Source organism: Micromonospora noduli, from assembly GCF_003264475.1.
GTDB classification, from domain to species: Bacteria; Actinomycetota; Actinomycetes; order Mycobacteriales; family Micromonosporaceae; genus Micromonospora; species Micromonospora noduli.
This window is the reverse complement of the sequence record NZ_PYAC01000008.1, coordinates 397,105-449,940: the sequence shown is the minus strand read 5'-3', so window position 1 is coordinate 449,940 and position 52,836 is coordinate 397,105. Positions and strand designations below refer to the sequence as shown.

The 52,836-nt window shown below is 70.8% G+C and carries 48 protein-coding genes, 1 tRNA gene and 1 pseudogene (1 of these 50 only partly in view); 12 read left to right on the top strand and 38 right to left on the bottom strand.

Annotated features, from left to right (window positions below; genetic code table 11):
• Positions 1-293: 293 nt before the first annotated feature.
• The 4 genes from MED15_RS12560 to MED15_RS12545 all read right to left on the bottom strand — a co-directional run bounded on the left by MED15_RS12560 (position 294) and on the right by MED15_RS12545 (position 5,413).
• Positions 294-887 carry a GTP-binding protein gene (locus MED15_RS12560; RefSeq protein WP_007455465.1) on the bottom strand — a complete coding sequence of 198 codons (594 nt, stop codon included), beginning with the start codon at positions 885-887 and terminating at the stop codon, positions 294-296.
• Position 888: 1 nt separating this feature from the next.
• Positions 889-1,266, bottom strand: coding sequence for a DUF742 domain-containing protein (locus MED15_RS12555; protein ID WP_091397239.1), 378 nt, complete (start codon positions 1,264-1,266; stop codon positions 889-891).
• 98 nt (positions 1,267-1,364) lie between these two features.
• The gene (locus MED15_RS12550) at positions 1,365-1,769 is read right to left on the bottom strand and encodes a roadblock/LC7 domain-containing protein (RefSeq protein WP_030329023.1); all 405 of its coding nucleotides are present in this window, start codon (positions 1,767-1,769) and stop codon (positions 1,365-1,367) included.
• Positions 1,766-5,413, bottom strand: coding sequence for a sensor histidine kinase (locus MED15_RS12545; RefSeq protein WP_112735677.1), 3,648 nt, complete (start codon positions 5,411-5,413; stop codon positions 1,766-1,768). Before MED15_RS12545 ends, MED15_RS12550 begins: the two co-directional genes overlap by 4 nt.
• Positions 5,414-5,915: 502 nt before the next feature.
• On the opposite strand from MED15_RS12545, the gene MED15_RS34190 reads away from it, so the two are divergent.
• Positions 5,916-6,209 (top strand): hypothetical protein, encoded by a 294-nt coding sequence (locus tag MED15_RS34190; RefSeq protein ID WP_225855241.1) that lies wholly within the window; start codon positions 5,916-5,918, stop codon positions 6,207-6,209.
• 2 nt (positions 6,210-6,211) lie between these two features.
• Here MED15_RS34190 and MED15_RS12535 read toward each other — a convergent pair whose 3' ends face one another.
• Complete coding sequence (locus MED15_RS12535) at positions 6,212-7,285, bottom strand: adenosine deaminase (protein ID WP_112581615.1); 1,074 nt, start codon at positions 7,283-7,285, stop codon at positions 6,212-6,214.
• 52 nt (positions 7,286-7,337) lie between these two features.
• Positions 7,338-7,796: a PPOX class F420-dependent oxidoreductase gene (locus MED15_RS12530; protein ID WP_112602078.1), complete on the bottom strand. Its 459-nt coding sequence runs from the start codon at positions 7,794-7,796 to the stop codon at positions 7,338-7,340.
• A 57-nt stretch (positions 7,797-7,853) separates the two neighbouring features.
• Here MED15_RS12530 and MED15_RS12525 point away from each other — a divergent pair, with 57 nt between their 5' ends.
• A complete protein-coding gene (locus tag MED15_RS12525) occupies positions 7,854-8,351 on the top strand; it encodes a MarR family winged helix-turn-helix transcriptional regulator (protein WP_112581617.1) in 498 nt (165 codons plus the stop codon).
• Between the two features lies 1 nt (position 8,352).
• Positions 8,353-9,231 carry a putative RNA methyltransferase gene (locus MED15_RS12520; protein ID WP_112602077.1) on the top strand — a complete coding sequence of 293 codons (879 nt, stop codon included), beginning with the start codon at positions 8,353-8,355 and terminating at the stop codon, positions 9,229-9,231.
• A 2-nt stretch (positions 9,232-9,233) separates the two neighbouring features.
• Here MED15_RS12520 and MED15_RS12515 read toward each other — a convergent pair whose 3' ends face one another.
• The 3 genes from MED15_RS12515 to MED15_RS12505 form a co-directional block, all read right to left on the bottom strand.
• A complete protein-coding gene (locus MED15_RS12515; protein ID WP_112581619.1) occupies positions 9,234-9,914 on the bottom strand; it encodes a DUF4272 domain-containing protein in 681 nt (226 codons plus the stop codon).
• A gap of 110 nt (positions 9,915-10,024) precedes the next feature.
• Positions 10,025-11,305, bottom strand: coding sequence for a thymidine phosphorylase (locus MED15_RS12510; protein WP_112735675.1), 1,281 nt, complete (start codon positions 11,303-11,305; stop codon positions 10,025-10,027).
• Positions 11,306-11,451: 146 nt separating this feature from the next.
• Positions 11,452-12,156 (bottom strand): cytidine deaminase, encoded by a 705-nt coding sequence (locus tag MED15_RS12505; RefSeq protein ID WP_091394566.1) that lies wholly within the window; start codon positions 12,154-12,156, stop codon positions 11,452-11,454.
• Positions 12,157-12,552: 396 nt separating this feature from the next.
• Between MED15_RS12505 and MED15_RS12500 the strand changes: the two genes are divergently transcribed.
• A complete protein-coding gene (locus MED15_RS12500; protein WP_244220441.1) occupies positions 12,553-12,906 on the top strand; it encodes a nitroreductase/quinone reductase family protein in 354 nt (117 codons plus the stop codon).
• A 54-nt stretch (positions 12,907-12,960) separates the two neighbouring features.
• Here the strand turns inward: MED15_RS12500 and MED15_RS12495 are convergent, their stop codons facing one another.
• The 8 genes from MED15_RS12495 to MED15_RS12460 form a co-directional block, all read right to left on the bottom strand.
• A complete protein-coding gene (locus MED15_RS12495) occupies positions 12,961-14,241 on the bottom strand; it encodes an ABC transporter permease (protein ID WP_112581622.1) in 1,281 nt (426 codons plus the stop codon).
• A 3-nt stretch (positions 14,242-14,244) separates the two neighbouring features.
• Positions 14,245-15,618: an ABC transporter permease gene (locus MED15_RS12490; RefSeq protein ID WP_112602075.1), complete on the bottom strand. Its 1,374-nt coding sequence runs from the start codon at positions 15,616-15,618 to the stop codon at positions 14,245-14,247.
• A complete protein-coding gene (locus tag MED15_RS12485; protein ID WP_309251435.1) occupies positions 15,615-17,189 on the bottom strand; it encodes an ABC transporter ATP-binding protein in 1,575 nt (524 codons plus the stop codon). Before MED15_RS12485 ends, MED15_RS12490 begins: the two co-directional genes overlap by 4 nt.
• A gap of 250 nt (positions 17,190-17,439) precedes the next feature.
• Positions 17,440-18,507 carry a BMP family lipoprotein gene (locus tag MED15_RS12480; RefSeq protein WP_091394574.1) on the bottom strand — a complete coding sequence of 356 codons (1,068 nt, stop codon included), beginning with the start codon at positions 18,505-18,507 and terminating at the stop codon, positions 17,440-17,442.
• A 277-nt stretch (positions 18,508-18,784) separates the two neighbouring features.
• Positions 18,785-19,126 (bottom strand): hypothetical protein, encoded by a 342-nt coding sequence (locus MED15_RS12475; protein WP_091397247.1) that lies wholly within the window; start codon positions 19,124-19,126, stop codon positions 18,785-18,787.
• An 87-nt stretch (positions 19,127-19,213) separates the two neighbouring features.
• On the bottom strand, positions 19,214-20,143 hold the full coding sequence (locus tag MED15_RS12470; RefSeq protein WP_112735671.1) for a sugar ABC transporter permease: 930 nt from the start codon (positions 20,141-20,143) through the stop codon (positions 19,214-19,216).
• Complete coding sequence (locus MED15_RS12465) at positions 20,140-21,780, bottom strand: ABC transporter permease subunit (RefSeq protein WP_112602073.1); 1,641 nt, start codon at positions 21,778-21,780, stop codon at positions 20,140-20,142. Before MED15_RS12465 ends, MED15_RS12470 begins: the two co-directional genes overlap by 4 nt.
• Complete coding sequence (locus MED15_RS12460) at positions 21,780-23,030, bottom strand: sugar ABC transporter substrate-binding protein (RefSeq protein ID WP_112735669.1); 1,251 nt, start codon at positions 23,028-23,030, stop codon at positions 21,780-21,782. The genes MED15_RS12465 and MED15_RS12460 overlap by 1 nt, the downstream gene beginning before the upstream one ends.
• 199 nt (positions 23,031-23,229) lie before the next feature.
• Between MED15_RS12460 and MED15_RS12455 the strand changes: the two genes are divergently transcribed.
• The 3 genes from MED15_RS12455 (at position 23,230) to MED15_RS12445 (ending at position 26,522) form a co-directional block, all read left to right on the top strand.
• Positions 23,230-24,276 (top strand): LacI family DNA-binding transcriptional regulator, encoded by a 1,047-nt coding sequence (locus tag MED15_RS12455; protein WP_112581627.1) that lies wholly within the window; start codon positions 23,230-23,232, stop codon positions 24,274-24,276.
• 32 nt (positions 24,277-24,308) lie between these two features.
• On the top strand, positions 24,309-25,943 hold the full coding sequence (locus tag MED15_RS12450; protein ID WP_112735667.1) for a glycoside hydrolase family 13 protein: 1,635 nt from the start codon (positions 24,309-24,311) through the stop codon (positions 25,941-25,943).
• Between the two features lie 207 nt (positions 25,944-26,150).
• The gene (locus MED15_RS12445; protein ID WP_112735665.1) at positions 26,151-26,522 is read left to right on the top strand and encodes a VOC family protein; all 372 of its coding nucleotides are present in this window, start codon (positions 26,151-26,153) and stop codon (positions 26,520-26,522) included.
• A gap of 4 nt (positions 26,523-26,526) precedes the next feature.
• Here MED15_RS12445 and MED15_RS12440 read toward each other — a convergent pair whose 3' ends face one another.
• The 6 genes and pseudogenes from MED15_RS12440 to MED15_RS12415 form a co-directional block, all read right to left on the bottom strand.
• The gene (locus MED15_RS12440) at positions 26,527-26,964 is read right to left on the bottom strand and encodes a hypothetical protein (RefSeq protein ID WP_091394593.1); all 438 of its coding nucleotides are present in this window, start codon (positions 26,962-26,964) and stop codon (positions 26,527-26,529) included.
• An 81-nt stretch (positions 26,965-27,045) separates the two neighbouring features.
• Positions 27,046-27,432, bottom strand: coding sequence for a GntR family transcriptional regulator (locus MED15_RS12435; protein ID WP_112581630.1), 387 nt, complete (start codon positions 27,430-27,432; stop codon positions 27,046-27,048).
• On the bottom strand, positions 27,432-28,358 hold the full coding sequence (locus tag MED15_RS12430; RefSeq protein ID WP_112581631.1) for a YihY/virulence factor BrkB family protein: 927 nt from the start codon (positions 28,356-28,358) through the stop codon (positions 27,432-27,434). Before MED15_RS12430 ends, MED15_RS12435 begins: the two co-directional genes overlap by 1 nt.
• A 109-nt stretch (positions 28,359-28,467) precedes the next feature.
• Positions 28,468-28,995, bottom strand: coding sequence for a 2'-5' RNA ligase family protein (locus MED15_RS12425; protein WP_091394601.1), 528 nt, complete (start codon positions 28,993-28,995; stop codon positions 28,468-28,470).
• A 67-nt stretch (positions 28,996-29,062) separates the two neighbouring features.
• The gene (gene trpS, locus MED15_RS12420; protein ID WP_112673977.1) at positions 29,063-30,088 is read right to left on the bottom strand and encodes a tryptophan--tRNA ligase; all 1,026 of its coding nucleotides are present in this window, start codon (positions 30,086-30,088) and stop codon (positions 29,063-29,065) included.
• Between the two features lie 219 nt (positions 30,089-30,307).
• Positions 30,308-31,222 (bottom strand): annotated as a pseudogene (locus MED15_RS12415) (hemolysin family protein); the annotation flags it as partial.
• Between the two features lie 342 nt (positions 31,223-31,564).
• On the opposite strand from MED15_RS12415, the gene galE reads away from it, so the two are divergent.
• Both galE and galK read left to right on the top strand, forming a co-directional pair.
• On the top strand, positions 31,565-32,494 hold the full coding sequence (gene galE, locus MED15_RS12410) for a UDP-glucose 4-epimerase GalE (RefSeq protein WP_244220448.1): 930 nt from the start codon (positions 31,565-31,567) through the stop codon (positions 32,492-32,494).
• The gene (galK, locus tag MED15_RS12405) at positions 32,491-33,660 is read left to right on the top strand and encodes a galactokinase (protein WP_112735661.1); all 1,170 of its coding nucleotides are present in this window, start codon (positions 32,491-32,493) and stop codon (positions 33,658-33,660) included. Before galE ends, galK begins: the two co-directional genes overlap by 4 nt.
• 386 nt (positions 33,661-34,046) lie before the next feature.
• On the opposite strand, the gene MED15_RS12390 is transcribed toward galK, so the two are convergent.
• The 8 genes from MED15_RS12390 to MED15_RS12355 form a co-directional block, all read right to left on the bottom strand.
• On the bottom strand, positions 34,047-35,300 hold the full coding sequence (locus MED15_RS12390) for a sulfate adenylyltransferase subunit 1 (RefSeq protein WP_124863102.1): 1,254 nt from the start codon (positions 35,298-35,300) through the stop codon (positions 34,047-34,049).
• A gap of 74 nt (positions 35,301-35,374) precedes the next feature.
• On the bottom strand, positions 35,375-36,286 hold the full coding sequence (cysD, locus tag MED15_RS12385; RefSeq protein ID WP_091394617.1) for a sulfate adenylyltransferase subunit CysD: 912 nt from the start codon (positions 36,284-36,286) through the stop codon (positions 35,375-35,377).
• A 75-nt stretch (positions 36,287-36,361) separates the two neighbouring features.
• The gene (locus tag MED15_RS12380) at positions 36,362-37,192 is read right to left on the bottom strand and encodes a 3'(2'),5'-bisphosphate nucleotidase CysQ (protein ID WP_091394622.1); all 831 of its coding nucleotides are present in this window, start codon (positions 37,190-37,192) and stop codon (positions 36,362-36,364) included.
• Positions 37,193-37,324: 132 nt separating this feature from the next.
• The gene (gene pth / locus MED15_RS12375) at positions 37,325-37,915 is read right to left on the bottom strand and encodes an aminoacyl-tRNA hydrolase (RefSeq protein WP_112605888.1); all 591 of its coding nucleotides are present in this window, start codon (positions 37,913-37,915) and stop codon (positions 37,325-37,327) included.
• A 94-nt stretch (positions 37,916-38,009) separates the two neighbouring features.
• A complete protein-coding gene (locus MED15_RS12370; protein ID WP_112581637.1) occupies positions 38,010-38,705 on the bottom strand; it encodes a 50S ribosomal protein L25/general stress protein Ctc in 696 nt (231 codons plus the stop codon).
• A gap of 333 nt (positions 38,706-39,038) precedes the next feature.
• Complete coding sequence (locus tag MED15_RS12365; RefSeq protein WP_091394633.1) at positions 39,039-40,019, bottom strand: ribose-phosphate diphosphokinase; 981 nt, start codon at positions 40,017-40,019, stop codon at positions 39,039-39,041.
• A 58-nt stretch (positions 40,020-40,077) separates the two neighbouring features.
• A complete protein-coding gene (glmU, locus tag MED15_RS12360) occupies positions 40,078-41,580 on the bottom strand; it encodes a bifunctional UDP-N-acetylglucosamine diphosphorylase/glucosamine-1-phosphate N-acetyltransferase GlmU (protein WP_244220447.1) in 1,503 nt (500 codons plus the stop codon).
• A gap of 167 nt (positions 41,581-41,747) precedes the next feature.
• Positions 41,748-41,819 (bottom strand) — tRNA-Gln (locus MED15_RS12355).
• A 313-nt stretch (positions 41,820-42,132) separates the two neighbouring features.
• Between MED15_RS12355 and MED15_RS12350 the strand changes: the two genes are divergently transcribed.
• Both MED15_RS12350 and MED15_RS12345 read left to right on the top strand, forming a co-directional pair.
• On the top strand, positions 42,133-43,098 hold the full coding sequence (locus MED15_RS12350) for an acyl-CoA desaturase (RefSeq protein WP_112581639.1): 966 nt from the start codon (positions 42,133-42,135) through the stop codon (positions 43,096-43,098).
• Between the two features lie 224 nt (positions 43,099-43,322).
• Complete coding sequence (locus MED15_RS12345) at positions 43,323-44,024, top strand: TetR/AcrR family transcriptional regulator (RefSeq protein ID WP_112605891.1); 702 nt, start codon at positions 43,323-43,325, stop codon at positions 44,022-44,024.
• Positions 44,025-44,030: 6 nt separating this feature from the next.
• On the opposite strand, the gene MED15_RS12340 is transcribed toward MED15_RS12345, so the two are convergent.
• The 6 genes from MED15_RS12340 to MED15_RS12315 form a co-directional block, all read right to left on the bottom strand.
• Positions 44,031-44,507 carry a DUF4383 domain-containing protein gene (locus tag MED15_RS12340; protein WP_112605894.1) on the bottom strand — a complete coding sequence of 159 codons (477 nt, stop codon included), beginning with the start codon at positions 44,505-44,507 and terminating at the stop codon, positions 44,031-44,033.
• 201 nt (positions 44,508-44,708) lie between these two features.
• Positions 44,709-45,164, bottom strand: a complete 456-nt coding sequence (locus MED15_RS12335; RefSeq protein ID WP_112605896.1) for a DUF4383 domain-containing protein — start codon at positions 45,162-45,164, stop codon at positions 44,709-44,711.
• Positions 45,165-45,264: 100 nt separating this feature from the next.
• On the bottom strand, positions 45,265-47,070 hold the full coding sequence (locus MED15_RS12330; protein ID WP_112581643.1) for an ABC-F family ATP-binding cassette domain-containing protein: 1,806 nt from the start codon (positions 47,068-47,070) through the stop codon (positions 45,265-45,267).
• A gap of 120 nt (positions 47,071-47,190) precedes the next feature.
• Positions 47,191-48,138, bottom strand: a complete 948-nt coding sequence (locus tag MED15_RS12325) for a 4-(cytidine 5'-diphospho)-2-C-methyl-D-erythritol kinase (protein WP_112581644.1) — start codon at positions 48,136-48,138, stop codon at positions 47,191-47,193.
• Between the two features lie 86 nt (positions 48,139-48,224).
• Positions 48,225-49,094: a 16S rRNA (adenine(1518)-N(6)/adenine(1519)-N(6))-dimethyltransferase RsmA gene (gene rsmA / locus MED15_RS12320; protein ID WP_112581645.1), complete on the bottom strand. Its 870-nt coding sequence runs from the start codon at positions 49,092-49,094 to the stop codon at positions 48,225-48,227.
• Between the two features lie 46 nt (positions 49,095-49,140).
• Positions 49,141-50,040 carry a TatD family hydrolase gene (locus tag MED15_RS12315; protein WP_112581840.1) on the bottom strand — a complete coding sequence of 300 codons (900 nt, stop codon included), beginning with the start codon at positions 50,038-50,040 and terminating at the stop codon, positions 49,141-49,143.
• Between the two features lie 129 nt (positions 50,041-50,169).
• Here MED15_RS12315 and MED15_RS12310 point away from each other — a divergent pair, with 129 nt between their 5' ends.
• Entirely contained in the window at positions 50,170-51,417 is a 1,248-nt protein-coding gene (locus MED15_RS12310) for a hypothetical protein (protein WP_112735654.1), read from the top strand.
• Between the two features lie 45 nt (positions 51,418-51,462).
• Here MED15_RS12310 and metG read toward each other — a convergent pair whose 3' ends face one another.
• Positions 51,463-52,836, bottom strand: the 3' portion of a protein-coding gene (gene metG / locus MED15_RS12305; RefSeq protein ID WP_112699571.1) for a methionine--tRNA ligase. The gene runs 429 nt beyond the window's last position; only the last 1,374 of its 1,803 coding nucleotides appear in the window; its start codon lies off the right edge, out of view; the stop codon is at positions 51,463-51,465.

The window sequence follows — 52,836 nt, the reverse complement described above, 5'->3', positions numbered from 1 at the left end:
GCAGGAGGCTGGGCCTTCCGCCGCGACCACGGGGACCGCGACGACGACCGGGAGTACGAGTACCGCTCGGCGGGCTACCAGTCCTGATCCCTTCTCACACGCAGAAGCCGCCTCGCGAGGACCGTGGGTGGGCCTGTGCCCCGGGAAGGGGCTGACAGCTTCCAGGTCGTCAGGAGGCGGCTTGGCGGCGCGCTGGCTCGTCTGAGCGACGAACCAGCGCGGAGGCACTCACCGGGGCGGCTGGCAGCGCCCGGTGGCGGCCGGAGCCACCACCGGGGCGTGCAGCGTCCCGATCAGGCCGGGGCGACGGCGCGCGTACGGCGCATGGTCAGCACGTACTCGACCAGCGAGATCAGCACGTGCTTCGTCGACTCCCGGTTACGGGCGTCGCAGGCCACCACCGGCACGTCGCTCGAGATCGCCAAGGCGTCCCGGACGTCCTGCGGGTCGTGGTACTGCATCCCGTCGAAGCAGTTGATCGCCACCAGGTACGGCAGGCGTCGGTGCTCGAAGAAGTCGATCGCCGCGAAGCAGTCGGCCAGCCGGCGGGTGTCCACCAGCACGACCGCACCGATCGCACCCCGCACCAGTTCGTCCCACATGAACCAGAAACGGGTCTGACCCGGCGTACCGAACAGGTACAAAATCAGGTCACGGTCGATCGAGATCCGGCCGAAGTCCATGGCCACCGTGGTCGTCGTCTTGCCCGGCACCTGCCGGGTGTCGTCGACGCCCACGCCAGCGGAGGTCATGATGGCCTCGGTGGTCAGCGGCGTGATCTCCGAGACCGAGCCGACCAGCGTCGTCTTACCGACGCCGAATCCACCGGCGATAACGATCTTCGCCGACGTCACGCGGCCGCTCGGGTTCGGCGGGCGGTGCGACATGTCAGAGCCTGCGAAGTCCACTCAGCACCCTCTCCAGCAGTTCAGTGCCCACCGCGTCGTCGGAGTCGTCCAAAATGGTCGGCTCGTGGACCGCGACCAGGCCGTCCGTCGCCATGTCGGCGATGAGCACCCGGGCCACACCGAGCGGGAGCTGCATCCGCGCCGCGATCTCCGCGAGCGATTGCACGCGTCCGTCACACAGCGCGGCGATGTACTGGTGTTCGCGGCCCTGGCCACCGTTGCCATTGGCAAGGGCCCGGCCGCGCACCGTCGTCTCGACGAGCGCCTCCAGCGCGATGTCGAGCCGGGGACGGGTGCGACCACGGGTCACGGCGTATGGACGGACCAACGCTCCGGTTGGTTCGTCACGATCGGCCATCTCGCCGCTCACCTCCTTCGCACCCGTTACCGGCTCCCACCGGTGAAACCCGTCGTTGTCGTTTTTGCAGTCGTGCCGACCTCACGATCGGCGAGACGTCAGCCCAGCATGCCCGCAGCCGCACGCGGCTGCGGGGTCAGTGCGTCGCCCACCCGGTCGACCAGCAGCGCCATCTCGTAGCCAACCTGGCCCACGTCGGAGCTGCGAGCTGCCAGCACGGCGAAGGACGAGCCGTCCGAGATGGACATCAGGAACAGGAAGCCATTGTCCATCTCCACGACGGTCTGCAACACCGCGCCTCCCTCGAAGCAGCGTGCTGCCCCCTGGGTCAGGCTGACCAGACCCGATGAGATCGCGGCGAGCTGGTCTGCCCGGTCGCGCGGCAGATCCCGTGACGACGCGAGGAGTAGGCCGTCCGCCGATACGGCGACCGCATGCGCGACGCCGGGCACCCGGTCGGCGAAGTTGGCCAGCAGCCAACCAAGATCCTGCGTAGTTGTCATCCTTCTTGCTCCTTCTGCCCGCTCCCGGCCACCGGGCCTGAGCCAGACTGCGAGGATTGCCCTCCCGGAGTCGCCTCCGGGCTGGTCGGGTTGTCCGAGGTGCTACGCCCTCGCTGCACGCCCCGGTGGTAGGCGGAGAGCAGGCCACGAACCGCCTCCGGGGAGCGCCGCTGGACCGAGGTGGTGGGCTTCTCTACCGCACCGGGTACCAGCTGCGCCATCGGCTTGCGCTTCGGCAGACCGGTCGTGGTGGTCTCGCTCACCGGCGCCGCGCCGGCCGCCGCGGAGGCAGCACGCCAGCCGTCGTCGGCGGCGGTCTGCCAGCCGTTGCTCTGCGGTTGGGGCCGGCGGTTCGGCAGGCTCTCGGCGAGGCTGGGGCGGGTGCCCTCGTTCGCTGTGGAGCCGTTGTCCCGCGGCGCTCCTCCGACCGTCGGAGTGTCTGCCATCGGTGTGTTACCTGTCGTCCCGGGTGGTGTCTTGTGGACTGCCCGACCGGTGGCCTCGACCGTGGCGAACTGCTGGGTCGCGGAGTCGCCGTTCGTCGCTGGCTGGGCACCGGCCGCGGTCTCCTCGGAGCCCGGGCGACGGGTACGGAACCAGGCCGACTCAAGCTCCCGGAAGATCGGCAGCTCCATCGTCTCATCCGCGTACCGCTGACGGTTCTGCGCCTGCGGCTGCTGCGGCGCCGGCCGAGTCTGCGGCGTTGGCCGAGTCTGCGGAGCCGGAGCCGGAGCCGGCGCTGCTGCCGCGGTCGGCGCAGGAGCCGGAGGCTGGGCTGCGGCCGGCTGCTCGCCGGGTCGCGGCACCCGCGGCAGCTCCGTCGTCATGTCGAGCGCGGCGGCGAGCCGCTCGGGCACCGGCGGGGTGGCCGTGTCCCGGTCGCTACCCGGCACTGGCGGCCAGGCCGGCGGCGCCGGGGCGTTGGGTGCCTGCGCGGGCGGGGCGGATCGGGGCGCGAAGCCGCTGAACGACTGGCTGGAGACCGGCGGCGCCGAGTACGGCTGGTTCGAGTACGGCTGACCGGACGCCGGCGAGGCCGAGACCGGCGACGCGGACACCGGCGGACCGGCGTACGGCTGCCCGGAGGCCGGAGCGGCGGACACCGGCGCGCCGCCGTACGGCGCACCCGAGTAGGGCTGCCCGGAGTACGGCTGGCCGGAGGCCGGCGAGGCGGAGACCGGCGCACCGGAGTAGGGCTGCGCGGAGACCGGCGGCGCCGAGTACGGGTGCGCCTCGGGGCTGCTCGGCAGCTGACGCGGAATGGACGGCTGCTGGCCGGTGGTCGGGGTCTCGTCCCCGCCCCGGCGCTGCGGCAGCGGGTCGGTGCCCTGGCCGTTGGCCGACCGGGGGGTGAACCCGTCGCCGCCGTTGACGCCGTTCGTCCCGGCCGCGCCGGTCAGATCGGACCACGCCGGCATCGACCGGTACGCGCCACCGTTGGCGGGGGTGCCGGCACCGTTGCGCGTCGCGGGGTCGAACGGGCGACCGCCCAGGGTGACCTGGTTGCCGGACTCGCTCGGGCGAGGGCCGGGGCCGTTGCCCAGCGCGGGCAGCGCGCCGAAGACCGGCGCGGGCCCACCGGACTGCGGACCACCGAACTGGGGAGCACCGGCCGCCGGCAGCGCCGGAGGCTGCTGTACCCGACCGGAGAGGGCCCGAGGCACCAGCACCGAGGTGGGCAGGGTCACGTCAGCGACCGTGCCGCGATCGTTGCCGGGGCGCAGCTCGACACGGACACCGTGCCGGGACGCCAGTCGGGCCACCACGACCAGGCCCATCATCCGGGACACGGCCACGTCGACCTGCGGCGGCGTCGCGAGCCGCTCGTTGAGGTCGTGCAACTGCTCGGCGCTGATGCCGATACCGCGGTCCTCGACGTACAGCGAGGAGCGGTCACCGACACGCCGGGCCTCGACCATGACCTGCGAGTCGGGCGGGGAGAACGCGGTGGCGTTGTCGAACAGCTCCGCGACGAGGTGCACCAGGTCGTTGACCGCGTGCGCGGCGACCTCGATGTCGCGGTCGATGACACCGAACTCGATCCGGGTGTAGTGCTCGACCTCGGACTGCGCGGCGCGCAGCACGTCGATGAGGGCGGCCGGCTCACGCTGCACGCGGGTGGAGTCGGCACCGGCGAGCACCAGCAGGTTCTCGTCGTTACGGCGCATCCGGGTGGCCAGGTGGTCGAGCTGGAACAGCTCGGCCAGCCGGTCCGGGTCCTCTTCGCCGCGCTCCAGCCGGTCGAGGTGCCCGATGAGGCGGTCGACCAGGATCTGGGAACGGCGGGCCAGGTTGACGAACATGGTCGCGACGGAGGCGCGCAGTGCCGCCTGCTCGGCGGCCGTGCGGACGGCTTCCAGGTGGACGGCGTTGAACGCCTCGGTCACCTGGCCGAACTCGTCCTTGCTGCGCACCGGCAGTGGTTCGGCGATCTGGTTGGCCAGCTGCACCGGTGAGAGCTGCCCGACGACCTGCGGGTCGCGCAGACGGGCCACGGCCTGTGGCAGGCCGTACTGGGCCACGGAGAGCGCGCCCTGCCGCAGCTCACGCAGTGAGCGGGCCATGGAGCGGGCCACCAGGTAGGCGAAGAGGATCGCCAGCAGCAGCATGCTGAGCAGCAGGCCGGTCTCCAGGAAAACCTGGCGCTGCACGTCCGAGCGGAGGGTGTCGGCCTGGTTGACCACTTCACTGTCGAGCTTCCGCTCGACGGTGCGGATCAGCTTGGCGTTGGCCGTCATGGCGGCTTCCCACTGGTCCGGGCCGAACGGCGCACCGCGCATGTTGCCGGTGGTGTTGCCGTCGATCCAGCCGGTGTAGTTCTGTGCCTGCCGGCGGTCGCCGCCCGCGACGGTCTGGTCGTGGAACTTCGCGTCGTCCGGGGTGGCGACTGCCTTGAAGCTCTGCAGGGCCTGCTGCTGGCCGGTGTCACTGGCGACGTAGTCCCTGCGCAGTGCCGGAGTCAGGCGCTGTCCGCCCTTCACGCCCAGCGCGCGGTGCACCACGACCCGGCGTACGGCGAGGAACTCCTTCTCCCGGGCGACCGCCGCGGCGGCGCGCATCCGGTCGCTGAGTTGGTTGTCACCGGCGAGCTGCGTGGACGAGTCGCGGATGGCGAGCAGGTCACTGATCAGACCCTCGTACGCCTGCACGGTCTCGGTGAGCGCGAGCTTTCCGTTGAACACCTGGCTGCGGACGCCCGACAGGTCCTGCAGGTTCTGGTCGATGCTGTCGAGCAGGCTCTCCAGGCTGCCCGGCAGGTCCTCGATCTCGGTCCGCTGCTGCCGGTAGGGGATCGCATCCTGATCCACCCGGGAGTTCACCCGGTTGTATGCCTCCTGGTACTGCGCCGTCGGCTGCGTCCCGTCCGCGCCCAGCAGCAGCACGGCGGCGGTCCGCTCGTCCTGCAGACTGTCGACCAGGTCACCTGAATAGCTCGACAGATTCGCCAGGTCGCCAGCTCGGTTGGCATTGTTGAGCGTCTCCACGTGGTCGATAAGACCACTGGTGCCCACCACGACCGTGGCGATGGTCGGCACGATCATGATGAGACCGAGCTTGGACCAGATCGGCATGTCCCGGAGCCGGCTGGCCGGCCGGCGCAGCCGCGACAGGAAGGAGCCCGCCGTCTTTGGCCGTTTGCTCACGTCACCGCCCTCGCGATTACAGCTTGAACGCGTTGCCCCGGGCAACGCCCAGCGACCGACCCGGCGGGTCGGACCCCCGAGATTCCATCACGCCGGTCGACAAGAAGAAAGCCCAGGTTGTCCCAGACCGAAGGTGTGATGAGATGTTGATGCGATTTGATAGCAGTCTGTCTGGCCGGAGTAACTGAAGGTAATGGAACATCCGCACCGAGTTGTCCTACTGGCCGGCCCATCGGGGTCCGGAAAGTCGTACATAGCGCAGCAAACCGGCTTGCCGGTGCTGTGCTTGGACGACTTCTACAAAGACGGCGATGACCCTACGTTGCCGAGACGAAACGGCCAGGTGGATTGGGAATCGCCGCACTCCTGGGACGCCCCCAGTGCGGTGGAAATCATTGCCCAACTTGCCCGCGAGGGCCGAGCCGATGTGCCGGTTTATGCGATCGGCGCCGATCGACGGGTGGCCACCCGGCCATTTGATGTCGCCGGATCGCCACTTTTCGTGGCCGAAGGGATCTTCGCCGCCGAGATCGTCGAGGAGTGCCGTCGCCGCGGCCTGCTCGCCGGGGCGTACGCGCTGCGCCGCCCGCGCGGGGCCACCTTCGTGCGCCGACTGGCCCGCGATCTGTCCGAGCAGCGCAAGGCGCCTCGGGTGCTGTTTCGGCGCGGGGTGGCGCTGCTGCGGGCCGAGCCCGCGGTGCTGCGCCGGCAGATGGGCCTCGGCGCGGAGGCGGCCCGGGCCCGGGAGGTGCTGCGCCGAGTGGCCGGGCTGCTCGCCGGCCACCCACATGGCTGAGCTCAGGCCATCAACTTCGCGTACGCCGGCTTGATCACGTCATCAATGATCCGCAGTCGCTCGTCGAACGGGATGAAGGCGCTCTTCATCGCATTGATGGTGAACCACTGCAGCTCTTTCCAGCCGTAGCCGAACGTCTCCACCAGCAGCGACATCTCCCGCGACATCGAGGTGCCGCTCATCAACCGGTTGTCGGTGTTGACCGTCGCCCGGAAACGCAGGTCCCGCAGCAGGCCGATCGGGTGGTCCGCGATCGAGTCCACCGCACCGGTCTGCACGTTCGACGAGGGGCACAGTTCCAGGGGGATCCGCTTGTCCCGGACGTACGCGGCCAGCCGGCCGAGCGAGCCGTCGGGGGCGATGTCGTCGACGATCCGCACCCCGTGGCCGAGCCGGTCCGCCCCGCACCACTGGATCGCCTGCCAGATCGACGGCAGACCGAACGCCTCGCCAGCGTGGATGGTGAAGTGGAAGTTCTCCCGCTGGAGGTACTCGAAGGCGTCCAGGTGCCGGGTGGGCGGAAAACCCGCCTCGGCGCCGGCGATGTCGAAGCCGACCACCCCGGCATCCCGGTGCCGCACGGCCAGCTCGGCGATCTCCTGGGAACGGGCGGCGTGCCGCATCGCGGTGAGCAGGGTGCCCACCCGGATGGTCAGGCCTGCCTCGACCGCCTGGGCGGTGCCCTCGGCGAAGCCGGCCAGCACCGCCTCGACCACCTCGTCCAGGCTGAGGTCCCGTTCCAGGTGCTGCTCAGGGGCGAAACGCACCTCGGCGTAGACCACACCGTCGGAGGCCAGGTCAAGGGCGCACTCGCGGGCCACCCGACGCAACGCGGGCGCGGTCTGCATGACCGCCACGGTGTGCGCGAACGTCTCGAGGTAGCGCTCCAGGGAACCGGAGTCCGCCGCGTCCGCGAACCAGCGTCCGAGCGCCTCCGGGTCGGTGGTGGGCAGTTCGTGGCCCACCTCGGCGGCCAGGTCGACGATCGTCGCCGGCCGCAGCCCGCCATCGAGGTGGTCGTGCAGCAGCGCCTTCGGGACCTTGACGATGTCCTCGTACCGGATAGTTGCGACCATGCTCAGACCCTAGTCAGCGGCCTGGGCGGACCGGTACGGGACCGGCCGGGCGTCACGGCCGCCAGCCGTACACCCGGTGCACGTCGAGGCGGATCACGAGCCGTCCGTCGGCAACCATGGCGGCGCGGTAGTCCGCCCAGTCCGGGTGGTCGCCGCGAATCCGGCGGTAGACCTCGACCAGTTCGTCGACCGTCTCGTCGGTGGTGGCCACGGCCGGCTCGCTGAGCGTCACGACCCCCTCCGCCACCGCGTACGCGCCGCCGTCCGGCGTGGTCACGTGGAAGCTGGCCCGGGGATCGCGGCGCAGATTGCGCACCTTCGCCCGGCCTCCGGTGGTGGAGCAGCGGATCAACCCCGGCTCGGCCAGGTAGTCGAGGTTGGACAGCTGGGGCCGCCCGTCCCGGCGCAGGGTGACCAGCACTCCGCGCCCGCGCTGACCGAACAGCTGCCACAGTCGATCGCCCGCAGCGTCGGTCGTCGCACTCGGCCGCCGGAGGAAATTTGTTGACATGTCATCGAAGCTAGAGGCAGATCGATGACATGTCAACGAAAGCGTTAGACTCCACGGATGGACGCACCCCGGTGGCTGGACGAACGGGAGGACCGCGCCTGGCGCGGCTACCGCCGGATGCGTCGACTGCTCGACCTGGAGCTGGCCCGGGAGCTGTCCCAGGACGCCGGCCTCTCCGAGCCGGACTACGACGTGCTTTCCGACCTCTCCGAGACACCCCAGGGGCGCCTGCGCCTCAGCGAGCTGGCGCACAGGATGCTGTGGTCACGTAGCCGGCTCTCCCACCATCTGAGCCGGATGCAGCAGCGTGGCCTGGTGACCCGCGAGGAGTGCGCCGACGATGCCCGCGGCTCGATCGTCGTGCTCACCCCGGCGGGCCGGCAGGCCATCGAGTCCGCCGCCCCCGGTCACGTGGCCGCCGTCCGCCGGCACCTGATCGACCTGCTCACCCCCGCGGAGGTCGACGCCCTCGGCGCGCTCACCCACCGGGTCGTCGACCACCTCGCCGAGCCGGGCCTCCAAGCCACCCGGCCGCAGCCCGCGGCGAAGGCCTGACGTGGACCCCCGCATCCTCGACCGGCTGCGCTGCCCGGTCTGCGGCGAGCCGCTGACCGAGGCGACCGCCGGCACCACCGGTGCGCTGCGCTGCCCGCGCCGGCACAGCTTCGACATCGCCCGGCAGGGGTACGTCAACCTCCTCGCCGGGCGCGCCCCGCACGTCGGCGACAGCGCCGAGATGGTCGCCGCCCGGGCGGACTTCCTCGCCGCCGGGCACTACGACCTCATCTCGGCCGCCCTCTCCGACGCCGCGACGGAAGCCGCCGGTCGGCTCCGCGCGTCGCCGACACCCGACTTCGGGGCGTACCCCCTGGTGGTGGATGCCGGCGCCGGCACCGGCCGGTACCTCGGCGCGGTGCTGGCGGCGCTGCCGGACGCCGTGGGCCTGGCCCTGGACGTGTCCAAGCCGGCGCTGCGCCGCGCGGCCCGCGCGCATCCCCGGGCCGCCGCCGCGCTCGCCGACACCTGGCAGCGACTGCCGCTCGCGGACGCCTCGACCGCCGTGCTCCTGAACGTGTTCGCCCCGCGCAACGGCCCGGAGTTCCACCGGGTGCTCGACCCGGCCGGCGCGTTGCTGGTGGTCACGCCCGACACCGACCACCTCGCCGAGTTGGTGGACGTCCTCGGCCTGCTGCGGGTGGACCCGGACAAGGCCGACCGGGTGGCCGCCAGCCTGGGCGGGCACTTTACGCCGGTCAGCTCGGCCGTGCACCGGGCCGAGTTGGCATTGACCCGGCCGGACGTCGCCACCCTGGTCGGGATGGGCCCCAGCGCCTGGCACACCGACAGGGCGGCGCTCGCCACCCGGCTGGCCGCGCTGCCCGAACCGGTCCGGGTCACAGTGGCGGTCCGGCTCGACGTCCTGCGACCTCGCTGACCTCAGGTGGAGAGGTCGACCTCTTCCCAGCCGGGCGGCTCGTCGTGGTACGGCCCGCGCAGGATCACCGCCCACTCCAGCGCCCAACGCCGCTGCCCGATCGCGTTCGCGTCGACCAGGCCCGGTGCCCGCCGGCCGCCGCGCTCGGTCTCCAGGTACGCCCAGTCCAGGCAGTAGTGCAGGTCGAGCAGGGCGGCCGCGTCGGCCGGGTGTTGCGGCGCGGTGAGGATCCGGGAGCGCCAGTGCGGGAAGGTCTCCCCCTCGGCGATGTGCGGCAGCCGCTCGACCAGCCGCTCGTCGACGGCCAGCGTCGGGTCGAGCTGCTTGCTCAGCCCGAGCACCCAGGCCAGCGCGAAGAGCGCGTCGTGGTGCAGCACGAACGACCGGTGGTCCCCCTTGCCGCCCATCACGAACTGCCACTCCGGCGGGGTGACCATGTCGACCAGGTGCGAGCCGAGCAGCCAGCTCATCGCCGCCTGCGGGGGCATCCCGAAACAGCGGGCCAGGATCAGGTGCAGCACCGCGATCCGCGCCTCGATCTCCGCGGTCGGGCGCAGGTCGATCTGGTCACCCGGCTCCCACACGAGGGGAAACTGGGCCGGCGGCAACGGCAGGCCGAGCCGGGACAGCTCGTCCAGGCTCGCCTCGCGCACCTCACGTGGGTCGGGGGCAGCAACGCTCACGGCGGATCTTCCTGTCTGCTCGCGCCGGCGCAAGGCCGGTGGTCCCCCCTTGGCCTGCGACAATAGCGCTCCCAGGTGACCGGCACCACGCCAGGGCGACGTCGAATCGATCAGCCGATGCGTTCGATGACCAACGACGTCGCCGCCGGGGCCGTCGGCGCGATCCGCACCGCGTTGGCGGCCTCGGTCAGCGCTGCCGGAATCCGCGTCGCGTCGTCGGCACGCAGCTCGTAGAGCGGGTCACCGGCCCGCACCTCGTCACCCGGCCGCTTGTGCAACACCACACCGGCCGGCACGCTGACCGGGTCCTCCTTGCGCGCCCGACCCGCGCCGAGCCGCCATGCCGCAACCCCCATGGCGTACGCGTCGACGGCCGCGACGTACCCGTCCCGCTCGGCGCGGACCACCTCCACCTCGGCAGCCGTTGGCATCGGCGCGTCCGGGTCGCCGCCCTGCGCCCGGATCATCGCCCGCCAGGAGTCCATGGCCCGGCCGTCGCGCAGCGCCGCAGCCGGATCGGCGTCCGGCAGACCGGCGGCGTCGAGCATCTCCCGGGCCAGTGCGAGGGTCAGCTCCACCACGTCGGCCGGTCCACCACCGGCCAGCACCTCGACCGACTCGGTCACCTCGACCGCGTTGCCGATCGCCAGGCCGAGCGGGGTGGACATGTCGGTGAGCAGGGCGACCGTCCGCACCCCGTGCGCACCGCCCAGCTCGACCATGGTGCGCGCCAACTCGCGGGCCTGGTCGACGGACTTCATGAAGGCGCCCGAGCCGACCTTGACGTCGAGGACCAGCGCCCCGGTGCCCTCGGCGATCTTCTTGCTCATGATCGAGCTGGCGATCAGCGGGATCGCCTCCACGGTGCCGGTCACGTCGCGCAACGCGTACAGCTTGCGGTCGGCGGGGGCGAGCCCGGCACCGGCCGCGCAGATCACCGCACCGACCTCGTCCAGTTGGGCGATGAACTCGTCGTTGCTCACCGTGGCCCGCCAGCCCGGGATGGACTCCAGCTTGTCCAGCGTGCCGCCGGTGTGCCCGAGACCCCGGCCGCTCAGCTGCGGCACGGCCGCGCCACATGCCGCCACCAGCGGGGTGAGCGGCAGAGTGATCTTGTCGCCGACGCCACCGGTGGAGTGCTTGTCGACCGTCGGCCGGCGTACCGCCGACAGGTCCAACCGCTCACCGCTGGCGATCATCGCGGCGGTCCACCGGGCGATCTCCGGCCCGGTCATGCCGTTGAGCAGGATCGCCATGGCCAGCGCGGACATCTGCTCGTCGGCGACGACCCCCCGGGTGTACGCGTCGACCACCCAGTCGATCTGCGCGTCCGACAGCACACCGCCATCCCGCTTCACGCGAATAACGTCAACAGCAGCAAAACCACTCATCAGATGATCTTTTCTAGTCGATTGGCGGCACCGACGCACGGCCGGTTACCACGACGGGGCCGGGGCCGACCGTGCCCGGCGGAGGGATCAAGCCTGACCGCCCGGAGCCGGGCACGGTCGGCCCCGGCCCCGAACAGCGACCACAATCAGGACCAGCGCACCGGGATCTCCGCCGGCGGCTCACCCTCACCGGCCCAGAAGATCGTGCCGGTGGCGTCCACCACGACCACCCGGGGCGTCCGGGCCAGGCCCCAGGTGATCGCCTCGGCCGGGTCGTCCCAGCTCGGCGCCTCCTCCAGCACCCCGGTCTCGGCGCCGGCGTCGTCGCCGGCCGACCGCTCCCAGTACGCCGTCCAGACCTGCTGACCGGCGGACATGTCCGGGTGCACGAAGACGGTGCCGCGCCCGCGCCAGGCGGCGAGCCGCTCCGGGACCACCGGCACCGGTGTCTCCCCGGTGACGGCTTCCAGATCCTCCACGCCGAAGGCGTGCGGCAGCAGCTCGGCCATCCGCAGTGGCCGGGTCTTGCTCTCGATCAGGCACTCCGGCCCGCCGTGCTCCCAGAGCAGCTGCCGGCAGCGGCCACACGGCATCAACGGCTCGCCGGTCGCATCGACGCAGGAGAGCGCGACGAGCCGGCCGCCACCGGTGGCGTGCAGGCTGGACACGACCCCGCACTCGGCGCAGAGCGTCACCCCGTACGCGGCGTTCTCCACGTTGCAGCCGACCACCACACGGCCGTCGTCGACCAGCGCCGCCGCGCCGACCGGAAACGTCGAGTACGGCGCGTACGCGTGCCGCATCGCCTCGATGGCGGCAGCGCGCAACCGTGCCCAGTCAATGTCGGTCATGCCGCCATTCTGCCCAAGCAGCCCAGGTCAGAAGCGGGCAGGGCCGGGTCCACGGGCGGGCGCAGCCGTGCCGGGCGTGAGCCCGACTCATCGGCCACGCCACCGCAGCGCAAGCAGCGGTCAGTCGTCACCACAGTGGGAGGCAATGCCGAGGATGACGGCTCGGGGTGAAAGGGACGTTCGGCCCTGCATCTTCCGCTCGGGTCAGCCAACCCTGAAGCCGAGGTTGGACACGTGCGACCGAGGGGACATGTGATGGCGAAGTTGGGAAGCTGGCCGTTGTCCGAGGACACTCTTCGTCGGATGTACGCGGGGGGCCGCGGTAACGCTGCGGCCCGCCGTTTCGCCCGACTCTGGGCGGCCGTGTACGGCGCCGGCCTGCACCCGAGGCGGTGGGTGACGCTGGAGGTCGTGGGACGCCGAACCGGTCGGATCACCCGCTTCCCGCTGGGTATGGCCGACTGGCAGGGCGACTGGTATCTGGTCCCGATGCTGGGCGAGAACTGCAACTGGGTCCGAAACGTACGTGCGGCCGACGGCCTGGTGACCATTCGGCACAGGCGTACCCGGCTCTGCCGCCTGGTCGAGGTGCCGGTCGACGAGCGTGCACCGATTCTCAAGCGGTATCTGGCGACGGTCCCCGGAGCCCGGCCGCATGTCCCCGTCGACCGGCACGCGCCCCTGTCCGAGTTTGCGGCAATCGCGGCACAGTACCCCGCGTTCCGTATCGAGACGGCACCCGTGAGATGACTGGCGCGGACCTCGCTGTGCCCGACGGGAGTCCCGCCGGGCACAGCTCGGGTGTCAGCCCTTGATGTACGGCTTGCCGTCGGCGGCCGGTGCCCGGACCCGGCCGACCAGCCCGGCGACCGCCAGGATGGTCGCCAGGTACGGCAGCATGGCCAGGAACTGGCTGGGGATGACGCTGTTGATCGCCCCCAGGTAGGTGGCGAGCTGGTCGGCGAAACCGAAGAAGAGCGCGGCGAGCAGCGCGCCTGTCGGGTTCCACCGGCCGAAGATCAGCGCGGCCAGGGCGATGAAGCCCTTACCGCCGATCATGTTCTTGGTGAACGAGTAGAGCGCCAGCGTGTAGGACGCCCCGCCGATGCCGGCGACCACGCCGGCCAGCAGCACGTTGCGGTAGCGGACCCGCAACACCTTGACGCCGAGCGTGTCTGCGGCGATCGGGTGTTCGCCGACCGAGCGGGTCCGCAGCCCCCACCGGGTGCGGAACAGCCCGATGTGGATCACCAGGACCAGGAGCAGCCCGAGGTAGAGGAAGATGTTGCCGCGGAACAACGCCGGCCCGAGTACCGGGATGTCCTTCAGCAGCGGGATCTCCCAGTTGCTGAAGCGGGGCGCGCTGTTGTACTTCGCGGCGTCGGTCTGCATCAGCCGCTCGTAGAGGAAGCCGGTGACGCCGACGGCCAGCAGGTTCAGCACGATGCCCATGACGACCTGGTCGACCAGGTAGCGGATGGCGAAGACGGCCAGCAGCAGCGAGATGAACGCGCCGCCGATGGCGGCGGCGACCAGGCCCACCCACACGCTGCCGGAGATGCTGCCGAACAGGGCCCCACTGAACGCGCCCATCAGCAGTTGTCCCTCGATGGCCACGTTGACCACGCCGGACCGCTCACAGAGCACCCCGGCGAGCGCGCCGAAGATCAGCGGCAGGGCCAGGATGAACGTGCCCCGAATGATGTTGACCAGCGGCATGAAGTTCTGCCCGGTCGGCGCGGCGGAGACCTGCCAGCAGAGGAACGACAGCACGAAGGCGACCAGCCCGACGCCGAGTACGGGAAGGAACCACCGCTTCGGCACCCCGGCGAGCAGCGCCGCGCCGGCGGCGATCGTGATGATCCCGAACAGGATCGCCCCGATCGTGCCGTTGATCTCCAACGCGGCGCCGGCCGCGTCGTCGCTGAGCGTGAACCGGGCCTGCTGGTCGGTGGCGAGCGCGCCGAAGAGCACCGCGGACAGTAGGCCGAGCGCCAGCAGCGTGAGACCGACCTTCCGGCTGCGGGTCCAGAAGCCCTCGTCGACCGGGGCGACCGCGATGTCGGGGACAGCCATGGTGGACATGAGTTACCAGCCCTTCGCCAGGCTCGTCTGCAACCGGGCGGCGCGCGCGGCCCGGAGCTGGAAGATCGCCTTCACCAGGGCCGGTGCGGCGATGAAGATGACGATCAGCGCCTGGAGCACGGTCACCAGCTCCAGCGAGATCCCGGAGTACGACTGCATCCGGTTACCACCGGCCTGCAGCGCACCGAACAGCAGCGCGGCCAGCAGCACACCCCAGGGCTTCACCCGCCCGAGCAGCGCCACCAGGATGCCGTCGAAGCCGATCTGCGCGACCACCAGGGGGGTCAACGCGCTGGCGGTGGAGCCGAGCACCATGTTCGAGCCGCCGAGGCCGGCCAGGATTCCGGCGAAGACCATGATCAGGATGTACGTCCGGGTGACGCTGATGCCCGCGGTCCGGGCGGCGTCCGGGTTGGCGCCGACCGCGCGCAGCTCGAAGCCGAGCGTCGAGCGGTTGAGTAGCCAGGCGACCGCCCAGGTGGCCAGCACGGCGAGCAGGATGCCGGCGTGCACCCGCAGGTTGTCGCCGAGCAGTCGGGGCAGCTGGGCGGAGCTGTCCACCGCCTTGCTGATCGCGTCGGTACGGTTCGGGTCCTGCACGCCGTTCTGCACGATCAACCAGGTGAGGAAGTACGTGGCGACGTAGTTGAGCATGATCGTGTTGATCACCTCGTGTGCTCCGGCACGGGCCTTGAGGATGCCGGGGATGAAACCCCAGATCGCTCCGCCCAGCGCGCCGGCCAGCACCGCCACCAGCAGGTGCAGGCCGGGCGGCAGCGGCAGCAGGAAGCCGGCCAGCGCCGCCATGATCACGCCGATGGTGGCCTGGCCCTGGGCGCCGATGTTGAACAGGCCGCCCCGGAAGGCCAGCGCCACCGACAGACCGGTGAAGACCAGCGGCGCCGCGTAGGTCAGCGTCTCCGAGATCGGCGCGAGCACGGCCTGCCAGCCGTTGGCGCCGTTCAACCAGCCGGAGAACGCCTCGGGGTCGAAGATCGAGCCCTTGAACAGGTTCGCGTACGCCTCGCTGACGAGCGTCCAACTGGAGTTGATCGCGTCGGACGGGCGCGAGGTGATGTACGAGTAGGTGGAGAGCACGTCGGGATCAGAGATGATCATCAGCACCGCGCCGACCACGATCGCCAGCACCAACGACAACAGCGTCACCGTGAAGGTGTTGGCCGCCCAGAGGTTGTCCAGGAACAACCGGCCCAGGCTCGGCCTCGGCTCCGGCTCCGGGCCCGGCTTCGCCACCGAGCGGTCCGGCTCGGTCGCCACCTCGGCGCGTTCGGTGTTGCCGAGCGCGTTCTGCGCGGCCTGCGCCTCGCTCGCCGGCTCCTTGTCCGGGGAGCCCGACTGCGGGTTGGGGTTGGTCATGCCTCGTCCTCGCTCGCGGAACCTGCGTCGCTCGCCGGGCCCCCGTCGGCCGCTGCGGGCTTGTCGACGGCGGTCGCCGCACCGGGCTTGTCGGCGGCGGGTGCTGCGATGGCGTCGTGGGCCGCGTCTGGGCTGATGCCGGCCATCAGCAGGCCAATTTCCTCACGTGGGGTGTCCGGGCCGACGATGCCGATGATCCGGCCGCGGTACATCACCGCGATCCGGTCGGCCAACCCGATCACCTCGTCGAGTTCGCTGGAGACCACCAGAACGGCGGTGCCGATGTCCCGTTCGCGGATGACCTGGCTGTGGATGAACTCGATCGATCCGACGTCGACGCCACGGGTCGGCTGGGCGGCGATGAGGAGCTTCAGCGGCCGGGACAGCTCCCGTGCCACGATCACCTTCTGCTGGTTGCCACCGGAGAGGGTGCCCACCGCCGCGTCGGCCGATGAGGTGCGGACGTCGAACTGCTCGATCCGCTCCTTCGCCGAGGCGGCGATCGCGTCCGGCTTCAGCGCGAGCCCGGCACCGAACGGCGGCCGGTCGTAGATGTCCAGCACCAGGTTCTCCGCGACGCTGAACTCCTTGATCAGGCCGTCCACGCTGCGGTCCTCGGGCACGTAACCGACGCCCGCCCGGAGCACCCTCTTGGGCTTCCAGCCGTTGATCCGGTCACCGGCCAGGCTGATCGTGCCGGCGAGCGCCGGGCGCAGGCCCATGATCGCCTCGATCAGCTCAGTCTGACCGTTGCCCTGTACGCCCGCCACGCCGAGCACCTCGCCCGCGCGCACGGTCAGGTCGACGCCGTCGACAGCGCGGATCTGCCGGTCGTCGTCGACGACCAGCCCGGCCACCTCCAGCACCGGCTCGCCCGGCGTGGCCGGGGTCTTGTCCACTGTGAGCCGGACGTTGCGCCCGACCATCAACGCGGCCAGCTCATCCCGGCTGGCCTCCGGCGAGGCGGTGCCGACGGTCTTTCCGCGTCGGATCACTGTGATCCGGTCGGCGATGGCCTTGACCTCGCCGAGCTTGTGGGTGATGAAGACGATCGACTTGCCGGCCGCCTTGAGCGACCGCATGACCGTCAGCAACTCCTCGGTCTCCTGAGGGGTGAGCACCGCGGTCGGCTCATCCAGGATGAGCAGGTCGACATCGCGGGTGAGCGCCTTGACGATCTCGACGCGTTGCTGGATGCCGACCGGCAGGTCCTCGATCACCGCGTCCGGGTCGACCCGCAGGTTGTAGCGCTCGGACACCTCGGTGACCTCGCGCCGGGCCCGCCGCCGGTCCAGGAAGCCGGCGATGCCGCCCCGGATCTGCTCGGCGCCGAGCATGATGTTTTCGGTGACGGTGAAGACCGGCACCAGCATGAAGTGCTGGTGCACCATGCCGATCCCGGCCCCGATCGCGTCGGACGGGCCCTTCAGCTTCAGCGGCTTGCCGTCGACCAGGATCTCGCCCTCGTCGGGCTGGTAGAGCCCGTAGAGCACGTTCATCAGGGTCGACTTGCCCGCGCCGTTCTCGCCGAGGAGGGCGTGAATCTCTCCAGGCTCCACCGTCAGGTCGATGTGATCGTTGGCGACCAGATCACCGAACCGCTTGGTGATGCCGCGCAGTTCGAGTCTCAGCGCAACCTCCTGGAGTGCGAGCGATGGTGCAGCCTAGCTGCCGTGGAACCGACCGGACCGGGCCGGCCGCCGTGGTGCGCGATCGGCCGCTCCGACCCCGCGGGGTATCCGCAGAGCCGGAGCGGCCGATCGGTCGTACCTGTCCCCCGCCGATCCCCCCGATGATCTCACCGGAGCGGCCGGCCGGTTGTCACTTGGTCGGCTGGGCCTTCGAGGTGACGGTGATGGTGCCAGCGGCGATGTCCGCCTTGATCTTGTCGACCTCGGCCTTCAGCTCGGCCGGAACCTTGCTGTCGAAGTCGTGGTACGGGGCGATCGAGACACCGGTGTTGGCCAGGGTGCCGACGAAGCCCGGCTTGGCCTCCAGCTTCTCGCCACCGGCAGCCTTGACCACGGCCTCCTTGACGGCCTCCGGGATGTTCTTGACCACGGTGGTCACGATCGCGGAGCAGTCCGGGGTGCTCTCGCAGCCGTCAACGTCCACCCAGATGGTGCTGTACTTGCCACCCGACGCCTTGGCGGCGGCGGTGGTGCCGAGGCCGGAGCCGCCGGCGACCGGCATGATGATGTCCGCGCCCTGGGCGACCAGCGCGTCGGAGACCTTCTTGCCCTCGTCCTGCTTGTCGAAGGCGTTGGAGAAGGAACCCTTCTGGGTCTCCTTGTTCCAACCCAGGGCCTGGACGTTCTTGCCCTTGGTGGTGTTGAAGTACTTCACACCGTCGACGAAACCGTCCATGAAGATGGTCACCGGCGGGATCGGCACGGCACCGTAGGTGCCGACCTTGCCGCTCTTGCTCATCCCGGCGGCCAGGTAGCCGGCCTGGAACGCGGCCTGGGCGGTGTCGAACTGCATCGGGTAGACGTTGGCGTCACCCGGGTTCGCGTCGACGATGCCGAACTGCTGGTTCGGGTTCGCCTTCGCGATCTTCGAGGTGGCGTCGCCCATCAGGCCACCGACCGCCAGGATGAAGTCGCACTTCTGGTTGACGAACTGCGTCAGGTTCGGCTCGTAGTCGGCCTCGGCCTTCGACGCGACGTACTTGATGTCGATGTTGTCGTTGGCGGCCTTGGCCTCCTGCAGGCCCTTCCAGGCCGAAGCGTTGAACGACTTGTCGTCGATGCCGCCGACGTCGGTCACCATGCAGGCGCTGAACTTCTTGGCGCCACTGCCGGCGTTGTTGTCATCCTTGGGCGCCTCGCCACAAGCGGCGGCGGTGAGCGCGAGCCCACCCACCGCGAAGATCGAGGCGATCCGCATCCCACGCACCGAGCGCAAGACGTCTCCTTCCCATTGCACACCGCGCCTTGTGCGGTGGCAGCCCATCAGCCGACCTGCGGGTGTGCCGCCGGCTGTCCCACGTTACGGACGGGAGCGTACGCCCGCGTCCACCCACCGGCCGACAATCGTGCACGACTGTTGAGCGCCTGTTACCCGGGTGTAACCCTTGCGTGGGGCAAGTCACTCTTCGTGCTGGTAAGCAAGCGCCACGGCGTCCGCAACGTCCGTTTTCTGGAGGCGTTTTCCTCCTCGGACGTTACCGCCAAAAGACCGCGACCGCCGCGTTGACCAGGGTCAGACCGACGATCGCGAGGAAATGACCGCGGTTGACCACGTCCCGCTTCCGGGAGAAGAAGACCATGACGAAGATCAGCAGCGCGATCACCAACTTCGTCACAAGTTTTGCCGGTGCCGGCTCGTCGCCGTCGCGCAGCGGCGCGGAGAGGCCGAGCCCGGTCAGCAACTGGATCACCGCGCCCCACAGCATGGCCGGGTTGATCCGCAGCCGACCGCTGGCGTACTGGGCGATCGAGCCACCGAGCAGCAGGGCGAACCCGATCAGATGGACGTAGAGGAGGATGAGTCGGAGAGCTTCCACGCCGCCCATCCTCCCCCATCAACGACACTTTGTAGTAGTGGGGTGGGCCGGTCGGCGCGTCCAGGCCGCCCGGCCACTGTCGACGACCTATCCCTTCACGGCGCCGGAGGTGAGGCCGGAGACGATGTACCGCTGAAGGAACTGGAAGACCAGCACCGTCGGGATCGCGGTCAGCAGGGTGCCGGCCGCGAAGATCCCGAAGTTGGTGTTCCGCTCGCCGCCCTGCAACATGCCCCGCATGCCGACCGCGAGGGTCTTGGCGTCCGTGTCGGTGAGGAAGACGCTCGCCATCAGGAACTCGTTGATGGTGTTGATGAAGGCGAGCAGTCCGGTCACCGCGAGGATCGGCGCCACCAACGGCAGCATGATCCGGAAGAAGACCTGGGCGTGTGAGGCGCCGTCCACGGTGGCCGACTCGTCCAGCTCCCGGGGCAGTGTGTCGAAGAAGCCCTTCATCAGCCAGGTGTTCACGCCCAGCGCGCCACCCAGGTAGAGCAGCAACAGACCCCACGGGGTGTTGAAGCCGATCGCCGGCCACAGGTCGGTGATCCTGCCGAAGATCAGGAAGATCGCAACGATCGCCAGAAACTGCGGGAACATCTGGATCAACAACAGTGACAGCAACCCCACCCGTCGCCCCTGGAACCGCATCCGGGAGAAGGCGTACGCCGCGAGCGCGGAGAGGAAGACCGAGGCGAACGCGGCCCCACCGGCGATGAGCAGCGAGTTCAGGAACCAGTCAGCGAACTCGGTGCGCGCGAACAGATTCCCGAAGTTCTCCAACGACACCCCGCCGGTCGGCACCAACTCGGTGGACGACAGGGTGCCGAGCGGATTGAGCGCCGCCGAGACGACGAACACGAGCGGAAAGAGACTGAACAGCACGCCGAAGAGGCCGACCAGGTGCCGCCAGCCAACCTCGGCGAACCATCGCTTCTTACGCTTGCCCGGGTTGCGGTTGACCGCCGCCGGTCCGTTCGCGCCGCCCGTGACGGCGGCGCCGGTGAGCATGGTCATGCGTACACCTCCTCCTGTTGCCGGGTCCGCCGGAAGCTGATCGCCGACACCACCGCGACGATGGCGAAGATGAACAGTGAGATGGCCGCGGCGAAGCCGAACTGTGCGGCCTGCCCGCCGAACGCCAGCCGGTAGGTGTAGGTGATCAGCAGGTCGGTGGCGCCGTTGCTGGGGTTGTCCGCCGGGAACGGCGCGCCCTCGGTGGTCAGGTAGATCGCGTTGAAGTTGTTGAAGTTGAACGCGAACGACGAGATCAGCAGCGGCGAGAGCGCGACCAGCAGAAGCGGCAGGGTGACCGCCCGGAACGACTGCCAGCGCGACGCCCCGTCGACCGAGGTGGCCTCCGTCAGCTCCCGTGGGATGGCCTGTAGTGCGCCGGTGGCCACCAGGAACATGTACGGGTAGCCGAGCCAGAGCTGCACCAGGATCACCGCGGCGCGGGCCGACCAGCCCTGCCCGAACCAGTCGACGCTGAGCCCGAACAGATTGTTGATCAGCCCGAAGTCGGTGTTGAACATGTCCCGCCAGACCAGCAGCATCGCGAAGGACGGCATGGCGTACGGCAGGATCAGCAACATCCGGTAGAGGTTGGTGCCCCGCATTCGGGGCGAGTGCAGCGCCAGGGCGATCAACATGCCGAGGATGAACGTGCCGCCGGTGGAGCCGATGGCGAAGGCGAAGTTCCAGATCAGCGTGCCGAGGAACGGCCCGGAGATCCGCTCGTCGGTGAGCACGCGGGTGAAGTTGGACAGCCCGACGTTCACCTTCCAACCCTGGGCCAGCCGCTCGCCGTCGGCGGCGACGAACGCGCCGACCTCGCCGTCCGCGGTCCAGGTCTTGCCGCTGTCGCTGTCCTTGACGCAGTCGCAGCCGGCGTCGTACGCCCGAACGGCCTTGCCCTCGTAGGCCCGGGACAGGCCGGACGAGCGCAGCGCGCCTCCGGCGGTCGGCACCACCAGGTCCGTGATGTCCTTGCTGCGGGCGCTGGCCTGGCCGAAGTTCAGCACCGTGTAGCCGTCGGCCGCGGTGACCTTCCCGCCGGGGCCGACGGTGGCCGCGCCGGGATCGAGCGGGCGCAGGCCTCCGGCGTCGCCGACGGAGACCGTGTCGGTTCCTGGCTTGGTGATCAGGAAGACCAGGGCGCCGGTGGCCGGGTCGCCCTTGGTGGCGACCGACAACGGGTACTGGGTGGACCCCGGGACCTGCTTGACCGAGGAGCTCTGGATCGCGACGATCGCGTCGTCCTTGCTGCCGCGGTGGCCGTCGCCGAAGTTGGTGAAGGCCGTGCTCGCGGTGTAGAGCACCGGCACGACCTGGAAGGCGATCAGGAAGAGCGTGCCGGGGATGAGGTACTTCGCCGGGACGTGCCGGCGGCCCAGGTACAGATAGAACAGTGCGGCGGTGGTCAGCACCAGCACCGCCAGCCCGACCCACTTCTCGGCCGCCACGAGCGGGAAGGCCGCCCAGATCGCGATCCCGGCCACCAGGCCGAGCAGGATCACCTTCGCGGCGAGGCCGGCCGCGGTGATCGGCGCGTGGTTCCGCGCGGTACGGGAGGTGCGCGGGGACCCGGTGCGGACGGGCCCCCGGCCCGGGGCCTGCTGGGCAGACTCCGGGCCGGACAGCGGTGTGCTCATTACTTGATCGAACCGGCGATCGTCTTACCGGCCGCGGTAACCGTGCTGGTGGGGTCGGCGCCGCCGATGACGGCAGCCTCGGCCTTGCCGAACGGGTCCCAGATCGCGGCCATGGCCGGGATGGCCGGGAGCACCTGGCCGTTCTTGCCGGCCTCGATGAACTTGGCCAGGTCCGGGTCGCTGCTCTTGACCTGGTCCAGCGCGGCGGTCAGCGCCGGCGGGCGCGGGTCGGCCTGGTAGAGCGCCATGGCCAGGTCCGGCTTGGTGACGTAGTTGGCGACGAACTCCTGGGCGAGAGCCTTGTTCTTGCCCTTGGCCGCCAGGTAGAAGGACTGGACGCCCACGAACGGCGCGGCCGCCTTGCCGCCGGCGAAGCCGGGTACGGCGGAGACGTCGTACTTGATGCCGGCCTTCTTCACGTCGGCGGTGGCCCACGGCCCGGAGACCAGGAAGGCGCACTTCTTGCCGGTGAAGGTGGCGGTCGAGTTGGTGTCGGCGATCGAGCGCTTCAGCACGCCCTCGCCCTTCTCGCCGAGCGCGGCGATCTTCTTGAACGCGGCGATCGACTCCGGCTTGCCCACGCCCAGGTCCTTCGGGTCGTAGTCGCCGTTCGCGGTGGTGCCGAAGAGGTAGCCGCCGGCCGAGGTGTACAGCGGGTAGATGTGGTACGCGTCGCCCTTCTGGCCGACCTGGAGGCAGAGCGTCTCGGTGACCTTCTTCTGGGCCTTGAGCTGCTTGCCGGTGGCGACCAGGTCCTCGATCGTCTTCGGTGCCTCGGGGGCCAGTTCGGTGTTGCGGATCAGCGCCAGGTTCTCCTGGGCATAGGGCACGCCGTAGAGCTGGCCGTTGAACGTGACGGCCTTGACGGCGGTCTCGTTGAAGGCGGTCTTCTGCTCGTCGGACAGCTGCACCGGGTCGATGGCACCGTTCTGGACGAGGTTGCCGATCCAGTCGTGCGCGCCGATCACCACGTCCGGGCCGCCGCCCTGGCTCGACACGGTCACGAAGTTGTTCTGGAGGTCCTCGTTCGGGACGGCCTGGACCTCGACGGTGACGCCGTTCTCCTGGCCGAACTTCTCGACGAACGGCTTGAGGGCGGCGGTCCGCTTGTCGTCCGCCCAGATCACCAGTTTGCCGCCGGCGGCCTTGGGGGTGTCCTTCGCGGCCGGCTCGTCGCTGTCGCCGCCGCAGCCTGAGGCGGCGAGCGCCAGGGCGAAGAGGGCGACCACACCCGCGGTACGGATGCGCATCGGTACTCCTGTCGTCATGGCGGGTCCGCCGGGGGAAGGGCGGCCCGCCAGTGGAAACCTCTGGAATTTCTTGCCAACCGGCGCATTGATGCTGCGCCGCTGCTCTCGCATGTTGCGGGGACGTTAGCAAGACGTTGCAAGTAATGGAAGGGCTTGCAGAGCACCCCGCAAGAACTTGCCGGTGGGCTAAAGTGCCGCCATGCGCGCTCGACTGTCCGACATCGCCCAGCAGGCCGAAGTCAGCGAGGCCACGGTGTCGCGGGTGCTCAACGACCGCCCCGGCGTGGCCCCCGAGACCCGGCAGGCCGTCCTCACCGCCCTCGACGTGCTCGGCTACGAGCGCCCAGCCCGGCTGCGTAAGCGCAGCGCCGGTCTGGTCGGCCTGGTGGTGCCGGAGCTGGACAACCCGATCTTCCCCGCCTTCGCCCAGGTCATCGAGTCCACACTGGCGCAGAGCGGCTTCACCCCGGTGCTCTGCACACAGACCGCCGGCGGCGTGACCGAGGACGAGTACGTGGAGATGCTGCTGGACCGGCAGGTCTCCGGGATCGTCTTCGTCTCCGGTCTGCACGCCGACACGGCCGCCAACCACGACCGCTACCGGGCGCTGCTCGCCCGGCCGTTGCCGGTCGTGATGATCAACGGGTACGTGCCCGGCATCGGGGCTCCCTTCGTCTCCTGCGACGACCGGGAGGCGGCCGAACTGGCCGTCGCCCACCTGGTCGCGCTCGGGCATCGACGGATCGGCCTGATCACCGGCCCGGACCGGTTCGTCCCAGTGCAGCGCAAGGTGGCTGCCTGGCGCTCCGCGATGACCCGGCTGGCCGGCGTCGCCGAGGCCGACCTGGGTCCGCTGGCCGAGCTCTCACTGTTCGGAGTGGAGGGTGGCGAGGCGGCGGCCGGCCGCCTGTTGGACCGCGGCGTCACCGGCGTGGTCTGCGGCTCCGACCTGATGGCGCTCGGCGCGATCCGGGCCGCCCGCCAACGCGGCCTCGACGTCCCCGACGGCCTCTCCGTGGTCGGCTACGACGACTCCCCGCTGATGGCCTTCACCGACCCGCCGCTGACCACCATGCGGCAGCCGGTCACCGCCATGGCGGTGGCCGCCGTCCGCGCCCTGGTGGACGAGATCAACGGGCACGGCGCCCCGCACTCGGAGTACCTGTTCCGTCCGGAGCTGGTGGTGCGTGGCTCCACAGCTGTCGCGCCGAGTTCCGCGCGCCTGTCTTACGCAAGATCTGCTTGACTCTTGCAGCGACGGGCCGGCATATTGCTCGAATGATCAGCACCACCACCCCGCCACATGCCACCGACGACGACTGGTGGCGCTCCGCAGTCGTCTATCAGGTGTACGTCCGCAGCTTCGCCGACAGCGACGGCGACGGCACCGGCGACCTCCAGGGCATCCGGCAGCGCCTGCCGTACCTGCGCGACCTCGGGGTGGACGCGCTCTGGCTGACCCCCTTCTACACCTCGCCGATGATCGACGGCGGGTACGACGTGGCCGACTACCGGGACGTCGACCCGATGTTCGGCACCCTCGCCGACTTCGACGCGATGATCACCGACGCGCACGCCCACGGCCTGCGGATCATCGTCGACCTGGTACCCAACCACACCTCCAGCGCGCACCACTGGTTCACCGCGGCGCTCGCCGCCGGCCCCGGCTCACCGGAGCGGGCCCGCTACCTCTTCGCCGACGGCCAGGGCGCGCACGGCGAGTTGCCCCCGAACGACTGGGAGAGCATCTTCGGCGGCCCCGCCTGGACCCGGATCGCTGACGGTCAGTGGTATCTGCACCTGTTCGACCCGTCGCAGCCGGACCTGAACTGGCGTCACCCGGAGGTCCGCGCCGAGTTCGAGGACGTGCTGCGGTTCTGGCTGGACCGGGGCGTCGACGGATTCCGCGTCGACGTGGCGCACGGCATGATCAAGGCGGAAGGGCTGCCGGACGTCGGCTTCAGCTCGATGACCACCGGCCAGCGCCAGGTCGAACTGCTCGGCAAGGGCCGGCTGCCGTACTTCGACCAGGACGAGGTACACGAGATCTACCGGGCCTGGCGGCCCATCCTGGACAGCTACCCGGGCGGTCGGATGGCGGTCGCCGAGGCGTGGGCCGAGACGCCACAGCGCCTGGCCCGCTACATCGGCCCGGACGAGCTGCACCAGGCGTTCAGCTTCGACTTCCTCGACGCCACCTGGTCGGCCGACTCGTTCCGCAAGGTGATCGACACCGCGCTGGCCGAGGCGACAGTCGTCGGAGCGCCGACCACCTGGGTGCTGTCCAACCACGACAAGCAGCGGCACGTCACCCGGTACGGCGACGGCGTCGAAGGGCTGCGCCGAGCCCGGGCCGCCAGCCTGCTGATGCTCGCCCTGCCCGGCTGTGCCTACCTCTACCAGGGCGAGGAACTGGGCCTGCCGGAGGTTCTCGACCTCCCCGACGAGCTGCGCCAGGATCCGGCGTTCCTGCGCACCGGCGAGAGCCGCGACGGCTGCCGGGTGCCCATCCCGTGGAGCGGCGAGCTGGCCCCGTACGGTTTCGGGCCGGCCGGCAGTGAGCTGAGCTGGCTACCCGCCCCGGCGCTCTGGCAGGCACTGTCCGTCACGGCGCAGACCGGCGTACCCGGCTCGACCCTGGAGCTGTACCGGACCGCGCTGCGAATCCGCCACGTTCATCCCGCGCTCGCCCTCGACGTCGACGGGGTCACCTGGCGGGAGAGCGAGCCGGGCGTGCTGGCCTTCTCCCGCACCTCCGGCTCGACAGTGCTGACCTGCGTGGTCAACTTCAGCGGCGCGCCGGTCCTGATCGACGGGTACGGTCAGCCGCTCGTCGCCAGCGACGAGCTCACCGAACAGGGCTCCGGTCAGCTGCTGCCAATTGACGCGGCAGTCTGGTTGGAACGACGCTGAACGGGTAACTCGTTCTCGACCTGGTCGTTCGTCGTGCCCCGCGCCGACGGGCGACTGGGCTACCGGCCCCTTGTGGTGGGGGGTGAGGTGCCACCGGCGCCGCGCGGAGTCCGCTCCGCGTGGCGCCGGTGTCCGTGTGCCGCCGGTGGTTAGATCCGCAGCTGTCTGGGGTACCGAATCGGGCACCATCACTACGGAGGTGACCCCATGGTGGTACGGATCGCCCAGTGCACGCTCGACGTCGAGGACCTGGACCTGATGGTCTCGTTCTGGTCCGCGGCGCTCGGCTACGAGGTCGAGAAGGGCGACGACGGCAGCGCCAAGCTCTGGCCGCCGGGGCAGCCGTCCGCCGCCGCGCCCACCGTGTGGTTGCAGGGCTCGGGCACCGCCAAGCGGGGCAAGAACCGGCTGCACCTCGACCTGGTCGCGGACACCGACCCCCAGTCCGAGGTACAGCGGCTGCTGAGCCTCGGCGCGCGGCAGGTCGACGTCGGGCAGACCGGAGCCGAACAGTTCACGGTGCTCGCCGACCCCGAGGGCAACGAGTTCTGCGTGCTGGACCGCGCGCCGACCCGCTGACGTCTCACTTCGCGGTGAGCAACGCCGCGATCCGGGTGAAGCCGGCGCGTACCTCGGCCTCGTCCGGCGGTTCGGCGGGCTCACCGTGGCCGGCCTCGTCGGCTGCCGCGTCCAGCTCCTCGTCGATCACGTCCTCGAAGTCCCCGTACAGGTCGGCGCCCTCCACCTGGCGGGCCTCGTCCTCGGCGGCAACCTGCGCGGCGGCGATCTCGCTGCGGATCTCGTCGGCGGACAGCGCCGGCAGCAACGGCTCCACCACCGCCATCAGCTGCTCCTCGGCCACCACCGCCTCGGCCAGGGCCAACGCGTGCGGTCGCTCGTACGGCCCGCAGACCACCGGCTCCCACTCGTCGAGATCACCGAGCGGACCGAAAGTGATGATCCATGGCAGGCCGAGGAGCGGTGAGTCCGCCGGCAGGTCCAGTGTCATGAGTGCGCCCACCGGCTCATCATGGTCCGCGAACGCGAGCGACGACGCCATTCTGCTCAGTTATCGCCCGTCTGACTGTCGATCGGCGGCCGGTCAGCCGGGGCGGACCGCGTCCAGGGCGGCGCGGACCAGGGCGAGCGCGGTGGCCGGCGGCACGCCGAGCCGGGCCGCCTCCGCCGCGTAGCCGGCTGCCGCCCGCTGCAACCGGTCGACGGCGTCGTCCCGCCCGGGAGCGACGAAGGTGCCGTTGCGCCCCCGGGTCTCCAGCAGCCCGGCCGTCTCCAGCTCCCGGTACGCGCGGGCCACCGTGTTCGCGGCCAATCGCAGGTCGGCAGCGAGCTGCCGGACGGTGGGCAGTCGGCTGCCCACCGGCAACCGGCCGTCGCCGATCAGCTCGGCGAGCTGCACGCGCACCTGCTCGTACGGGGGTACCGACGAGTCCTGGTCGACCGAGATCAGCACCTGCGCGCCTTCCGTCATCAGCCCGCACCGCCCGGCGTACCGGGGTCGATGCCCTCGTCGACATCCTTCGGTGCGGCGGGGGTCTCCGCCAGGTCCACCACTCGGCCGTTGGTGCTGGTCGCCAGGAGCGCCGCGCCGAACAGCACCAACTGGTTGAGCAGGTAGAGGTAGAGCAGCAGACCGACGGCGCCGGCCACCACCGTGTACGCCGGGTTCCGCTCGGTCCGCACCACGTAGTACCGCCCGACGGTGTTCAGCAGCGTGATGCCGACCGCCACCAGCACCACCACCGGGCGCAGCCGGGACCGGCTCATCCGCAGCCGGGGCACGGCCAGCAGCAACGCGGTGGCGAGCACGGTGTTGACCAGCACGCTGAGCACCGCGCTGATGGTGGTCAGACCCACCGACCCGGTGCTACGCAGCAGGAAACGCAGCAGCGACTCCAAGGCGTCCACCGCCGCGACCGAGACGCCGAGCAGCACGAAGACGCCGATCATCACGCCCAGGTCTACGAGCCGCCGCACCACCAGATTGCCCGGCTGCTGGTTGAGCTGGTACATCAACCGCTGCGAGGACCGGATGGCCTCGACCCAACCGATCCCGGTGAAGACCAGGATGACCAGGCCGACCACACCGACAGTGCCGCTGGAGTTGGCGATCTGCTCGGCGTCCAGGAACGGCAGATTCTCCTTGAGGAAGTCGGCCGCCGCCGCGCTGACCTCGTCGTTGTCCTCCAGGATCGCCCCGAAGATGGAGAACGCGACCAGGGCGAGGGCGAACACGGCGAAGAAGCCGTAGTAGGCGATGGCGGCTGCCAGTCGGCCGGCCAGCACCTCGCCGTACAGCACCCCGGCCCGCCACACATGATCGAAGAGCCCCGACCGGTGGCGCGCGGCGCTCACCCAGCGGTCGATGCCCGCCTCGATCCGGCCGATCACGTTCACGCGATCATCCTCGCCGATCTCCCACCGCTGTAGTGGCAACCGGCTCCCGATGCTCGCCGGCCGGCGCGTCGCCGATGCTTCAGGTGCTGGCGGTTCGGTTGCCGGCGCTTCAGTTGCCGAGGCAGAAGTCCCGACGCGGCTGCCACCTGGCCTGCCCGCTGTGCGAGAAGAGGGTGAACCCGTCGACCTCGAACATCGCGGAGAAGTCGGCCAGATCCTCGTACACCTTGTCCAGAGCCTCCGGCGCCACGTCCTGAGCCACTGTGACGTGCGGATGGTACGGGAACCGAAGCTCGCGGTGCAGGCCCGGCGCCGCGGCGATGGCCGCGGCCAGCAGTTCGCACTCACTGATCCCGGCGGCCACCGCGACGAACACCACCTGGGTGACCGGACGGAACGTGCCGGTGCCCCGCAGGTGCAGCGTGAACGGCAGGTGCGCGGCGGCGACGGCGGCCAGGTGCCGCTCGACCGCCGGCAGGTTGGCCGTCCGGATCTCGGTGGGCCCGAGCAACGTCACGTGCGCGGGCACCGCCAGCGGATCACCGGCCTCGACCCGCCGCCGGGTGAGCAGGGCACCCCACGGCTCGGGGATGTCCACCGCGATGCCGATCTGGATGGTGTCGCCGGTCGGCGGCATCCCGCCACTGCGATCCACGCTTCGCGCCGCCCCTCCGACCACCGAGCCGTCCACCTGTACCGCGGAGCTACTCGCCGCGCACGGGCGGGAAGAACCCGACCCGCTCGTACGCGGACCGCAGGGTCGTCGCGGCCACCGCACGGGCCTTCTCCGCGCCGGCCGCGAGCAGCTTGTCCAACTGCGCCGGATCGTCGAGGTAGCCGCGGGTGCGCTCCTGGATCGGCCGGACGAAGTCCGTCACCACCTCGGCCAGCTCCTTCTTCAGATCGCCGTAGCCACGGCCCGCGTACGCGGCCACCAGCTCGTCGATGCTGCGGCCGCTGAGCGCCGAGTAGATGGTCAACAGGTTGGACACACCCGGCTTGGTCTCGGCGTCGAAGACGATCTCCCGACCGGTGTCGGTCACCGCCGAACGGATCTTCTTCGCGGACCGGGCCGGATCGTCGAGCAGGTCGATGATGCCGGCCGGCGAGGACGACGACTTCGACATCTTCGCGGTCGGGTCCTGCAGGTCGGTGATCTTGGCAGTGTCCTTGACGATGTGCGGCGCGGGCACCGTGAAGGTCGCGCCGAACAGCGAGTTGAAGCGCTGGGCCAGATCCCGGGAGAGCTCCAGGTGCTGGCGCTGGTCCTCACCGACCGGGACCGCGTTGGCCTGGTAGAGCAGGATGTCGGCGGCCTGGAGAACCGGATAGGTGAACAGCCCGACGCTGGCCCGCTCGTTACCCTGCTTCTGCGACTTGTCCTTGAACTGGGTCATCCGGCTGGCCTCGCCGAAGCCGGTGATGCAGCCGAGCACCCAGGCCAGCTGCGGGTGCTCGGGCACCTGCGACTGGACGAACAGGGTGCTGCGTTCCGGGTCGAGCCCGACCGCGAAGAGCTGGGCCGCGGCCACCCGGGTCCGCTGGCGCAGCACCGCCGGATCGTGGCCCGCGGTGATGGCGTGCAGGTCCACCACGCAGTAGAACGCGTCGTGGGTGTCCTGTAGAGCCACCCAGTGCCGGACCGCGCCGAGATAGTTGCCGAGGTGGAACGAGTCGGCTGTCGGCTGGATGCCGGAGAAGACGCGGGGCCGGGCGGGAACGTCGGACATGGCGATAATTCTGTCAGCAAGCAACCCGGTCCGTCATGACGGGCCGGCGGGTCGGCTCCGGCCCGCCGGTGCCGGGGTGCTGACCTCGCCTGCTTCGCCCGCGCCGACCCGGCGCGTCGGCCCGACCGCGACCCGGCGGTGCTGCCCCGCCATCGCCTCCCGGGCAGGCTCGGGGCCACCGCCCGCCGAGGCCGACGCGGCGTCGTACTCGCGGCGCCGCCCGGTGCTCTGCTCGCGGTCCGGCTCGGTGCTCTGCTCGCGGCGCTGCTCGGTGCGGACGGCGGAGACGGCGATCTGGGCCACCCGGCGGCCGTCCAACGTGAGCACCCGCAGCAGCCAGCCCGCCGGCAGCTCGGGCGGATCGGGCGCGCCCACCTCGGCGGGCTCACCCGGCACCGGCACCTCGTCGCCGGTCACCGGGAGCCGGCCCAGCGCGGCCATGACGAACCCGCCCACCGTCTCGTAAGGTCCGGCGGGTAGTGCCACCCCGGTCCGCTCGGCGAAGTCAGCGAGGTTGAGGCGGCCGTCCACCACGGCGGGCAGGCCGGCGTGCACCGGGTCTGGGGTGTCGTCGTACTCGTCGTGGATCTCGCCGATCAACTCCTCGATGAGGTCCTCCAGGGTGACGATCCCGGCCGTGCCGCCGTACTCGTCGACCACCACCGCGAGGTGCTGGCCCTCCCGGCGCATCTCGGTCAGCGCGGCGAGCACCCGTTTGCTGCCCGGGAGCCGCTTCACCTCCCGGGCCAACTCGCCGACGGTGACGCACGGGTCGGCGTCCGGGCGCAGCAGTACGTCACGGAGGTGCACGAAGCCGACCACGTCGTCGTGCGTGCCGTCGGTGACCGGGTAACGGGTGTGCGTTTCGGCGCGGACCAGTCGGGCGGCTTCGACGATGGTCAGCCGCGCCGGGAGGAAGACCACCTCGGTGCGCGGCATCATCACCTCGCGGATCAGACTGGCACCGGCCACCAGGACCTCGTCGATGATCCGCCGCTCGTCCGGGTCGAGCACAGTGTTCGCCGCGACCAGGTCCCGCAGATCGGCCTCGGAGATGTGCTCCCGGCCGGCCGTCGGACCGGTCCCGAGCAGATCGGTGACGAGTCGGGTGGCGCCATCCGCGGCGCGCACCAGCACCCGGGCGACGGCCCGGGCGAGCGGGCCAGGGTCGCGGCGGGGACGTGCCCGCGCGTGTCGCCGGAGCCCGGTACGGGCCGCTTCCCGCATGACAGAGATGGTAGACACCGTGGGCCCACCGCACCGGGGATCACGCGGAGCGGCGGAGAGATGTTCGGCTCTGTTTAATCATGAGAGATTATGATGGAATGGGGTTGACGGTGGCGACGGCGAGAGCGCCGGCCACCGCCCTAGTGTGATCACCGAAGGGCCACGTCCCGGGCGGGCCAGGCAGGAGGCAACGACGTGAAACTGCTCGTCACCGGGGGCGCCGGCTTCATCGGGAGCGTGGTGACCCGGATGCTGCTCGACGCGGGTCACCAGGTGGTCATCCTGGACGACCTGCGCACCGGCCACCGCGAGGCCCTCGCCCCGGACGCCACCCACGTGGAGGCGTCCATCCACGACGCCGCCCAGGTCATCACCGCGGACGCCGGGTTCGACGGAGTGCTGCACTTCGCCGCCCTGATCGCCGCCGGCGAGTCGATGGTCAAGCCGGAGCTGTACTGGCACAACAACACCATCGGCACGCTCGCGCTGATCGACGCGGTCCGGGCCGCCGGGGTGCCCCGGATGGTCTTCTCCTCCACCGCCGCCGTCTACGGCAACCCCACCGAGCTGCCCATCACCGAAAACGCGGTCAAGGCACCCACCAACACGTACGGCGCCACCAAACTCGCCGTCGACATGGCACTCACCTCCGAGGCGATCGCGCACGGGCTGGCCGCCGTGTCGCTGCGCTACTTCAACGTGGCCGGCGCCTACCTCGACGGCGACATCACGCTCGGGGAGCGGCACGACCCGGAGACGCACCTGATCCCGATCGCGCTGGAGGTCGCCGCCGGCCGGCGGGAGAAGCTCCAGCTCTTCGGGGACGACTACCCCACAGTGGACGGCACCTGCGTCCGCGACTACATCCACGTCGCCGACCTGGCCCGCGCGCATCTGCTGGCGCTGGGCGCGGCCACCGGCGGCCAGCACCGCATCTACAACCTGGGCAACGGCAACGGCTTCACCAACCGGCAGGTCGTCGACGTGGTCCGCGAGGTCACCGGGCACCAACTGCCCGTCGAGGTCGCGCCGCGCCGCGAGGGCGACCCGGCCGAGTTGGTCGCGTCCTCCGCGCTGGCCCGCGAGGAGCTGGGCTGGGTGCCGCAGAAGCCGACCCTGCACGACATGGTCGGGGATGCCTGGGCGTTCTACCGCACGCACATCCTGGGGCAGTCATGACCCACCCGAGCAGTGACGTCGCCGAGCGGGCTGCGGCCGGCTTCTTCGCGCAGTTCGGCGTCGAGGCCTCCGGCCGCTGGGCGGCCCCCGGGCGGGTCAACCTGATCGGTGAGCACACCGACTACAACGAAGGCTTCGTGCTGCCGTTCGCGCTGCCGATGCGTACCGTCGTCGCGGCCGACCGGCAGGACGGGGAGCATTGGACGGCCTGGTCCGAGCTCTCCGGCGAGGCGATCACCTTCGGCGCGGACGACGTCGCCGAGCCGGGTCGGGTCACCGGCTGGGGCGCGTACGTCGCGGGTGTGGTCTGGGCGCTGCGCGAGGCCGGTCACCCGGTGCCGGGTGCCCGGCTGGCGATCGCCTCCGACGTGCCGCTGGGCGCCGGGCTCTCCTCCTCGGCCGCGCTGGAGTCGGCCGTGCTTGCTGCCCTGCTCGACCTCGGCGAGTTGGAGCTCGCCCCGGAACTGCAACCCCGGCTGGCGCAACGGGCGGAGAACGTCTACGTGGGCGCGCCGACCGGGATCATGGACCAGTCCGCGGCCATCCGCTGCCGCGCTGGGCACGCCCTTTTCCTGGACTGCCGCGACGAGTCGGTCGAGCACATCCCGTTCGACCTGGACGCCGACGGGCTGGCGGTGCTGGTCATCGACAGCCGGGCACCGCACCGCCACGCCGACGGGGAGTACGCGGCCCGCCGCCGCTCCTGCGAGGCCGGGGCCAGTGCGCTCGGCGTTGCCGCCCTGCGCGACGTGGGCGTCGACCAGCTCGACGCCGCATTGGCGCGGCTCGACGACGAGGAGACCCGGCGACGGGTCCGGCACGTGGTGACCGAGGACCAGCGCGTACTGGACACGGTGGCGCTGCTCCGCGCCGCCCGGGTCCGCGACATCGGCCCGCTTCTGACGGCCTCCCACGTCTCGATGCGCGACGACTTCGAGATCACCGTGCCGGAGATCGACACGGCGGTCGAGGCGGCGTTGGCGGCTGGTGCGCTGGGTGCCCGGATGACCGGCGGCGGCTTCGGCGGCTGCGTGCTCGCGCTGATCGAGGCCGACCGTGCCGACGCGGTAGCCGCCGCCGTGACCGACGCGTACGCGCAACGGGGTTTCGCCGCCCCCGGCACCGCGACGGTCCTCCCCTCCCCCGGCGCCACCCGCCTGCCCTAACCCACCCCACCCCACCCCCCACCCACCCCACCCCCACCGCCACCCCACCCCCGCGGTGATCAAGGGGTTTGCGTCAACTCGAGCCCGAATCCTGACGCAAACCCCTTGATCACCGGTCAGGGGCCGGGAGCCGGCGGGGCCGGGCGTGGGCCGAGGGCCGGGCGTGGGCCGAGGGCCGGGCGTGGGCCGAGGGCCGGGCGAGGGCCGGAGGCCGGGCGCAGACGGCGATGGAGATCGTGCTTGTTCATGGATGTAGTGGCCTCGTCAACGGGCGAGGCCACTACATCCTGGATCGAGCGCGATCTTGCGCGCGGGCGCGGGCGCGGGGCGGGCGGCCGAGCCGCCGGCGGCGGGCAAACCGGCGAGCCGCGGGCGGCGGGTTGGGGTTAGCTGGCTTCGACGATCATGGCGGCACCTACCGTGCGGTTGGTCGCCTCGTCGATGATGACGAAGCCGCCGGTGGTGCGATTACGGCGGTACTCGTCGGCCAGCAGCGGCACCGTCGTGCGCAGTCGCACCCGGCCGATCTCGTTGAGCCGTAGTTCGTCTGCGGACTCGTCGCGGTGCAGAGAGTTGATGTCCAGCCGGTAGTGCAGCCCGCGCACGATCGCCCGTGCCGACCGGGTGGTGTGCTTGATCGCGTACCGGCCGCCGACCCGTAGCGGAGCAGTCTCGTCCATCCAGCAGACCATCGCCTCGATGTCCTGGGCCACCGCCGGCGCGTTGTTCGGCCGGCAGATCAGGTCACCTCGCGAGATGTCGATCTCGTCGGCCAGTCGTACCGTCACCGACATCGGCGGGAACGCCTCCGGGACCGGTCCGTCGGCGGTCTCCACGGCGGCGATCCGGCTGGTGAAGCCGGAGGGCAGCACCATCACCTCGTCACCCGGCTTCAGCACGCCCGAGGCGACCTGGCCGGCGTAGCCGCGGTAGTCGGTGACCGTGGTGGACTGCGGACGGATCACGTACTGGACCGGGAACCGGACGTCGACCAGGTTGCGGTCGCTGGCGATGTGCACCCGCTCCAGGTGGTGCAGCAGCGACGGGCCCTCGTACCAGGGCATGTTGTCCGACCGGGTGACGATGTTGTCGCCGCGCAAAGCGGAGACCGGCACCACGGTCAGGTCCGGTACGTCGAGCTTCGCCGCGAACGCGGTGAACTCGTCGGCGATCCGCTCGTAGACCTCCTGCGACCAGTCGACCAGGTCCATCTTGTTGACACAGAGGACCAGGTGCGGCACCCGCAGCAGGGAGCAGAGGAACGCATGCCGGCGGGACTGCTCGACGAGGCCCTTGCGCGCGTCGACCAGGATCAACGCCAGGTCGGCGGTCGATGCCCCGGTGACCATGTTGCGGGTGTACTGGATGTGGCCTGGCGTGTCGGCGATGATGAACTTGCGCCGGGGGGTGGCGAAGTACCGGTACGCCACGTCGATGGTGATGCCCTGCTCCCGCTCGGCACGCAGGCCGTCGGTGAGCAACGCCAGGTTGGTGTATTCGTCACCGCGGGCCGCGCTGACCGCCTCCACGGCGGCCAACTGGTCGGTGAAGAGCGACTTGGTGTCGTAGAGCAGCCGCCCGATCAGGGTCGACTTCCCGTCGTCCACACTGCCTGCGGTGGCGAACCGCAGCAGGTCCATCGGCCGGGCCTCCGGCCCGGCCCCGGTAACAGCCCGCGCCTCCGCATTCGCGGACGCCACGATCTCGGTGCTCATCAGAAGTAGCCCTCCCGCTTGCGATCCTCCATGGCGGCCTCACTGACCCGGTCGTCGCCACGGGTGGCGCCGCGCTCGGTGATCCGAGTGGCCGCCACCTCCTCGATGACCTTCTCCACGGTGTCCGCGTCGGAACGGACCGCGGCGGTGCAGGAGGCGTCGCCGACGGTGCGGTAGCGCACCTGCGCCTTGAACCGCTCCTCGCCCGCGCGGGGCCGGAAGAACTCGTTGACGGCGTAGAACATGCCGTCCCGCTCGATCACCTCGCGCTCGTGCGCGTAGTAGATCGACGGCAGCGGGATGCGTTCCCGGGCGATGTAGTGCCAGACGTCCAGCTCGGTCCAGTTGGACAGCGGGAAGACCCGGATCGACTCGCCCGGGTGGTGCCGGCCGTTGTACAGCGACCACAGCTCCGGCCGCTGGTTCTTCGGGTCCCACTGACCGAACTCGTCGCGGAAGCTGAACACCCGCTCCTTCGCCCGCGCCTTCTCCTCGTCCCGGCGGGCGCCACCGAACAGCGCGTCGAAGCGGTGCTTCTCCACCGCGTCCAGCAGCACCGGTGTCTGGATCCGGTTGCGCATGCCGTCACCGGACTCGCGGACCATGCCGCTGGCCAGGGCCTCCGGCACGCTCGCCACCACGAGTTGCAACCCCAGCTCGGCGACCCGTTGGTCGCGGTATTCCAGGACCTCGGGGAAGTTGTGCCCGGTGTCGACGTGCATGACCGGGAAGGGGACGTTGGCCGGGGCGAACGCCTTCTGCGCGAGCCGCAGCATGACGATCGAGTCCTTGCCACCGGAGAAGAGCATCACCGGGCGTTCCATCTCGGCGACCACCTCGCGCATCACGAAGATGCTCTCCGCTTCCAAGGCGTCCAGGTGGGAGACCTGGTACGCCGCGGGGGTGGTCATGACACCGGCTCGATTCGCTCGCTCATCCGATTTCCAGACCTTTCCGGTCGGGCATGTCAAGAAAGTTCGCTCAGGCTACCCGGAATGTTTCTGCAGCGCTGCAAGCAACCGGGTGGCGAGATCCTTGCGGCAGACCAGGAGGTCGGGCAGCCGCGGATCCGCCTCGTTGTATTTCAGCGCAGAACCGTCGATCCGGGAAGCGTGCAGTCCGGTGGCCGTCGCCACAGCGATCGGGGCCGCCGAGTCCCACTCGTACTGCCCACCTGCGTGGATGTACGCGTCCACCTCGCCGGTGACCACGGCGGCGATTTTCGCTCCGGCCGAGCCCATCGGCACCAGGTGCGCCCCGACGTCCTCGGCCAGATCGGTCAGGAACACCGGCGGCCGGCTCCGGCTCGCGGCCAGGCGAATTTTCCGCTCGCCGGCCGTCGCCGCCTCCACGGTCATCGGCGGGTACGCCGGCGGGTAGTCAGTGCCCAGCACCCGGTGCTGCGCCGGCAACCCCACCGCCCCGGCGACCAGCCCGTGCGGGCTCGGCGCGTTGCGCGCCCAGAGCGCCACGTGCACCGCCCAGTCCGAGCGGCCCTCCTCGGAGAACTCGCGGGTGCCGTCCAACGGGTCGACGATCCACACCCGGTCCGCGTTCAGCCGCGACACCGCTCCGGTGTTCACCTCCGCGGCCCAGGCCAACCGCGACCCCTCGTCCTCCTCGGAGAGCACCGCGTCACCCGGACGCCACTTCGCCAACTCCGTGCGGATCAGGTCGTGCGACACCTTGTCCCCGGCCGACTTCAGCGCGCCGGCGTCGGCGAAACCCATCTCCGTGCGCAGGTCGAGCAGCGCCTGCCCGGCCCGGGACGCCAACCATCGGGCGAACGCGCCATCGATCATCGGAGGACTGCTCATCTGTCCGCTCCCGTCGCCTCGCCGCGCTGCCCACACGGGCCGATCCGCCGCGACTCGCGTCGCCGGTCGCGGCACGCTGAAAGGCGCAGACTACCGGCCCGCCGTTTCCGATTCGGGTACGCCCCGCCCGGCTCAGCCGCCGTGGTAGAGGTTCTGGGTCGGCTCCACGCCCTTGGTGATCACCGACTCCACCATGTCGGCGGCCCGGTCCACCAGGAAATCCAGCTCCTTGCGCTCAGCCGCGCCAAAATCCGACAGCACATAATCCGCCGGATCCTGTCGCCCCGGCGGTCGGCCAACGCCGAACCGCACCCGGGCGTAGTCCTTGGTCCCCAACGACTTCGACATCGAACGCAGGCCGTTGTGCCCGCCCTCGCCGCCGCCGAACTTGACCCGCACCTGGCCGAAGCCGATGTCCAGCTCGTCATGCACCGCGATCACCTGCGCGGTCGGCACCTTGTAGAACTGTGCCAACGCCGCGACCGGCCCGCCGGAGAGGTTCATGTACGTCAGTGGCTTGACCAGCACCAGCTTCGGGCCACCGAACCCCAGCCGCGCCTCGGCCACCTCCGCCACCGCCCGCTTGTGCCGGCCGAAACGCGCACTCACCCGCCCGGCCAGCAGCTCGGCCACCATGAACCCGACGTTGTGCCGGTTGCCGGCGTACTCCCGACCCGGGTTTCCCAGGCCGACCACCAGCCACGGCCCCGTCTCATCCGTCACGACCCGTCCCTTCCGACGCCCATCCCACCGACTCCCGATATGCCGACAGGCGCCCCCGAACATCCGGGGACGCCTGTCGCACAGTACGAACCGATCAGGCCTCGGTGCGCGCCTCGGTCGTCTCGGCGCCCTCGGCCGGGGCGGCGTCCGCGCCCTCGGAGCCCTCGGTGGTCTCGCCGACCTCGGCCTCGGCCTCGTCGGTGGCAGCCTCGACCTCGGGCAGCGTCGCCTCGAGCTGCTCGGCGGTCGGGGCGGCGGTCACCGACGCGACGGTCAGCTCCGAGTCGACGGCCAGCTCGACGCCGGTCGGCAGCTCGACATCGCCGGCGGTCACCAGGGTGCCCGCCTCCAGGCCCTCGATCGACGCCTCGAGGTGGTCCGGAACCTTGGTGGCGTCCGCGGTCACCGAGAGGGTGTCGTGGTCGTGCACGATCAGGGTGTCCCGGGCGGCCTCGCCGGTCAGCTGGACCGGGACCTCGACGGTGACCTTCTCGCCCCGGCGGACCAGGATCAGGTCGACGTGCTCGAAGGTGTCGCGGATCGGGTCACGCTGGATCGCCTTCGGCAGCGCCAGCACCTGGGTGCCGTCGGCGATGTCGATCGCGAAGAGCTGGTTGGCACCGCCCTTGCGGATCGCGGCGGCGAACTCCCGCGACGGCAGCGCGATGTGCTTGGGCTTCTCGCCGTGGCCGTACAGCACGGCGGGCACCTTGCCGGCCCGGCGGGTACGGCGGGCACCACCCTTGCCGAACTCGGTACGGGGCTCGGCGCTGATCTTTACCTCGGACACGGGGAAACTCCTGATGCTTTTCGCTGCGGCGGCTTGTCGTCTAACGGTGCTGGGGCGAGGGGCTCGCTGGGGCTCATGCGTCATGAACGACTGCCCGGAGCACCGCGTCGATGACGGTGCCTCCGTGCGGCGCTTTTCAGCGGCCCGCCGGGCACCCTCGCCGTGGCAACCGCACCAGTCTACCCGAGCTGTTTCCAGGGTTTCCGGCAGTCCCCGATCACGGCTCAAGACCGGCGCGTCGGTGGTGCTCCCACCAGCGCGCCGGCCCCGTTTCCACCAGTTTGCCAGCCCCGCCCCCGCCAGCGGGTCGAGTGGCGGAAACGGGGCTCAGGCTCAGCTCAGGCCACCGAAGAGGGTGGTCACCGAGCCGTCGTCGAAGACCTCCCGGATCGCCCGCGCCAGCAGCGGCGCGATCGACAGAACGGTGAGCTTGTCCAGCTGCTTCTCCGGCGGGAGCGGCAGGGTGTTCGTCACCACGATCTCGCTGATCGAGCTGTTCTTCAGCCGCTCGGTGGCCGGGTCGGACAGCAGCGCGTGGGTGGACGCGACCACGATCTCCGCCGCGCCCGACTCCTTGAGGATGTCCGCCGCCTTGGCGATGGTGCCCCCGGTGTCGATCATGTCGTCGACGATCAGGCAGACCCGGCCCTCCACCTCGCCGACGACCCGGTTCGCCACGACCTGGTTCGGCTTCATCGGGTCACGGGTCTTGTGGATGAACGCCAGCGGGCAGCCGCCCAGCCGGTCGGTCCACCGCTCGGCCACCCGCACCCGGCCCGAATCCGGTGCCACCACGGTCATCGGCCGGCCGGCGTACTTGTGCTCGACGTACTCGGCCAGGATGTCCATCGCGAAGAGGTGGTCCACCGGGCCGTCGAAGAAGCCCTGGATCTGCGCGGTGTGCAGGTCGACGGTGAGGATGCGGTTCGCGCCGGCGGTCTTCAGCAGGTCTGCCACAAGGCGGGCCGAGATCGGCTCCCGACCACGGTGCTTCTTGTCCTGGCGGGCGTACGGGTAGAACGGCAGCACCACGGTGATCCGCTTGGCCGACCCCCGCTTCAGCGCGTCCACCATGATCAGGGTCTCCATGACCCAGGTGTTCACCCCGTGCGTGACGGACTGCACCACGAAGGCGTCCGAACCACGTACCGAGTCCTTGAACCGTACGAAGAGCTCGCCGTTGGCGAACTCGTACGCGTCGGCCGGCGTCGGCGCGACGCCGAGCACCTCGCCGATCTCCTTGGCCAACTCCGGAAAGCCACGTCCGGAAAAGAGCATCAGGCTTTTGCGGTTTTCGGCGACGATGCTGCCCATGGGCCCGTCTGCTCCCGTTATGTCGGCGGTACCCGACCCGGTGGTGGTGGGTCAGGGACTATTCGGTTGCAGTATCTCCCGCGCCGGATGCGCCGCCCACCGTCTCGGCCGCCCCGTGGATTGCCTCACTGTGGCTTGCGGCACCGGTCGTACCGGACGCACCCTTCGCGTCGCCGACCGGCTGCGCATCCTTCGCGTCGCGGGCCCGCTGCGCCGCCTCCGCCGCGGCAGTGCCGGCGCGCCGCATGACCACCCAGCCCTCGATGTTGCGCTGGCGCGCCCGGGCGACGCCCATCGCCCCGGCCGGCACGTCGTCGACGATCACCGAGCCAGCCGCCGTGTACGCCCCGTCGCCCACCTCGACCGGTGCCACGAACATGTTGTCCGCACCGGTCCGCGCGTGGCTGCCGATCACCGTGCGGTGCTTGTTGACCCCGTCGTAGTTCACGAAGACCGACGCGGCGCCGATGTTGGTCTGCTCGCCGATCGTCGCGTCGCCGACGTACGTCAGGTGCGGCACCTTCGCGCCGGCGCCGATCTGCGAGTTCTTCACCTCGACGAACGTGCCGACCTTCGCCTTCTCGGCCAACTGGGCGGCCGGCCGCAGGTACGCGTACGGCCCGACGGTCGCGCCCGCGCCCACCTCGGCGCCGACGGCGTGGCTGCGGATCACCGACGCGGCGGGGCCGACGATCGTGTCGATCAGGGTGACGTCCGGCCCGATCAGCGCGCCCGCGCCGACCACCGTGCCGCCGCGCAACTGGGTGTTCTGGTCGACCACCGCGTCCCGGTCCAGCGCGACCGTCACGTCGATCCAGGTGGTGGCGGGGTCGAGCAGGCTCACCCCGGTGCGCATCCACGCCTCGTTGATCCGGTCGCGCAGCAGGCGACGCAGCGTGGCCAGCTCCACCCGGTCGTTGCAGCCCAACGTCTCGACGTGGTCCGCGGCGACGTGCACCGCCACCGGCTCGCCGGCGGAACGGAGCAGACCGAAGACGTCGGTCAGGTACTCCTCGCCCTGGTCGTTGTCGGTGGAGAGCTTGCCCAGCGCCTCGCGCAGCCGCATCGCGTCGAACGCGTAGATGCCGGCGTTGATCTCCCGGATCGCGCGCTGCGTCGTGTCGGCGTCGCGTTCCTCGACGATCTGCTCCAGGCGGCCGTCGGCGTCCCGCACGATCCGCCCGAGGCCGGTCGGGTCGGGCACCTCGGCGGCCAGCACGGTGGCCGCCGCGGCGGCCTCCTCGTGCGCGGTCACCAGCGCGCCCACCGTCTCGGGTCGCAGCAGGGGCACGTCACCGTTGATCACCACGACGGTGCCGGCACCGTCCGGTACGGCCTCCAGCGCGATCCGTACGGCATGCCCGGTGCCGAGCTGCTCGGCCTGGAGCACCGGAGTGGCGTCCGGGGCGACCTCGGACAGGTGCGCCCGCACCTGGTCGGCGCCGTGCCCCACCACGACGACGGTGCGCTCTGCGCCCAACGGGGCCGCGGCGCTCAGCACGTGACCGAGGAGCGTCCGCCCGAGCAGGGGGTGCAGCACCTTGGGCAGTGTCGACTTCATCCGCTTGCCCTCACCGGCGGCAAGTACGACGACGGTACGGAGGTGGGGCTGGGGCACGACGTGGCTCCCGTCGGGACGGCGGACACTCTCGCGGCCATGCTAGCCGCGAGGCCCGGCACGTTCCCCTCTTACCCCCACCGGACCCTAAAACGGACGCAGGTGGGCAGCTCGGCCGCCAGGGTTCGAACCTGAAATACGGGTACCAAAGACCCGGGTGTTGCCAATTACACCACGGCCGATCAGCGACGTGAGCACGTCGCACGAGGGATGGACATCCCGCCGCTACACCTTAGCGCCCCGGCCGACGGATGCCAGCGCTCATCCCGCCGCACGGCGAGCGGTCGATGCCGTCGACCTTCCGGGGGTGGTTGGCCCGCGCCTGGGCCGCCCGCTTCCCGGGTCGGGCAGGCACCCGCCAGCGGGCCGGCTGACCTGCGACTTCGAGCAGTTACGCGAAGGCGATTCGAAACTTCCCCGTGCGATCTACGGTGCCGTAAGTTACGGTGACGTAGGCGTAGCTTCGTGATCGTTACCATCCCCCTGCGAGGTCCCATGTCCACTGCTCTGCTCGATTCCAACACCGCCGGACCCGGCCCCAAACCACTCACCGACGGCAGCCAGTCCCCCGGCATCCTGGCCGCCCTGTGGGCTTTCGTGGTGATCCCCTTCGTCGCCCTGCTGGTCGCCGTGCCGGTGGCGTGGGGCGGCTGGCTGGGCTGGACCGACGTGATCATCGGCCTGGTCTGGTACGTCGTCTCCGGGCTCGGCATCACCGTCGGCTTCCACCGCTACTTCACGCACGGCTCGTTCAAGGCCAAGCGGTGGCTGCGGGTGACTCTGGCGGTCGCGGGTTCGCTGGCGGTGCAGGGCGAGATCATTCAGTGGGTCGCCGACCACCGGCGCCACCACGCGTTCTCGGACCTGGAGGGCGACCCGCACTCGCCGTGGCGCTTCGGCACCAGCTTCTGGGCGTTGACCCGGGGCCTGTTCCACGCACACGTGGGCTGGCTGTTCCGCCGGGAGTTGTCCAACCGCGGGCGTTTCGCACCGGACCTCATCGCCGACCGGGACATCAGCCGGGTCGATCGACTCTTCCCCGCGCTGGTGGCCATCTCGCTGCTCGGCCCGGCGCTGATCGGCGGCCTGGTGACCTGGTCCTGGCAGGGCGCGCTGACCGCGTTCTTCTGGGCGGGGCTGGTCCGGATCGGCCTTCTGCACCACGTCACCTGGGCGATCAACTCGGTGTGCCACGTCTACGGTGAGCGTCCGTTCGCGATGCGCCAGGGCGACCGCGCGTCGAACTTCTGGCCGCTGGCGATCCTGTCGTTCGGCGAGAGCTGGCACAACCTGCACCACGCCGACCCGACCAGTGCCCGGCACGGCGTGTTGCGCGGTCAGGTGGACATCTCCGCGCGGGTGATCTGGTTGTTCGAGAAGGTCGGCGCGGCAACGCAGGTGCGCTGGCCAAAGCCCGAGCGCCTCGCCGCCAAGCTGGTGAAGCCGGTCGCACCCCGCTGAAACCGGGCGGTGCCCGAGGATGCCGCCTGGCAGGATGGCCGGATGACCGAGCCATGCGGGGGGACCGGGCGGCTCGGCGGACGGGGGGCCGAGCCCGATCCGGGTACGGTCGAACGGCGCGTCAGGGTGGTCAGACCGCCCGACAGTGAGGCGACGACGTGAACGGGCACAGCGGAGGAACCATTCCACGGCAGGGCGTCACCGAGCGCCAGCGAGGCGGCGACATGCCTGAGGTCAGCGACGAGGCGTCGGCAGCTGTCGGCGGCCGACGGGCGTCGCCGACGGCGCCGGCACCGAAAGCCAAAGCTCCCTCCCGAGTCCGCATGTCGGCGGCCCAACGCCGGGAGCAGTTGATCGCGACCGGCCGGCAACTCTTCGCCGAGCGCGGTTTCGACGCCACCTCCATCGAGGAGGTGGCGGCCCGCGCCAAGGTCTCCAAGCCGGTGGTGTACGAGCACTTCGGTGGCAAGGAAGGGCTCTACGCGGTGGTGGTGGACAGGGAGGTCCGGGCCCTGTTGGACCGGATCACCACGGCGTTGACCGCCGGGCATCCGCGGGAGCTGCTCGAACAGGCGGCGCTCGCCCTGCTGACCTACATCGAGGAGGAGACCAGCGGTTTCCGGGTGCTGGTCCGCGAGTCGCCGCTGATGTCCGGCACTGCCACCTTCAGCAGCGTCATGAACGACGTGGCGCACCAGGTCGAGCACATCCTGGGCGCCGAGTACAAGAGCCGCGGGTACGACCCGAAGCTCGCCGAGCTGTACTCGCAGGCGCTGGTCGGCATGGTGGCGTTGACCGGTCGCTGGTGGTTGGAGGTGCGTAAGCCGCGCAAGGAGACGGTGGCGGCGCACCTCGTCAACCTGGCCTGGAACGGGTTGTCGCACCTGGAGGCCAAGCCGACCCTGATCACCGCGCGACGTAGCTGACCCCGATCAGCGGCGGTGCACGTCGGCCACCGGGTGCTTGCGGTGCTCCAGCTCCGCCTCGGCGGATTCCGGTGGGCCGACCTTGTCGTAGAGGCCGGTGCCGAGCAGGATCAGGCCGAACAGCATCGACACGACCACTGTCGACATCGAGAAGTTGAGGAAGTTCGCGTCGGTCTGCAGCACCGACATCATCAGGATGCTGGTCACCAGGAACACCACGCCCGCGGTGAGGTTCATGTAGTGGCCGAGGTTGGTACGCCGCGAGGCCCCGATGATCAGGACGACCCCGAAGACCACCGAGGCGAGCGAGAAGGCCAGGTTGGTCCGGAGCCCGAGGGCCCAGGTGCTGCTGCGGGCGAAGAGCGGATCCCCGATCGTCTCGGCGACGCCCCAGACGCCGAAGACCAGGATGTAGACGCCGATCAGCCCGGAGAGGACCCGGTAGAGCGGCCGTGCCGGATGGTTGACCGGAAAATGCGGCATGCCCAGACCCCCTGATGTGACCGTTTCAGGGGAATTGTCGCCCAGGGCAGCACTAACTGTCCGCAGAACCCCAAAGCCGAAGGGGTCCGCCGACAGGCTGGACCAGGTCAGGTTTTCGCCGGAGCCCGAGCTGCGCAGGGATCAAGCCTGACCGCCCGGAGCAGTTCGGGCTCCGGCGAAAACCACCGCCGCAACCGAGGATCAGAGAACGAGACGAGCCTTCTGGAAGGCCTCCGCCTCATCCTCCGTGCCGACCTTGCCGTACATGCCGACCATGAGCAGCACCAGGGCGGCCGTCATCACCACGATCACGGTGGTGATGCTGAAGTTGAAGATGTTGGCGTCGGTCCGGATGAACGCGAGACCGGCCAGGCTGACCACCATGAGGCTGTACGCCAGCCACTGGTTGATCGCCACGTCGATGTTGCGGCCGAGCGCGGTGCCGACCAGCACGACGATCCCGAGCAGCACGCTGAGCAGCGAGAAGCCGAGGTTGGTGCCCTGACCGAGGACCCGGGTGTCGTCCTGGGCGAGGATCTCGTTGCCGGTGCTCGCGATGATGCCGAGCACACCGAAGACGACCAGGTACAGACCGGTCAGCCCGCCGATCGCCCGGTAGATCGGCCGCGCGGGGTGGTTGACGGGGGTGTGTGCCATGTCTGTGTCTCCAACGCCGTGGGGTAGGTGTCGCCGACGATTGTCTCGCATGTGGTGGTGTGACGCCGCACACGGGGCCCGGGCCGGCGCGCCCGGACGGTCAGCTCTCGGGCAGGTCCTCGGCGAGGGTCATCCAGCTCTCCTCGATCCGCTCCCGTTCGGCGCGCAGATCCTTGAGCTGGGTGTCCAACTCGGCGACCCGGGCGTAGTCGGTGGCGTCCGCCGCGAGCTGACCGAGCAGCGTGGTCTCGCGCTGGTCGAGCTTGCTGAGCTGCCGCTCCAGCCGGGTCAGCTCCTTGCGGGCCTGACGGACCTCGGCGGCGGACATGCCACCCCCCGAGGCGGCAGCAGGCGCGGAGGTCGAGGTGACGCCCGCCCGAGGAGAGCCGGCCCGCTCCGCGGTCCGCGCGAGGTATTCGTCCACGCCGCCCGGCAGGTGCACCAGCCGACCGTCGCCGAACATCCCGTACGCCGTGTCGGTGACCCGCTCGATCAGGTACCGGTCATGGCTGGCCACGATGATCGTGCCGGGCCACGAGTCGAGCAGGTCCTCCAACGAGGCGAGGGTGTCCGTGTCCAGGTCGTTGGTGGGCTCGTCGAAAAGCAGCACGTTGGGCTCGCCGGCCAGCAGCCGCAGCATCTGCAACCGGCGGCGTTCCCCACCGGAAAGGTCACTGACCGGGGTCCAGAGGCGGCGGTCGTCGAAGCCGAACACCTCGGCGAGCTGCGCGGCGGAGACCTCCCGGTCGCCGAGCTGGACCCGGCGGGCGACCTCCTCCACAGCCTCCAGCACCCGCAGGTGCCCGGGCAGCTCGGTGAGCTCCTGGGAGAGGAACGCGGGCCGCACTGTGGAGCCGGTGCCGAGGCGGCCACCATCGGGGCGGGTGATGCCGGCGAGCATCCGCAGCAGCGTCGTCTTGCCTGCGCCGTTGGCACCGAGGATGGCGATCCGGTCGCCGGGGCCGACCAGCCAGGTGACGTCGCGAAGGATCTCCTTCGGGCCGGCGTGCAGCTCGACGTTCTCCAGGTCGTACACCTGCTTGCCCAGCCGGGAGGTGGCCATGCGCTGCAACGACATGGTGTCGCGCGCCGGCGGCACGTCGGCGATCAACGCGTTCGCGGCGTCGATGCGGAACTGCGGCTTAGAGGTCCGCGCCGGCGGGCCGCGGCGCAGCCAGGCGATCTCCTTGCGGAGCAGGTTCTGCCGGCGGGCCTCGGTGGCGGCGGCGACCCGCTCGCGCTCGGCGCGGGCGAGGGTCCAGGCGGCGAAGCCACCCTCGTAGGCGCGGACGGTCTGGTCGGCGACCTCCCAGGTGTTGGTGCAGACCGCGTCCAGGAACCACCGGTCGTGGGTGACCACGACCAGGGCGCCCTTGCGGCCGACCAGGTGCCGGGCCAGCCAGTCGACCCCGCCGACATCCAGGTGGTTGGTGGGCTCGTCGAGGATGAGCAAATCGGAGTCGCGCACGAGCAGCGCGGCGAGCGCCACCCGGCGGCGTTCGCCACCGGACATCGGGCCGACCGGCTGGTCGAGGCCGAGGTGCGGCATGCCGAGGCCGTCGAGGATGGCCCGCACCCCGGAGTCGCCGGCCCACTCGTGCTCAGCCCCCATGCCCTCGGCGAGCCAGGCGGTGCCGAGCACCACGTCCCGGACGGTGGCCTCGGGGGCGAGGGTGAGCTGCTGCGGCAGCCAGAGCACACGCAGGTCACGGCGGTGGGTCACCCGACCGTCGTCGGGGTCCTCCTGCTTGGTGAGCAGCCGCAGCAGGGTGGACTTGCCGGCGCCGTTGAGGCCGACCACGCCGATCCGGTCGGCGTCGTCCAGGCCGAGCGAGACGTCCGTGAGCAGCCGCCCGGCGGCGCCGTACCCCTTGGACACCCGGTCCAGATTGACGATGTTCGCCACGTTCCACCCTTCATGATCAAGGCGTCCCGATGCCGGCGGGCACCTGGACGCCTGTATCAAGGGTACGCGGAAGCCCCGAACGCTCGCGCCGCGCGCCAGCAGCTCCGGTGGAACGCTTCGTCAGCCGACGCGGGCGCCGGCTACCGGACCGTGCGCGACCCGCGCCTCCCGGCAGACGCCCGCGGCGGTCAGCTCTGCGGCGATCCGCTCCGCATCGGCCGCGTTGGCGGCGAGAAACACGCAGGTCGGGCCGGAGCCGGAGACGATGCCGGTGAGCGCGCCGGCCGCCTCGCCGGCCTTCAGGGTGTCGGCCAGCGCCGGGCGCATGGCCAGCGCGGCGTCCTGGAGGTCGTTGCCGAGCGTACGGGCGAGCACCCGTGGGTCACGCTGGCGCAGCGCGCCCAGCAGCGCGTCGGTGCTGCCCAGCGGGGCACCGGCGGCACCGGAGTCGCGGAGCCGGTCCAGCTCCCGGTACGCGGTCGGGGTGGAGAGGCCGACGTCGGCGATCGCCACCACCCAGTGCCAGGAGGTGGGGCGGGCCAGCACCGGGCTGATCGCCTCACCTCGGCCGGTGCCCAGCGCGGTGCCACCGTAGATCAGGAAAGGCACGTCGGAGCCGAGGTCGGCGGCGATGCCGGCCAACTCGTCGCGGGACAGCCCGGTGCCCCAGAGCGCGTCGCAGGCCACCAGCGCGGCGGCCGCGTCGGCGCTGCCGCCGGCCAACCCACCGGCGAGCGGGATCTGCTTGCGCAGGTGCAGTCGGGCGTGCGGCAGAACCCCCGCGTACCCGGCGAGGGCGTGCGCGGCGCGGATCACCAGGTTGGTGTCGTCCAGGGCCAGCTCGCCGGTGCCCTCACCCTCCATGGTCAGGGCGAGGGTGTCGCCCCGGCGGGCCGTCAGCTCGTCGTAGATCGAGATGGCGTGGTAGACCGTGTTCAGCTCGTGGTAGCCGTCCCGCCGCAGTGGGCCCACCCCGAGATGCAGGTTGATCTTCGCCGGCACCCGCACCCGCACCGGGCCGATGGCCCCGCGTCGCTCGTCGTCGTCCGGTCGCCAGGCCTCGGTCACGGGGTGATGTCCCGCAGGTGCAGGCGGATGTCGAACGGCTTGGCCACGATCAGCTCCTCGGCGTCCTCGGCGGGCACGGCGTCAGCCTACTTCCCGGCCGGCGTACCGGCCGGAGCCGACGCGGCGATGGCGGCGAACTGCTCGACGGTCAGTGACTCCCCGCGGGCACCGGGGTCGACGCCCGCGGCGGTGAGCGCCGCGGCGGCCCGGTCCGCCCCACCGGCCCAGCCGGCCAACGCGGCGCGCAGCGTCTTGCGCCGCTGCGCGAACGCCGCGTCCACCACGGCGAAGACCCGTTCCCGGGGTACGTCGGTTCGGGGCGGCTCGTGGCAGGTGAAGGAGACCAGGCCGGAGTCGACGTTGGGCACCGGCCAGAACACGTTCGGCGGCACCTTGCCGGCGCCCCGGGCCTGGGCGTACCAGGCGAGCTTCACCGACGGGATGCCGTACACCTTGGAGCCGGGACCGGCGACGAGCCGGTCGGCGACCTCCTTCTGCACCATCACCAGGCCGTGTCGCAGGGTGGGCAGCACGGCGAGCAGGTGCAGCACCACCGGCACGGCGACGTTGTAGGGCAGGTTCGCCACCAGCGCCGTCGGTGCCGGGTCGGCCAGCTCGGCGGCGGCGATGCGCAGCGCGTCCGCGCGGTGCACGGTGAGCCGGGCGGCGTCGGCCCCGGCGTGCCCCGCGACGGTCTCCGGTAGCGCCCCGGCGAGCACCGGGTCGATCTCCACGGCGTGCACGTGCCCGGCGACCGGCAGCAGCCCCAGGGTCAGCGAGCCGAGCCCGGGCCCCACCTCCAGGGCCACGTCGTCGGGGGTGAGGCCGGCGGCGGTCACGATCCGGCGCACTGTGTTCGGGTCGTGAACGAAGTTCTGGCCCAGCTTCTTGGTGGGCGCGACGCCCAGCCGGGCGGCGAGTTCCCGGATCTCCGCCGGGCCGAGCAGACCGGTCATGGCTGGCAGCGTAGCGACGGGGTCGGTGCCGACCGTCGGGCCGGGCTCACCACGGGCCGAAGGCCCGGTCGCCGGTGGCGGAGATGGCCGCGCACAGCTCGTCCAGGTCACTGCCGGTGGTCGCGGCGAGCGCGCGGACGGTGAGCGGGATCAGGTACGACGCGTTCGGTCGGCCGCGGTACGGCATCGGGGTGAGGTACGGGGCGTCGGTCTCCACCAGCATCTGCTCCATCGGGGTGAGCGCGGCGGCCTCGCGCAGCGCCGTCGCGCTGCCGAAGGTGACGGTGCCTGCGAAGCTCAGCAGGTAGCCGCGGCGGACGCACTCGCGGGCGAAGTCGGCGTCGCCGGAGAAGCAGTGCAGCACCACCCGGTCGGGAGCGCCCTCGTCGTCGAGGATCCGCAGCACGTCGGCGTGCGCGTCGCGGTCGTGGATGACCAGCGTCTTGTCGTACCGCTTGGCGATGGCGATGTGCGCCCGAAAACTCTGCTCCTGCGCGGCACGCCCCTCGTCGCCGGTCCGGAAGAAGTCCATTCCGGTCTCGCCGATCCCCCGGACCCGGTCGCGGGCGGCGAGTGCCTCGATCTCCCGCAACGCCTCGTCGAGGTCGCTCAGCCGGGGCGCCTCGTTGGGGTGCAGCGCCACGGTGGCCAGCACGGCGGGGTACCGGTCGGCGGTGTCCGCGCCCCACCGGGAGGAGGCGACGTCCACGCCCACCTGGACCAGGCGGTCCACGCCGACCTTCGTGGCCAACGCGATGGCCACGGCAACCGGATCGTCGGCCGGCCCGCCGCCGGGTACACCGGCCTCGCTGACCGTGATGTCCAGGTGGGTGTGGCTGTCCAGCACCGCCCGGGGCAACGACTCGGGGGCGGGCGGAAACTCTCCGGCCCGCCGGGCGGCACGCTCGCGGCGGGATTCAGTGGGCTCGCTCATCAGCGACAGCATCACACACCGGGCCTGTCCATCTGCCCGCCACCCGACGTTCACCCCGACTACGCCGCGCGACTCTACGGTCGCTCACGAGCGGACGCGACAGCGTGCGAACCTCATCCCACCGAGCAGCGAGGCGACGGCATGAGCGTCACTCCCCAGGCCGGTGGCAGCGCCGGTGAACGGACCGGACTGCACGTGGCGTTCGGCGGCGGCGTGTACCCGGCCGAGGAGATCGCCCGAGGCGCCGCGTACGAGTTGTTCAGCGCCGACGAGGTGGCCGGCTTCGAGTGGGCACCCCGCCCGGGTAGCGCCCTGCCGTGGCACCGGTTCGTGCACGTCACCGAGGTGACCGCGGTGCACGGGGCGACGGAGCCGGCCGACGAGCCGGAGACGCCGCTGCTGATCCCCGCTCACCGCGAGCGGGGCTGGGCCTACCTGCACCAGCTCAGCCAGCAGCCGGCTGCGGCGGGCGACCCGATGCTGACGGAGGCGCGCGCGTCGGCGGTGGTCCGGCGGGGCACCCGGATGATGAAGGTGCTCTCGGCCCAGCAGCTCGCCGGCTACGTACGGGGTTGGCTGCCGCACGGCTTCTGCTATCGCGAGCACGACGTGGCGCACCTGCGTACGCCGGCGACGACGACGGTGCTGCGTACCGATGGCGATGCCGGCCGGGACGGCCCGGACGTGGCGTACGCGCTGCGTTGGCGCGCGTCCGACCCGGGCGACTACGACGTGCCGGTGGGCCCGGCACACCGCGGCCTGACCGCGCTGGCCTCCCGGGACCGGCTCGGCGCCCCGGTGCTCGGCACCGGCTTCGTGCCCAGCAACGGTCAGCTCATCCCGGAGTTCATCACCCGGGACTTCGCCGACCTGCCGATGCCGGCGAACGCCGCCCTCATCGCGTACCCGGCGGAGGGGGTGGAGGTGGTGCTGTACACCTACCAGGCCGAGCAGCGCGGGTGGCTGCGGATGGTGGGCCCGCAGTGGCGGCACCTGCTGGCCGCGGTGCCGGGCCTCTCCCCGGACCAGGAGTACGTGCCGAACGCCGACGCCCCCCGCTCCACCCAGCTGGTCGGCATGTACGGCGACAGCGAGTACGAGGCGGTCGCCGACCTACCCGGTGGGTTCCGGGTGCTGGCGATGACCCGCGCGGCCCGTTACCCGGTGGACACGGTGGCCCGCCGGGTCCGCTTTGCCCAGTGGCGCGGGGTGCCGTGCCTGGTGCTGCGGGAGGAGGCCGGCTGGCTGCGGGTGCGCCTGCGCTATCCGAACCCGGACACCGTGGTCACGACCGGCGCGCAGTGTCAGGAACGTGGCATCTACGAGGCCTGGGCGCCGGGCGCCGAGGTGACCGACGACCAGGTGATGGACGCCCGGTACGCGATGTGACGGCGCGCGGCGGCGGGGCACCCCGCCACCGCGCGCGTCGTGCGTTCAGTCGGCGAGCCGGGCCAGTTCCTCGTCGACGATCGACGGGTCGAGCTTGCGGAACACCGGCTTCGGCGCGGCCAGCGGGCGACCCGCCTCGATCGACACCGACTCCCAGCGCGCGCCGACGGTGTAGTCCCCGGTGAGCACCGGGTACGCCGGGCCGCCGTCCAGGTCGTCGACCTGCTCGATGACCGGCATCGGCGCGTGCACGCCGGTGCCCCCGAGCAGCTCGTGCACCTGCTGCGCGGAGTGCGGCAGGAACGGGGTGAGCAGCGTGTTGGCATCGCTGATCACCTGAAGGGCGACGTGCAGGATGGTGCCCATCCGGGGCTTGTCCGCCTCGTCCTTGAGCTTCCAGGGCGCCTGCTCGGAGAGGTACCTGTTGGCCTCGGCGACCACCTTCATGGCCTCACCGATCGCCTGCTTCTGCCGGTGCCGGCCGATCAGGTCGCCGACAGTGGTGAACCCGGTCCGGGCGACAGCGAGCAGCGCCTGGTCGGCCTCGGTGAGCCCGGCCGGGTCGACCGGCGGGATCGCCCCGAAGTTCTTAGCGGCCATCGAGACGCACCGGTTGACCAGATTTCCCCAACCGGCGACCAACTCGTCGTTGTTGCGGCGCAGGAACTCGGCCCAGGTGAAATCGGTGTCGTTGCTCTCCGGGCCGGCGGCGGCGATGAAGTAGCGCAGCGCGTCGGCGTCGTAGCGCTCCAGGAAGTCGCGAACGTAGATGACCACCTTGCGGGACGAGGAGAACTTGCGCCCCTCCATGGTCAGGTACTCGCTCGACACCACCTCGGTGGGCAGGTTGAGCCGACCCAGCTCGCCCGGCTCACCGTCGCGGGAGCCCTCGCCGGAGTAGCCGGAGAGCAGCGCCGGCCAGATCACCGAGTGGAAGACGATGTTGTCCTTGCCCATGAAGTAGTAGGACTGGGCGTCCTTCCCCGCGCCGTCGGCGGACCAGTACTTCCGCCACGCGTCCGGGTCGCCGGAGCGACGGGCCCATTCGATCGAGGCGGACAGGTAGCCGATCACGGCGTCGAACCACACGTAGATCCGCTTGTCCGGCCGGTCGCGCCAGTCGTCGAGCGGGATCGGTACGCCCCACTCCAGGTCACGGGTGATCGCCCGGGGCTGGAGGTCGTCGAGCAGGTTGCGGGAGAACCGCAGCACGTTGGGCCGCCACCCCTCGCGGGTGTCCAGCCACTGCCGCAGCACCTCGGCCAGGGCCGGCAGGTCCAGGAAGAAGTGCTCGGTCTCGACGAACTTCGGAGTCTCTCCGTTGATCCGCGACTTCGGGTTGATCAGGTCGATCGGGTCGAGCTGGTTGCCGCAGTTGTCGCACTGGTCACCGCGGGCGCTGTCGTACCCGCAGATCGG

Bases quoted from the DNA above. Each gene is read 5' to 3' on its own strand.
- rsmA (WP_112581645.1), bottom strand. From the start codon at position 49,094: ATGACCGGTCTGCTCGGCCCGGCGGAGATCCGGGAACTCGCCGCCCGG.
- MED15_RS12455 (WP_112581627.1), top strand. From the start codon at position 23,230: ATGCGCGCTCGACTGTCCGACATCGCCCAGCAGGCCGAAGTCAGCGAG.
- trpS (WP_112673977.1), bottom strand. From the start codon at position 30,088: ATGTCCGACGTTCCCGCCCGGCCCCGCGTCTTCTCCGGCATCCAGCCG.
- MED15_RS12560 (WP_007455465.1), bottom strand. From the start codon at position 887: ATGTCGCACCGCCCGCCGAACCCGAGCGGCCGCGTGACGTCGGCGAAG.
- MED15_RS12390 (WP_124863102.1), bottom strand. From the start codon at position 35,300: ATGGACCTGCTGCGGTTCGCCACCGCAGGCAGTGTGGACGACGGGAAG.
- MED15_RS12350 (WP_112581639.1), top strand. From the start codon at position 42,133: ATGTCCACTGCTCTGCTCGATTCCAACACCGCCGGACCCGGCCCCAAA.
- MED15_RS12530 (WP_112602078.1), bottom strand. From the start codon at position 7,796: ATGTCAACAAATTTCCTCCGGCGGCCGAGTGCGACGACCGACGCTGCG.
- MED15_RS12335 (WP_112605896.1), bottom strand. From the start codon at position 45,164: ATGGCACACACCCCCGTCAACCACCCCGCGCGGCCGATCTACCGGGCG.
- MED15_RS12365 (WP_091394633.1), bottom strand. From the start codon at position 40,019: ATGGGCAGCATCGTCGCCGAAAACCGCAAAAGCCTGATGCTCTTTTCC.
- MED15_RS12435 (WP_112581630.1), bottom strand. From the start codon at position 27,432: ATGACGGAAGGCGCGCAGGTGCTGATCTCGGTCGACCAGGACTCGTCG.
- MED15_RS12380 (WP_091394622.1), bottom strand. From the start codon at position 37,192: ATGAGCAGTCCTCCGATGATCGATGGCGCGTTCGCCCGATGGTTGGCG.
- galK (WP_112735661.1), top strand. From the start codon at position 32,491: ATGACCCACCCGAGCAGTGACGTCGCCGAGCGGGCTGCGGCCGGCTTC.
- MED15_RS12525 (WP_112581617.1), top strand. From the start codon at position 7,854: ATGGACGCACCCCGGTGGCTGGACGAACGGGAGGACCGCGCCTGGCGC.
- MED15_RS12450 (WP_112735667.1), top strand. From the start codon at position 24,309: ATGATCAGCACCACCACCCCGCCACATGCCACCGACGACGACTGGTGG.
- MED15_RS12345 (WP_112605891.1), top strand. From the start codon at position 43,323: ATGCCTGAGGTCAGCGACGAGGCGTCGGCAGCTGTCGGCGGCCGACGG.
- MED15_RS12480 (WP_091394574.1), bottom strand. From the start codon at position 18,507: ATGCGGATCGCCTCGATCTTCGCGGTGGGTGGGCTCGCGCTCACCGCC.
- MED15_RS12495 (WP_112581622.1), bottom strand. From the start codon at position 14,241: ATGTCCACCATGGCTGTCCCCGACATCGCGGTCGCCCCGGTCGACGAG.
- MED15_RS12490 (WP_112602075.1), bottom strand. From the start codon at position 15,618: ATGACCAACCCCAACCCGCAGTCGGGCTCCCCGGACAAGGAGCCGGCG.
- MED15_RS12555 (WP_091397239.1), bottom strand. From the start codon at position 1,266: ATGGCCGATCGTGACGAACCAACCGGAGCGTTGGTCCGTCCATACGCC.
- galE (WP_244220448.1), top strand. From the start codon at position 31,565: ATGCTGCTCGACGCGGGTCACCAGGTGGTCATCCTGGACGACCTGCGC.
- MED15_RS12315 (WP_112581840.1), bottom strand. From the start codon at position 50,040: ATGCTGTCGCTGATGAGCGAGCCCACTGAATCCCGCCGCGAGCGTGCC.
- MED15_RS12550 (WP_030329023.1), bottom strand. From the start codon at position 1,769: ATGACAACTACGCAGGATCTTGGTTGGCTGCTGGCCAACTTCGCCGAC.
- cysD (WP_091394617.1), bottom strand. From the start codon at position 36,286: ATGACCACCCCCGCGGCGTACCAGGTCTCCCACCTGGACGCCTTGGAA.
- MED15_RS12505 (WP_091394566.1), bottom strand. From the start codon at position 12,156: ATGACCGACATTGACTGGGCACGGTTGCGCGCTGCCGCCATCGAGGCG.
- MED15_RS12510 (WP_112735675.1), bottom strand. From the start codon at position 11,305: ATGAGTGGTTTTGCTGCTGTTGACGTTATTCGCGTGAAGCGGGATGGC.
- MED15_RS12340 (WP_112605894.1), bottom strand. From the start codon at position 44,507: ATGCCGCATTTTCCGGTCAACCATCCGGCACGGCCGCTCTACCGGGTC.
- MED15_RS12470 (WP_112735671.1), bottom strand. From the start codon at position 20,143: ATGACCATGCTCACCGGCGCCGCCGTCACGGGCGGCGCGAACGGACCG.
- MED15_RS12425 (WP_091394601.1), bottom strand. From the start codon at position 28,995: ATGCCGCCGACCGGCGACACCATCCAGATCGGCATCGCGGTGGACATC.
- MED15_RS12465 (WP_112602073.1), bottom strand. From the start codon at position 21,780: ATGAGCACACCGCTGTCCGGCCCGGAGTCTGCCCAGCAGGCCCCGGGC.
- glmU (WP_244220447.1), bottom strand. From the start codon at position 41,580: ATGAAGTCGACACTGCCCAAGGTGCTGCACCCCCTGCTCGGGCGGACG.
- MED15_RS12460 (WP_112735669.1), bottom strand. From the start codon at position 23,030: ATGCGCATCCGTACCGCGGGTGTGGTCGCCCTCTTCGCCCTGGCGCTC.
- MED15_RS12445 (WP_112735665.1), top strand. From the start codon at position 26,151: ATGGTGGTACGGATCGCCCAGTGCACGCTCGACGTCGAGGACCTGGAC.
- MED15_RS12535 (WP_112581615.1), bottom strand. From the start codon at position 7,285: ATGGTCGCAACTATCCGGTACGAGGACATCGTCAAGGTCCCGAAGGCG.
- MED15_RS12310 (WP_112735654.1), top strand. From the start codon at position 50,170: ATGAGCGTCACTCCCCAGGCCGGTGGCAGCGCCGGTGAACGGACCGGA.